Annotated in this window: 47 protein-coding genes, 4 tRNA genes and 1 riboswitch; of the genes, 20 read left to right on the top strand and 31 right to left on the bottom strand. The window is 72.9% G+C overall.

All coding sequences use genetic code 11. From position 1 onward, the window contains the following. Positions 1–64 precede the first annotated feature (64 nt). A complete protein-coding gene (gene dusB, locus AAH991_RS23725; RefSeq protein WP_169983268.1) occupies positions 65–1177 on the bottom strand; it encodes a tRNA dihydrouridine synthase DusB in 1113 nt (370 codons plus the stop codon). 102 nt (positions 1178–1279) lie between these two features. On the opposite strand from dusB, the gene AAH991_RS23730 reads away from it, so the two are divergent. From AAH991_RS23730 to AAH991_RS23750, 5 genes are all read left to right on the top strand, one after another. Then, positions 1280–1942, top strand: a complete 663-nt coding sequence (locus AAH991_RS23730; protein ID WP_346228101.1) for an ACT domain-containing protein — start codon at positions 1280–1282, stop codon at positions 1940–1942. A gap of 54 nt (positions 1943–1996) precedes the next feature. After that, a tRNA-Gly gene (locus AAH991_RS23735) sits at positions 1997–2068 on the top strand. Positions 2069–2098: 30 nt separating this feature from the next. Continuing rightward, positions 2099–2169: transfer RNA gene (locus tag AAH991_RS23740), tRNA-Cys, on the top strand. A gap of 195 nt (positions 2170–2364) precedes the next feature. After that, entirely contained in the window at positions 2365–3618 is a 1254-nt protein-coding gene (locus tag AAH991_RS23745) for a serine hydrolase domain-containing protein (protein ID WP_346228102.1), read from the top strand. Positions 3619–3771: 153 nt separating this feature from the next. Continuing rightward, entirely contained in the window at positions 3772–4548 is a 777-nt protein-coding gene (locus AAH991_RS23750; protein WP_346228103.1) for a hypothetical protein, read from the top strand. A gap of 84 nt (positions 4549–4632) precedes the next feature. On the opposite strand, the gene AAH991_RS23755 is transcribed toward AAH991_RS23750, so the two are convergent. The 5 genes from AAH991_RS23755 to AAH991_RS23775 form a co-directional block, all read right to left on the bottom strand. Further along, complete coding sequence (locus AAH991_RS23755) at positions 4633–5397, bottom strand: phosphatase PAP2 family protein (protein ID WP_346228104.1); 765 nt, start codon at positions 5395–5397, stop codon at positions 4633–4635. Next, complete coding sequence (locus AAH991_RS23760) at positions 5381–6154, bottom strand: phosphatase PAP2 family protein (protein ID WP_346228105.1); 774 nt, start codon at positions 6152–6154, stop codon at positions 5381–5383. The genes AAH991_RS23755 and AAH991_RS23760 overlap by 17 nt, the downstream gene beginning before the upstream one ends. After that, positions 6151–7155 (bottom strand): YihY/virulence factor BrkB family protein, encoded by a 1005-nt coding sequence (locus tag AAH991_RS23765; RefSeq protein WP_346228106.1) that lies wholly within the window; start codon positions 7153–7155, stop codon positions 6151–6153. The genes AAH991_RS23760 and AAH991_RS23765 overlap by 4 nt, the downstream gene beginning before the upstream one ends. 233 nt (positions 7156–7388) lie before the next feature. After that, positions 7389–8111 (bottom strand): hypothetical protein, encoded by a 723-nt coding sequence (locus AAH991_RS23770; protein ID WP_346228107.1) that lies wholly within the window; start codon positions 8109–8111, stop codon positions 7389–7391. Between the two features lie 199 nt (positions 8112–8310). Further along, positions 8311–8703 carry a VOC family protein gene (locus tag AAH991_RS23775; RefSeq protein WP_346228108.1) on the bottom strand — a complete coding sequence of 131 codons (393 nt, stop codon included), beginning with the start codon at positions 8701–8703 and terminating at the stop codon, positions 8311–8313. A 49-nt stretch (positions 8704–8752) separates the two neighbouring features. On the opposite strand from AAH991_RS23775, the gene AAH991_RS23780 reads away from it, so the two are divergent. Further along, entirely contained in the window at positions 8753–9211 is a 459-nt protein-coding gene (locus AAH991_RS23780; protein WP_346228109.1) for a MarR family winged helix-turn-helix transcriptional regulator, read from the top strand. 30 nt (positions 9212–9241) lie between these two features. Here AAH991_RS23780 and pgeF read toward each other — a convergent pair whose 3' ends face one another. Continuing rightward, positions 9242–9931 (bottom strand): peptidoglycan editing factor PgeF, encoded by a 690-nt coding sequence (gene pgeF, locus AAH991_RS23785; protein ID WP_346228220.1) that lies wholly within the window; start codon positions 9929–9931, stop codon positions 9242–9244. A gap of 58 nt (positions 9932–9989) precedes the next feature. Here pgeF and AAH991_RS23790 point away from each other — a divergent pair, with 58 nt between their 5' ends. After that, positions 9990–11033 carry a zinc-dependent alcohol dehydrogenase family protein gene (locus tag AAH991_RS23790; protein ID WP_346228110.1) on the top strand — a complete coding sequence of 348 codons (1044 nt, stop codon included), beginning with the start codon at positions 9990–9992 and terminating at the stop codon, positions 11031–11033. On the opposite strand, the gene glgA is transcribed toward AAH991_RS23790, so the two are convergent. After that, positions 11017–12201, bottom strand: coding sequence for a glycogen synthase (gene glgA / locus AAH991_RS23795; protein WP_346228111.1), 1185 nt, complete (start codon positions 12199–12201; stop codon positions 11017–11019). The genes AAH991_RS23790 and glgA overlap by 17 nt on opposite strands. 4 nt (positions 12202–12205) lie before the next feature. Here glgA and glgC point away from each other — a divergent pair, with 4 nt between their 5' ends. After that, complete coding sequence (gene glgC, locus AAH991_RS23800) at positions 12206–13513, top strand: glucose-1-phosphate adenylyltransferase (protein ID WP_346228112.1); 1308 nt, start codon at positions 12206–12208, stop codon at positions 13511–13513. Between the two features lie 94 nt (positions 13514–13607). Then, the gene (locus AAH991_RS23805) at positions 13608–14459 is read left to right on the top strand and encodes a phosphotransferase (RefSeq protein ID WP_346228113.1); all 852 of its coding nucleotides are present in this window, start codon (positions 13608–13610) and stop codon (positions 14457–14459) included. On the opposite strand, the gene AAH991_RS23810 is transcribed toward AAH991_RS23805, so the two are convergent. The 3 genes from AAH991_RS23810 to AAH991_RS23820 form a co-directional block, all read right to left on the bottom strand. Beyond that, positions 14456–19777: a non-ribosomal peptide synthetase/MFS transporter gene (locus tag AAH991_RS23810; RefSeq protein WP_346228114.1), complete on the bottom strand. Its 5322-nt coding sequence runs from the start codon at positions 19775–19777 to the stop codon at positions 14456–14458. The genes AAH991_RS23805 and AAH991_RS23810 overlap by 4 nt on opposite strands. Before the next feature lie 375 nt (positions 19778–20152). Further along, entirely contained in the window at positions 20153–20743 is a 591-nt protein-coding gene (locus AAH991_RS23815) for an Rv1733c family protein (protein WP_346228115.1), read from the bottom strand. Positions 20744–20787: 44 nt separating this feature from the next. Then, positions 20788–21552, bottom strand: coding sequence for an enoyl-CoA hydratase/isomerase family protein (locus tag AAH991_RS23820; RefSeq protein ID WP_346228116.1), 765 nt, complete (start codon positions 21550–21552; stop codon positions 20788–20790). 113 nt (positions 21553–21665) lie between these two features. Here AAH991_RS23820 and AAH991_RS23825 point away from each other — a divergent pair, with 113 nt between their 5' ends. Then, positions 21666–22910 (top strand): DUF5685 family protein, encoded by a 1245-nt coding sequence (locus AAH991_RS23825; protein WP_346228117.1) that lies wholly within the window; start codon positions 21666–21668, stop codon positions 22908–22910. A gap of 61 nt (positions 22911–22971) precedes the next feature. Here AAH991_RS23825 and AAH991_RS23830 read toward each other — a convergent pair whose 3' ends face one another. Further along, entirely contained in the window at positions 22972–24012 is a 1041-nt protein-coding gene (locus AAH991_RS23830; protein ID WP_346228118.1) for a P1 family peptidase, read from the bottom strand. Between the two features lie 81 nt (positions 24013–24093). On the opposite strand from AAH991_RS23830, the gene AAH991_RS23835 reads away from it, so the two are divergent. Then, positions 24094–25662 (top strand): hypothetical protein, encoded by a 1569-nt coding sequence (locus AAH991_RS23835; protein ID WP_346228119.1) that lies wholly within the window; start codon positions 24094–24096, stop codon positions 25660–25662. A 47-nt stretch (positions 25663–25709) separates the two neighbouring features. On the opposite strand, the gene AAH991_RS23840 is transcribed toward AAH991_RS23835, so the two are convergent. The 6 genes from AAH991_RS23840 to AAH991_RS23865 form a co-directional block, all read right to left on the bottom strand. Continuing rightward, a complete protein-coding gene (locus AAH991_RS23840; protein ID WP_346228120.1) occupies positions 25710–26765 on the bottom strand; it encodes a mechanosensitive ion channel family protein in 1056 nt (351 codons plus the stop codon). Between the two features lie 58 nt (positions 26766–26823). After that, entirely contained in the window at positions 26824–27828 is a 1005-nt protein-coding gene (locus AAH991_RS23845; protein ID WP_346228121.1) for a ribonucleotide-diphosphate reductase subunit beta, read from the bottom strand. Beyond that, on the bottom strand, positions 27825–30050 hold the full coding sequence (locus tag AAH991_RS23850) for a ribonucleoside-diphosphate reductase subunit alpha (RefSeq protein WP_346228122.1): 2226 nt from the start codon (positions 30048–30050) through the stop codon (positions 27825–27827). Before AAH991_RS23850 ends, AAH991_RS23845 begins: the two co-directional genes overlap by 4 nt. 146 nt (positions 30051–30196) lie before the next feature. Beyond that, positions 30197–30423, bottom strand: a riboswitch (cobalamin riboswitch). 45 nt (positions 30424–30468) lie between these two features. After that, positions 30469–31407, bottom strand: coding sequence for a Bug family tripartite tricarboxylate transporter substrate binding protein (locus AAH991_RS23855; protein ID WP_346228123.1), 939 nt, complete (start codon positions 31405–31407; stop codon positions 30469–30471). A 144-nt stretch (positions 31408–31551) separates the two neighbouring features. After that, on the bottom strand, positions 31552–32019 hold the full coding sequence (locus AAH991_RS23860) for a hemerythrin domain-containing protein (protein WP_346228124.1): 468 nt from the start codon (positions 32017–32019) through the stop codon (positions 31552–31554). Beyond that, entirely contained in the window at positions 32019–32648 is a 630-nt protein-coding gene (locus AAH991_RS23865; protein ID WP_346228125.1) for a PadR family transcriptional regulator, read from the bottom strand. The genes AAH991_RS23860 and AAH991_RS23865 overlap by 1 nt, the downstream gene beginning before the upstream one ends. A 79-nt stretch (positions 32649–32727) precedes the next feature. Here AAH991_RS23865 and AAH991_RS23870 point away from each other — a divergent pair, with 79 nt between their 5' ends. Both AAH991_RS23870 and AAH991_RS23875 read left to right on the top strand, forming a co-directional pair. After that, the gene (locus AAH991_RS23870) at positions 32728–33525 is read left to right on the top strand and encodes an AraC family transcriptional regulator (RefSeq protein WP_346228126.1); all 798 of its coding nucleotides are present in this window, start codon (positions 32728–32730) and stop codon (positions 33523–33525) included. Between the two features lie 10 nt (positions 33526–33535). Then, positions 33536–34162 (top strand): cysteine hydrolase family protein, encoded by a 627-nt coding sequence (locus AAH991_RS23875; protein ID WP_346228127.1) that lies wholly within the window; start codon positions 33536–33538, stop codon positions 34160–34162. 84 nt (positions 34163–34246) lie between these two features. Here the strand turns inward: AAH991_RS23875 and glmS are convergent, their stop codons facing one another. The 7 genes from glmS to AAH991_RS23910 all read right to left on the bottom strand — a co-directional run bounded on the left by glmS (position 34247) and on the right by AAH991_RS23910 (position 39750). Next, positions 34247–36064 carry a glutamine--fructose-6-phosphate transaminase (isomerizing) gene (glmS, locus tag AAH991_RS23880; RefSeq protein WP_169983290.1) on the bottom strand — a complete coding sequence of 606 codons (1818 nt, stop codon included), beginning with the start codon at positions 36062–36064 and terminating at the stop codon, positions 34247–34249. Between the two features lie 8 nt (positions 36065–36072). Further along, positions 36073–36348, bottom strand: a complete 276-nt coding sequence (locus AAH991_RS23885) for a hypothetical protein (RefSeq protein ID WP_030505148.1) — start codon at positions 36346–36348, stop codon at positions 36073–36075. 104 nt (positions 36349–36452) lie between these two features. Then, entirely contained in the window at positions 36453–37274 is an 822-nt protein-coding gene (locus AAH991_RS23890) for a hypothetical protein (protein ID WP_346228128.1), read from the bottom strand. A 19-nt stretch (positions 37275–37293) separates the two neighbouring features. Then, positions 37294–37677, bottom strand: a complete 384-nt coding sequence (locus AAH991_RS23895; protein ID WP_346228129.1) for a hypothetical protein — start codon at positions 37675–37677, stop codon at positions 37294–37296. Continuing rightward, entirely contained in the window at positions 37602–38228 is a 627-nt protein-coding gene (locus AAH991_RS23900; RefSeq protein ID WP_346228130.1) for a hypothetical protein, read from the bottom strand. Before AAH991_RS23900 ends, AAH991_RS23895 begins: the two co-directional genes overlap by 76 nt. Before the next feature lie 177 nt (positions 38229–38405). Then, positions 38406–39044 carry a class I SAM-dependent DNA methyltransferase gene (locus tag AAH991_RS23905; RefSeq protein ID WP_346228131.1) on the bottom strand — a complete coding sequence of 213 codons (639 nt, stop codon included), beginning with the start codon at positions 39042–39044 and terminating at the stop codon, positions 38406–38408. Positions 39045–39186: 142 nt separating this feature from the next. Continuing rightward, complete coding sequence (locus AAH991_RS23910) at positions 39187–39750, bottom strand: DJ-1/PfpI family protein (protein ID WP_346228132.1); 564 nt, start codon at positions 39748–39750, stop codon at positions 39187–39189. Positions 39751–39937: 187 nt separating this feature from the next. Here AAH991_RS23910 and AAH991_RS23915 point away from each other — a divergent pair. Both AAH991_RS23915 and AAH991_RS23920 read left to right on the top strand, forming a co-directional pair. Next, positions 39938–40009: transfer RNA gene (locus AAH991_RS23915), tRNA-Gly, on the top strand. A 25-nt stretch (positions 40010–40034) separates the two neighbouring features. Further along, positions 40035–40109: transfer RNA gene (locus AAH991_RS23920), tRNA-Val, on the top strand. A gap of 373 nt (positions 40110–40482) precedes the next feature. On the opposite strand, the gene AAH991_RS23925 is transcribed toward AAH991_RS23920, so the two are convergent. Together AAH991_RS23925 and AAH991_RS23930 are read right to left on the bottom strand one after the other, a co-directional pair. Further along, on the bottom strand, positions 40483–41292 hold the full coding sequence (locus AAH991_RS23925) for a hypothetical protein (RefSeq protein WP_346228133.1): 810 nt from the start codon (positions 41290–41292) through the stop codon (positions 40483–40485). 115 nt (positions 41293–41407) lie between these two features. Beyond that, on the bottom strand, positions 41408–43876 hold the full coding sequence (locus tag AAH991_RS23930; RefSeq protein ID WP_346228134.1) for a molybdopterin oxidoreductase family protein: 2469 nt from the start codon (positions 43874–43876) through the stop codon (positions 41408–41410). Between the two features lie 233 nt (positions 43877–44109). Between AAH991_RS23930 and AAH991_RS23935 the strand changes: the two genes are divergently transcribed. The 3 genes from AAH991_RS23935 (at position 44110) to AAH991_RS23945 (ending at position 50708) form a co-directional block, all read left to right on the top strand. Next, positions 44110–47061 (top strand): helix-turn-helix transcriptional regulator, encoded by a 2952-nt coding sequence (locus tag AAH991_RS23935; RefSeq protein WP_346228135.1) that lies wholly within the window; start codon positions 44110–44112, stop codon positions 47059–47061. Positions 47062–47141: 80 nt separating this feature from the next. Beyond that, a complete protein-coding gene (locus tag AAH991_RS23940) occupies positions 47142–48263 on the top strand; it encodes an alpha/beta fold hydrolase (RefSeq protein ID WP_346228136.1) in 1122 nt (373 codons plus the stop codon). Between the two features lie 21 nt (positions 48264–48284). Beyond that, a complete protein-coding gene (locus AAH991_RS23945; protein ID WP_346228137.1) occupies positions 48285–50708 on the top strand; it encodes a GMC oxidoreductase in 2424 nt (807 codons plus the stop codon). Here AAH991_RS23945 and ligD read toward each other — a convergent pair whose 3' ends face one another. After that, the gene (gene ligD, locus AAH991_RS23950) at positions 50709–51893 is read right to left on the bottom strand and encodes a non-homologous end-joining DNA ligase (RefSeq protein WP_346228138.1); all 1185 of its coding nucleotides are present in this window, start codon (positions 51891–51893) and stop codon (positions 50709–50711) included. Between the two features lie 156 nt (positions 51894–52049). On the opposite strand from ligD, the gene AAH991_RS23955 reads away from it, so the two are divergent. After that, a complete protein-coding gene (locus AAH991_RS23955) occupies positions 52050–53432 on the top strand; it encodes a cytochrome P450 family protein (RefSeq protein ID WP_346228139.1) in 1383 nt (460 codons plus the stop codon). Positions 53433–53565: 133 nt separating this feature from the next. Here the strand turns inward: AAH991_RS23955 and AAH991_RS23960 are convergent, their stop codons facing one another. From AAH991_RS23960 to AAH991_RS23970, 3 genes are all read right to left on the bottom strand, one after another. Then, positions 53566–54501, bottom strand: coding sequence for a DUF2332 domain-containing protein (locus tag AAH991_RS23960; RefSeq protein ID WP_346228140.1), 936 nt, complete (start codon positions 54499–54501; stop codon positions 53566–53568). A 111-nt stretch (positions 54502–54612) separates the two neighbouring features. Beyond that, positions 54613–55674 carry a sugar phosphate isomerase/epimerase family protein gene (locus AAH991_RS23965; protein WP_346228141.1) on the bottom strand — a complete coding sequence of 354 codons (1062 nt, stop codon included), beginning with the start codon at positions 55672–55674 and terminating at the stop codon, positions 54613–54615. Further along, complete coding sequence (locus AAH991_RS23970) at positions 55671–56669, bottom strand: phosphotransferase enzyme family protein (RefSeq protein WP_346228142.1); 999 nt, start codon at positions 56667–56669, stop codon at positions 55671–55673. Before AAH991_RS23970 ends, AAH991_RS23965 begins: the two co-directional genes overlap by 4 nt. Before the next feature lie 161 nt (positions 56670–56830). Between AAH991_RS23970 and AAH991_RS23975 the strand changes: the two genes are divergently transcribed. Continuing rightward, on the top strand, positions 56831–56962 hold the full coding sequence (locus tag AAH991_RS23975) for a hypothetical protein (RefSeq protein ID WP_346228143.1): 132 nt from the start codon (positions 56831–56833) through the stop codon (positions 56960–56962). Positions 56963–57065: the final 103 nt, after the last annotated feature.

Raw genomic sequence — 57065 nt, forward strand, 5'->3', positions numbered from 1 at the left:
GCGGGCGCCCGAGCCGCGCGAGCGGAGCGAGCGCCATAAGCACAGCGAGCGCCGTGGGCAGGACTCAGCCGCCGGAGGTGGGGTCCTCGGCTCCGGCGCCGGGGATCGTCATGTCGTCGGGGTCGTCGAGCCAGCCGTGCGGCAGGGACACCTTGGACCGCTCGCCGCTCTTGCCACGAGGGCCGTCCGCCTCGTCCGGCCAGGGCTGGTCGGCGTCCAGTTCGGCGACCCGCTCGGCCATCTCGGACAGCCCGGTGACCGAGGTGAGGGCGCGGCGGGTCTCCGCCCCGACGACGAAGCCCTTGAGATACCAGCCGACGTGCTTGCGGAAGTCGGCCAGCCCGTGGCGTTCGCTGCCAATGACCTCGCAGAGCAGCTCGGCGTGGCGCAGCATCATCGCGCCGACCTCCCCGAGGCGGGGGCGGGTGCGCTCGGCCGAGCCGCGGAAGGCCAGGTCGAGGTCGCGGAACAGCCACGGCCGGCCCAGGCAGCCCCGGCCGATCACCACCCCGTCGCAGCCGGTCTCCGCGACCATGCGCAGCGCGTCGTCGGCGCTCCAGATGTCGCCGTTGCCGAGCACCGGGATCTCCGGCACGGCGTCCTTCAGCCGCTTGATCGCGTCCCAGTGCGCGGTGCCGCCGTAGTGCTGGCGGGCCGTGCGCGCGTGCAGCGCGACGGCGGCGAGGCCCTCCTCGACGGCGATCCTGCCCGCCTCGACGTAGGTCAGGTGGTCCTCGTCGATGCCCATGCGCATCTTCATCGTGACCGGCAGCGGCCCGGCGCCGGCCACCGCCTCGCGCAGGATGGCGCGCAGCAGGTTCCGCTTGTACGGCAGGGCCGACCCGCCGCCCCTGCGGGTGACCTTGGGCACCGGGCAGCCGAAGTTCAGGTCGATGTGGTCGGCCAGGTCCTCCTCGGCGATCATCCGCGCGGCCTTGCCGATCACGGCGGGGTCGACCCCGTACAGCTGGATGCTGCGGGGCGACTCCTCCGGGCCGAACCGGATCATCTGGAACGTCAGCGGCACCCGCTCGACCAGCGCCCGGGAGGTGATCATCTCGGAGACGAACAGGCCGCCGCCCTGCTCCCGGCAGAGCGTGCGGAAACCGATGTTCGTGATGCCCGCCATGGGAGCGAGCACCACCGGGGGCCAGACCTCGAGCGCGCCGACTTTCACACCTTCATTTTCCCCGCTGCCGGATGTGAGCCGTACAAGATCGTGGACGTGGAGCTTTTGCCCCGGATAATCTGACCTGGACCAACGGTGGGGGAGGTCGTCATGCTGTTGCGGCTGAGAATCGCCTTGCCGGATCGTCCGGGCTCGCTGAGCCACGTGACCGGGGTCCTGGGGGCCGCGGGCGCCGACATCACCCAGGTGACGGTGCTCGACCGGGGCGACGGCCGCGCCCTCGACGACTTCACCGTCTACTGGCCCGACTCCGCCCCCCGCGAGGACCTCGTACGGGCCATCGAGGACATGGACGGGGTCCGGATCGAGGGGATCTGGGGCACCAGGGAGGCGCCCGGCACCTACCCGGAGCTGGAGATCCTGAAGTTCCTCGCCACGGCGGGCGACCGCGCGCTCGGCACGCTGATCGACTCCATGCCGGTGCTGTTCAGCGCCGGCTGGGCCGCGGCGGCGACCGAGAAGGACCCGCGCGTCACCGTGTACGCGAGCTGGCGCGCCCCCGAGGACATCCCGTTCCCGAAGGAGACCCCGCCCAGGCCGACGGCGACCACGCTGCCATCCGGCCTGCACGTCATCGTCGCGCCGCTGCCGCCGCTGGCGTTGGCGCTGATGCTGGCCAGGGCGGAGGGGCCGGCCTTCCACCGCAACGAGGTGCACCGGCTCACCCGGATCCTGGAGATCTTCCTGACCCTGCCCGCGATCGAGCGGGGAGCCGACCGCGCCTTCCGCGGACCGACCGCCCGGCCGTTCTGAGTACACACTGGGGGCGAAAACCCGGTACAGTAGCCACGTCGCCGCGAGGCGGACGCGGAAGTGGCTCAGTGGTAGAGCATCACCTTGCCAAGGTGAGGGTCGCGGGTTCGAATCCCGTCTTCCGCTCCGAGAGGTCACGAATGCGGGCCTCGCTCTGGTGGAGTGGCCGAGAGGCGAGGCAGCGGCCTGCAAAGCCGCGTACACGGGTTCAAATCCCGTCTCCACCTCTTTTTGTGATTCGGTTCCGGAATCGGCGTCGTGTGTCATGCGGCGCCCGGAACTTCTTTGCCTCCACGATCGTCGCCCCCGGCTCCGGGCTGCGCCGAGGCGTGCGTTCCGGTCGATGGTAGAGCCGGCACCACCACGGAAAGGCGTGCCTGCACTCTCGATGCGGGCTCCCCGTCCCCAGCAGGATCGTCACCATGACCGATCACTCGACCGATCACTCGACCGATCACTCGACCGATCACATGCCCGGGCGCGCCCGTTCCCGCCGGTTGATCCATCTGTCGGCCGCCGTGCTCTCCTTGACGTACGGCCTCGCCGCCGCACAGGACACGGCGCACGCCGAGAAGACCGCGCACGCCGAGAAGACCGCGCACGCCGATCGGACCGTGCACACCGAGGCCGCCGCGCGGCCCGGGAACAGCATCCAGGAGTCGCTGGACCGTCTCGTGCGGTCCGACGGGTTCCCCGCCGCGCTGGCCTCCGTACGCGGCCGCGACGGGCGTGTGCGCGACTACACGGCCGGGGTCGCCGACCTGCGCACCAGGGCGAAGGCGCCGGTCGACGGCTACGTCCGCATCGGCAGCAACACCAAGACCTTCACCGCCGTCGTCGTGCTGCAGCTCGCCGGTGAGGGCAGGGTGAGACTCGACGAGCCGATCGAGACCTACCTGCCCGGGCTCGTCCGCGGCGGGGGCGGCGACGGCCGCCGCATCACCGTGCGGCAGCTGCTCCAGCACACCAGCGGCCTGCCCGACTACACCGCCTTCCTCGCCGAGGACCCGCTCTCCCACCGGAACACCTACATGCAGCCCCGCGAGCTGCTCGACATGGCGCTGAAGGAGAAGGCGCGCTTCAGGCCCGGCGCGAAGTGGGAGTACAGCAACACCAACTACCTGGTCGCCGGGCTGCTGATCGAGAAGGTCACCCGCCGTCCGCTGGCCGAGCAGATCGATCAGCGGATCGTCAGGCGGCTCGGACTGCGCCACACCTACCTCCCGGACGCCGGCGACCGAAGCGTCCGCGCGCCGCACCCGAAGGGCTACCACCGCGACGAGCCGGACGAGCCGTTGACCGACGTCACCCGCTGGGATCCGTCGCAGGCCTGGGCCGCCGGGGGGATGATCTCCACGCCGAGGGACGTGAACCGCTTCTTCGGGGCCGTGCTCGGCGGCGAACTGCTCGAACCCGAGCAGCTGAGGGAGATGCGGACCACGGTGAGGGCGGACGGCCTCGGCAAGGGCGCGCGCTACGGCCTCGGCCTGATCAGCACACCGCTGAGCTGCGGCGGCCTCGCCTGGGGCCACGGCGGCGACATCTTCGGCTATCACACCGGCAACGCCGTGACCGAGGACGGCCGGGCCGCCGCCGTCGCCGTCACCCGGCTACCCGGCAGCCTCGAGGCGCTCGGCCACGTCGACAAGGCCGTCGACGCGGCCCTCTGCTCCTGAGATCCCCCGCGACGCCCGCACCGGTGGCGCATTGGTACGGCCGCCACTGGTGCCGCCATGCCGAGGACAAGTCGGAGTAAGGGTTCTTCTCAATGCCCGATGCCGGGCGCACACTGAAAGGGACACCATAGGCGATTTAGCGTGGAGTAGCTCGTGCACGGTCACATGCCCCCGGCGATGCCCATGCTGTCTCGTGGCAAGCATCGCAATCCCAGCAAGGGCGCCTGCTTCATGGAGTTCGCGTCCTACCTCGCAGGTGAGCGGTGGAGCGACCATCCGTCGTGCACACACCCGCTGCTCGCCGGGCTCGCCAGGCTCGTCAACGACCACACCTCCGACGCCGCCCGGCCCCGGCTTGCCGAGCTGATCCCGTCGGTGATCGGGCTGACGGGCGACGATCCGCGACTCGACGCGCGGATCGCCCTGTGCTCGGCCAGGGCCGCGCTGCCGGTCGTCGCGCACGAGCGCCAGCTCGCGATGGCGGTGGCGATTCTCTCGGGCGAACACGTGCTCGCCGAACTGGAGGGCCGCCCGGCCCGCGACCTGAGCGAGCGCAGCAGGCAGGCGCTGGCCGAGGTGCCGGACGCCACCCGCTGGGCCTGCACCTTCGGCCGCGGCGTACGGGTCTCGCCCAAGGGTTTCCGCAGGTACGCCGCGCCGAACACGGTGCAGCTCGCGGTCCGGGGCATCGCCCAGGCGTGCGTGCCCGACCCCGATCCGCTGCTGCGGGACCTGCTGGCCGAGGCGATCGACGACTGCTGGGCCCTGTTGCGCCCTGCCGCCGGAACCGGCGCCGGAACCGCCGCGGGAGCCGTAGCCGGAACCACTGCCGGAACCGCCTCGGGGACCGCCGCCGGACAACCGGCTCCGGCCACGGTCGATCCCGCACGCTGGGCCGACGCCTGCCGTCTTGCCGGCGTTTCGGCCTGACCGCCCCGGCCGCCGGCTCCCCTTGGACGGGAGCCGGTCGGCCCGGGGCGGCGGAGCCGGTGAAACCTGTGCGGCGGGAGCCGGTCAGGCCCGCGCGGCGCCGCGTACGGCACGCCCGCTCGCGGCGCGCCGCGACGCCGCGAGCGGCCGCAGCAGCAGGGCCTGGGCGAGCACGACCACGCAGAAGATCCCGAGCACGTAGCCCCAGCTCACGTCCGTCAGATGGTGCATGCCCCGGTAGAGCCGCGCAAGACCGACCGCCAATGCCGCGCCCGCGCCGAGCAGCCACCACAGCGCCTTGAGGATCGTGTGGCGGTGCGTGTGCAGCGTCAGGACGAGCGCGGTGCCGCAGTAGAAGGCCACGGCGGCGCTGGTGTGCCCCGACGGATAGCTCGACGTCGGCGGCGCGGGGTCGAGGTGCGGCACGTGCGGGCGGGCCCGCTGCGCGAACACGGTCGCGAGCAGGAAGATCGCCGACTGGGCGCAGACGGCGGCCACCAGGAAGACCGACTCCCGCCAGCGCCGGTAGACGAGCCGGAAGAGCACCGCCATGATCGCCGTCACCACGATGATCACGGGGGTGTCGGACAGCATCGAGGCGTAGTGGGTCACGTCGTTCCAGAACGGAGTGCGCTCCTGGGCGATCTCGCGGCTGATCGCCTCGTCCTGCGCGACGAGCGTCGAGTGCTCCATGACCTTGGTGATCAGCAGGCCGATCCCGAGGGTCACCAGGGCCATGAGCACGAGCGGGAGCAGGATCCTCCGGCCCGCTTCCGCGGCGACTCCGTGCGCGGGCGCGGAGGACGACCCCCGTCCGCCGCGGGCCGGACGTTCACGAACGGTGGCCAATTCGTCCTCCTTGGGGGGTGATTTCGCTCTGGGCCTCCGGCCCGACGCCCTCACGTAACGGCTGAGCCGGGCGGCGGCCCGCGTCCCGCCGGCGCCAGGTCTCGAACGCGGCGGCCGTGGCGGCCACCACGGCCACGCCGAACACCAGGCCCGCCACCACGTCGCTGAACCAGTGCACGCCGAGCGCGATCCGGCTGAAACCGACCGCCAGCGGGATCAGCACGGCGAGCGCCCAGGCGAGTGCGCGCCCCCGCTCGCGTACGAGGGGCAGGACGAGCAGCAGCAGGATCCCGGCTCCGAGCGTGGCGTTGACCGTGTGCCCCGAGGGGAAGGACGCGCCGGGAGCGATGGCGACGGGGTCGGGCAGGCTGGGCCGGGCCCGCGCGACGACGACCTTCAGGGCGAGGCCGAGCAGTCCGCCGACCGTGAGCGTGGTGGCCGCCCACAGGGCCAGGTGGTAGGCGCGGCGCCAGACCAGCCAGGCGACCGCGGCGCCGACCGCGATCCGCCACGTCAGCGGTGCGAAGACGTCGCTGACGAGTTGCATCAGCCGGGCGAAGCCCGGGTTGCCGATCGCGTAGACGTGCAGGTCCCGCGCGGCGCCCTCGTCGATCTCGGTGAGCGGTCCGAAGGAGGTCTTGACGAAGACCAGCAGCACCGTGAACGGCACCCCGATCAGCGCCACCGCCGCCACCGCCACCGTCAGCCGCAGACCGAGTCCGTGCCGGGGGTCGAAACGCCTGCGCCACCAGTTCATCGGCCGCTCCCGACGGGCTGGTGCTCCCGCGGCGCGCTCGGGGCCGGGGCGGGGCCGGGGTCGGGTTCCGCCGGTTCGCCGCGCCCCGCCCGGCAGGCCTCCAGCTGCGCCGAGAAGGCCAGGCCGAGGAAGAGCGCCATCGAGCTGAGGAACGCCCACAGCAGCAACGCCACGATCGCCGTGAGCGGTCCGTACGTCGCGCCGAACGTGCCGCTGCCGGCCGTGTAGAGCGCGAGCAGCCAGGTGAACAGCGTCCACAGCAGCACGGCGACCGTCGCCCCGACCGCGAGCCAGGTGTGGCCCGGCTGCCTGCGCCGGGGCGAGGCGCGGAACAGCACCGAGATCGACAGGACGGCGAGCAGGAAGCCGATCGGCCATCGCAGCCAGCCCCACAGCCGCTCCGTCGTGTCGCTCCAGCCGTAGGCGTGCGCCGCGGCCTCGCCGACCGCGCCGCCGCCGACCAGGATGACGAACCCGACGCTCATGAGGAGGCCCGCGGTGACGGCCATCAGCAGCGCCCTGCCGTACTTGGCCGCGAACGGGCGGTCGCGCTCGATGCCGTAGATGCGGTTGGCCCCGCGTTCGAACTGGCCCATGGCGGTGGTCAGCGACACCAGCGCGGTCAGCAGGCCGAGCCACAGGGCCAGCTTCCCTCCCACGCCCGAGGCGTGGTGGCTCTGGTCGAGGGTCTCCTGGATCACGCGCGAGCCCGCGCCGGGGGTCAGCCGCCGCAAGGTGAGCTCGAGGAGCCGGCCGAAGCGCTCCTGGTGCAGCACCGAGCTCAGGCCGACGACGGCGATCGCTCCCGGGATGATCGCGAGGCAGGTCTGGAAGGCGAGGGCGCGGGCGTTGCTCGTGCCGTCGCCATACCTGAACCGGACGTACGCGTCACGGATGAGGTGCCAGCCGCCGTACCGTCGCATGGCGGCGTAGGCGTCGTCGGCCGACAGCTCGTCGCCGCTCATGCTCCTGGTCTCCGGCACCGGGGTCGCGGTTCCCATGTCAGTCCCTCACAGGTCGGGGGGGTGGGGACCCGCCGGAGGCCGGGTCGCGGGCCGGCCTCCGGTGGGTCCCCGCCGGCCCACCGACTACCCCGATCACGACGATTGGAACGCCAGGCCTACCAGAAGATCCCCTGACCCCGGCCGCTGCTCACCGGTGACGCGCCGGAGGACCGGCCCGACCGGGCCGGTCCTCCGTGTTCACCGTTATGGGTAGTCCGCCGCCTTCGGGGTCAGAGGACGGCGCAGCCGACGCGTACGGGGACCTTGGCGGACCAGCGGCCGGAGATCACGTCCTGCGCCTGCGCGTAGGCGTTGGCCGGCTTGCCCCCGAAGGCGCAGTCGAACACGCCGGTCTTCTTGCCGAAGCTCCCCGCGACGTATCCGCTGTGCGCGCTCGCGGTCACCGTGCCGCTCCAGTAGACCTTGCCGCTGGTGTACCGGATGTAGAGCCTGACCTGCCCATGGTTGAAGTGGTCGCCGTTGATCTTGAGGCGCGGGATGTCGTCGACGGAGGTGCTGGTGGAGGTGCCGTCGCCGTTGTCCACCGGCGGGACGGTGTAACGGGTGATCCACAGCCTGGCCGAGACCTTGCGCTCGGCCGCCTTGCCGTTGTCGAGCTTGGCCTGCGCGCGGACGGCGGGGGTGACGCACACGTCGTCGCCGGTGAACGCCTCGCGCCACACGTAGCCCGTCGTGCAGGTGTGCGGGCCGTACGGGCCGGAGGTCCAGCGGGACGCCTTGGCGGCGTTGTCGGCGAGGGTCCGGGTGCGGGTCGCGGAGGTCACGCAGACGTGGTCGGTGGGGCCGGCCTCGCGCCAGACGTAGCCCTCGATACAGGTGTCCGGGCCGTAGTCGCCGCTCGCGGAGGCCGGACCGGCCATGAGGGTGACGGGGGCCGTGACGGCCAGACCGGAGATCGCGGCGGCGGCCAGACCGAGCAGGGTGCGCTTCATGACTGTCTCCTGGAAGTGCGGGGTGAGGGTGCTTCCCGGTCTGGCCGTCGCCGCCGGGGCGGTACACCTCAGTGATAGGCCCGCACGCCTGCACGCCTCTTGCCGCAGGCTTTCCGCAACCGCTGCAAGCCGCCCGCAAGCCCGCCGCCGCCCCGCCGCGATCCCGCCTCCCTGGAGGCCGGTGGAGACGGCGCGGCGCTCAGTAGGACTGGAGCTCGACGAGGTTGCCGTCGGGGTCGCGCAGGTGGGCGGTGCGGCAGGTCGGCCCCCATTCGGGCCGGTCGCCCGGCGGCACCACGACCCGGCCGCCGCACGCCGCCGCCACGGCCGCGGCGCGCTCGACGTCGGCCACGGTCAGGACCAGCATCGTCGCGCCGCCGGAGCCGTCGAGGCTGATGCCGGTCACGCGTTCCAGCATCGACCGGTCGAGCAGCGCCAGCACCGCCTCGGTTTCCCGGTCCCAGTTGGCGTACGGCCCGTCCTCGGCGCCCTTGACGAGCCGGGCCCCGGCGACGACGGTGAGCAGACCGTCGTAGAAGCGGAAGGCCTCGGCGAACCTGGAGGTGAGCACGCGGGGGTAGAGAGCGTCCATGAAAATCCTTGGGTAGCACCAATCATTGGCCTGCCCTATCCTGCTCCTTGTGAGTGAGGTGCCGCAACTTCCCCCCTCCCTGCTCGGCATCACCGCGTTCCTGCTGTCGAAGGTGGGCATCGCTGGTCGACGCCGTATGGGCGACCGTCTCCGCGCGCACGGCATCGGCCTGTGGGACATGGCCGTGCTCGCCGCGCTCCGCGACTTCGGCCCGGCGTCCCAGCGCGAGCTCGGCGCCCGGCTGGGCATCGACCCCAGCGACCTCGTGGCGGTGATGGACACGCTCGTGCCGCTGGGCCTGGTGGATCGCGAGCGCGACCCCGTGGACCGGCGGCGCTACCGGGTCGCGCTCAGCCCCGCGGGCCGGGCCACGCTGGAGGCGGCCCTGCGCGAGGCCGGGGAGGTGCGCGACGACCTGCTGGCCGCGCTCGACGAGGACGAGCGGGCGACCCTGCACGCGCTGGTCAGGAAGGCGTACGCCGGGCTGGAGCCGCGAGCGCGGGCCTGACGGGCCTCGGGCGGGCGTCGCCGAGCGGTCTCAGCCGGCGGTGAGCCAGACGTAGCCGGCGAAGCGCCCGGTGCGCTGTTCCCGCCGGTAGGAGTAGAGGTCGTCCGTCTCGATCGTGCAGCGGTCGTCGTGCCGGACGTCGGCCACGCCGGCCCGGGCGAGCTGGGCCGCGATCCCCGCCCTGATGTCGAGCGCGGGCGTGCCCCGCCGGGTGCGCGACCAGGTCTCGGGCACGCGGGCGGCGACGCGCTCGCGCAGGTCCTCCGGCACCTCGTAGCACCGCCCGCACGCCGACGGCCCGATCACCGCGACCATCCGCTCCGGCTCGGCCCCCCGGGCCGCCATCGCCTCGACCAGGGCGGGGACCACGCCCGCCTCGGTGCCCGGCCGTCCCGAGTGCGCGCCGCCGACCAGACCGGCCACCGGGTCGGCCACCAGCACGGGCGCGCAGTCGGCCACCAGGACCGCCAGGCCGAGCCCGGGACGGTCGGTGAACACCCCGTCCAGCGCGGGCGGGTCGTCCCCGAACGGCCGTGCGGCGTAGGCGACGTCGGTCCCGTGGACCTGGCGCATGAACACCACCTGGTCGAGCCCGAACTCCGCGGCCGTCTTCGCCCGGTTCTCGGCGACCGCCGCGGGGTCGTCCCCCACCGCCCCGCCGAGGTTGCGCGTGCCGTACGGTCCGGCGCTCACGCCGCCGTGCCGGTCGGTGAAGGCCATCCGTATCCGGTCGATCGCAATCACCCGATTAGCGTACGGCCAGGGAAAGGAGCGTGAGATGCGCGCGGTGGTGTACGAGGAGTTCGGCGGGCGGGCCGAGGTGCGCGAGGTGGCGGACCCGGTGGCGCCGCCGGACGGCGTGGTGATCAGGGTCGAGGCGACCGGGATGTGCCGCAGCGACTGGCACGGGTGGATGGGCCACGACGCGGACATCACCGTCCTGCCGCACGTGCCCGGGCACGAGCTGGCGGGCGTGGTGCACGCGGCCGGGCCGGGCGTGTCCGGCTGGCGGCCCGGCGACCGGGTCATGGTGCCGTTCATCTGCGCCTGCGGGAGCTGCCGCGAATGCGCCGCCGGCGACCAGCAGGTGTGCGAGCGCCAGACGCAGCCCGGCTTCACCCACTGGGGGTCGTTCGCCGAGCTCGTCGCGATCGACCACGCCGACGTGAACCTCGTGCGGCTGCCCGACGGCATGGCGTTCGCCACGGCGGCGAGCCTGGGCTGCCGCTTCGCCACCGCGTTCCGGGCCGTCGTCGAGCAGGGGCGGGTCCGGGCGGGCCGGTGGCTCGCCGTGCACGGCTGCGGCGGGGTCGGGCTGTCGGCCGTGATGATCGGCGCCGCCGTGGGCGCGCGGGTGGTCGCGGTGGACCTGTCCCCCGCCGCGCTGGATCTGGCCGAGCGCTTCGGCGCGGCCGAGTGCGTCCTGCTCGGCGAGGGCGGCTCCCCCGAGGAGGCGGCCGCACGGGTCAGGGCGGCCACCGGCGGCGCCGGCGCCGACGTCTCCCTCGACGCGCTGGGCGCCGCCGCGACCTGCGCCACGTCGATCGGCGGCCTGCGCAGGCGGGGCCGCCACGTGCAGGTGGGCCTGCTCCCCGGGGAGACCTCCCTGCCGATGGGCCGGGTGATCGCGCACGAGCTGGAGATCGTGGGCAGCCACGGCATGGCCGCCCACGCCTATCCCCCGATGCTGGAGCTGATCGCGGCGGGCGTGCTCCGCCCCGACCTGTTGGTCACCCGCACCATCGGTCTCGACGACGCGCCGGACGCGCTGACCCGGCCGGGCGCGTCCGCCGGCGTCACCATGATCATCCCTGGCGGGTGAGCGACGCGTAGAGCTCGTGGGTGCGCTCGGCGATCCGCCGCCAGGAGAAGTGCTGGATCGCCCGCGCCCGCCCGGCCTCGCCCATCGCGGCGGCCAGGCGCGGATCGCCGAGCACCGTGTTCACCCGCTCGGCCAGCGCGGCGGCGAACGCCTCGGGGTCGTGCGGCTCGCCGTCCCCGCCCTGGTCGATCGGGACGAGCAGGCCCGTCTCGCCGTCGGCGACGACCTCGGGGATGCCTCCGGTCGCGGTCGCCACGACGGCGGTCTCGCACGCCATCGCCTCCAGGTTCACGATGCCCATGGGCTCGTAGACCGAGGGACAGACGAACACGGTGGCGTGCGTGAGGATCTGGATCACCTCGGGCCTGGGCAGCATCTCGGAGATCCACACCACGCCCTTGCGGGAGGCCGACAGCTCGCGCACGAGCGCGGTGACCTCCTCGGCGATCTCCGGCGTGTCGGGCGCGCCGGCGCACAGCACGAGCTGCGCCGCCGGGTCGAACGAGCGGGCCGCGTGGAGCAGGTGCACCAGGCCCTTCTGCCGGGTGATCCGCCCCACGAAGACGACGTACGGCACGGCCGGGTCGATGCCGTGCCGCACCAGCGCCTCGGTGCCCCGGGAGGGCGCGTACTCCTCGGTGTCGATGCCGTTGTGGATCACCCGTACGCGCTCGGCGGGGATCTCGGGGTAGGCCGTGAGCACGTCGCGGCGCATGCCCTCGGACACCGCGATGATCGCGTCGGCCGACTCCAGCGCGGTCCGCTCCGCCCACGACGACAGCGTGTAGCCGCCGCCGAGCTGCTCGGCCTTCCACGGCCGCAGCGGCTCCAGGCTGTGGGTGGTGGCGACGTGCGGCACGCCGTAGAGCATCTTGGCGACGTGGCCGGCGAAGTTCGCGTACCAGGTGTGGCTGTGCACGACGTCGGCGCCCTCGCAGCCGGCGGCCATCTCGACGTCGACGCCGAGCACCTGCAGGGCGGCGTTCGCGCCCGACAGCCCCCCGGGGACCGCGTAGGCCCGCACCCCGGGCTCGTCGCGCGGGGCGCCGAAGCAGCGAACGCGCACGTCGGCCAGCCGGCGGAGCTCCCGGGCGAGGTACTCGACATGGACTCCGGCGCCGCCGTACACCTCGGGCGGATACTCACGGCTCAGCAGATCGACACGCATACGAGTGAGCTTAGAGTCCCCGATCCGCACTGTTTGCCGGTGTCCCTGGTGTTTGTTAGCCATTTCGCGGGTTAAGGTCCTGCCTATGAAGGTCCTGGCGATCGTGCTCGCTGGTGGTGAGGGCAAGCGGCTGATGCCGCTGACCGCGGACCGGGCCAAGCCCGCCGTGCCCTTCGGGGGTATCTACCGGCTCATCGACTTCGTGTTGTCGAATCTGGCCAACGCGCACTACTGGCAGATCGTGGTGCTGACGCAGTACAAGAACCACAGCCTGGACCGGCACATCTCCCGGACGTGGCGGCTGTCGTCGATGCTCGGCAACTACGTGACCCCGGTGCCCGCGCAGCAGCGGCTCGGGCCGCGCTGGTTCGCCGGATCGGCCGACGCGCTGTTCCAGAACCTGAACCTGATCTACGACGAGCTGCCCGACCATGTGATCGTCTTCGGCGCGGACCACATCTACCGGATGGATCCCCGCCAGATGGTCGACCAGCACATCGACTCGGGCGCGGACGTGACCGTCGCCGCGATCCGCCAGCCGCTCGAACTGGCCGACCAGTTCGGGGTGATCGAGGCGGACCCCTCCGGCCGCCGGATCGTCGCGTTCCGCGAGAAGCCGAAGGACGCGGTGGGGCTGCCCGACGCCCCCGACCAGATCTTCGCCTCGATGGGCAACTACGTCTTCAAGACCCAGGCGCTGATCGAGGCCCTGCGCGAGGACGCCCTCGACCCCAGCAGCAAGCACGACCTCGGCGGCAACATCATCCCGATGTTCGTCAAGAGCGGCGGCGCCGAGGTGTACGACTTCGCGGACAACGTGGTGCCCGGCTCCACCGAGCGCGACCGGGGCTACTGGCGCGACGTGGGGACGCTCGACGCCTACTACGAGGCCAACATGGACCTCATCTCGGTGCAGCCGGTCTTCAACCTCTACAACGACCGGTGGCCGATCTACACGGGCAACGACCCGCTGCCGCCGGCGAAGTTCGTGCACAACGAGGGCGACCGGGTGGGGCACGCGCTGGAGTCGCTCGTGTCGCCCGGGGTCATCGTGTCGGGCGGCACGGCGTTGCGCTCGATCCTGTCCCCCGGTGTGGTGCTGCACTCCCACTCGCACGTCGAGGACTCGGTGCTGATGGGCTCGGTCAAGGTCGGCAGGGGCGCGATCGTCCGCAAGGCCATCATCGACAAGAACGTGGTGATCCCCGACGGCGCCCGGATCGGCTTCGACCTGGAGTACGACCGCCAGCGGTTCGCGGTGACCCGCAGCGGTGTCGTCGTCATCGGGAAGAACGAGATCATCGACCGCTGAGCCGTGCGGGCGCGTCCGCCCCGCGCCGGTCGTGAGCCGTGGGCAGGCGGCCCGCCCTCTCCCGCATCCTCCCGGAGCGCGGCAAGATGTGCGAATGGATCTCGACATCAGCGCGGTCTGTGATGCGTTCGGCCTCGGCCTGGCGGTGACGCGAGGGCTGCGGGTGGCCGGCTACTACCACAACGAGGTGTGGCGGCTCGACACGATCACCGGCGCGTACGCCGTGAAGCGGCTGCCGCCGTCGGCCGCGCCCGCCGTGGAGATCGAGGTCTCCGCCTGGCGGGCGGGCATCCCGGTGCCCGAGCCGGTCCCGTCGCCCGCGACAGGAGCGTACGTCGTCCCCATCGGGGACGGCGCGGTGCGGGTGCACCGCTGGCTCGACGGGAAGGCGCCCGCCCTCGGCGATCTCAGCCCCGAGCTGTCGGCCGCGATGGGCGAGCTGGTGGCCGCCGTCCACACGGCCGGTCGCGGCATCGCTCCGCAGGAACCACCGCGGGCGGACCCCTCCGGACGAGCGGCCACGGATGCCGCGTCCGGACCGGCCGGCCTCGCGGCCGCGACCGCGCGACCGGCCGGGGTGGGCACCCTGACCATGTCCCACGGCGACCTGCACCCGAAGAACGCCCTGCTCCGGTTCGACGGCAGCCTGGCGATCATCGACTGGGACACCGCCGGTCCGTACGTCGCCGAGCAGGAGGCCGCGGGCATGGCCCTCGACTGGGCGGCCCGCCTCGACGGGAGCGTCGACGTCGACCGGTTCGACGCCGCCGTGTACGGCTACCGCAAAGCCGGCGGCGACATCCCGGCGGAGCCCTGGGTCTTCGGCGGCTGGGTGCGCGGCTATCTGGCCTTCCTCGACGGAGCCGGGCGGAACGAGCCCACCGGCACGCTCGCCCGGCTCCGCTGGGTCGAGGCCAACCTCGACGCGCTGACCCGGCGCCTCTAGACGGCGGCGCGACGCCGGATGGCCTCGACCCCGACGAGGTCGTCGGGCAGCGCGTCCGGCGTCTCGGTGTCGAGGCGGGCCAGCCGCCTCACCCGCAGGGCGCCGGCCGCCACGAGGAGCATGCCCAGCGCGCACACCAGATAGAGGAAGGCGATCCCGCGGCCGGGGCCCACCCCGATCAGGGCGCCCACGGTCGGGGCGAGCGCCCCTCCCGGGGCCAGCATCGGGTCGAACAGCGCGGCGCCGAGCGGGGCGACCAGGCCGATGCCGACGGGCAGCGTCGACCAGGCGACCAGCGTGTTGAGCGCGAAGACCCGCCCATGGAACCGCGCGGGCACCTTGATCTGCACGATCGTGACGTAGATGCCGTTCATCAGCGTGAGGAAGTAGCTCAGCGCGAACGCCCCTGCGCCGACCACGGCAAGCGACGGGGCGAGGCCGGTGACGGCGCCGCCTGCCGCGATGGCCACGGCGAAGGCGAGCACCGCGCGGAACCGCCCGCGGCGCGGACCGCCCCACAGCGACATGGTCAGCCCGCCGAGCATGACGCCGAGCCCCGACACCAGCGAGATCACGCTGACGTCCTCGAGCGTGGCGAAGGAGAGCACCAGCGGCGAGACCAGCAGGAGCAGCGGGGACAGGAACACGTTGAGCACGGCGAAGAACACCAGCGTCGAGCGCAGGCCCCGGTCGTGCCACGTGTACGTGAAGCCCTTGGCGATCTCCGTGCCCAGCGGCTCGCGCGGCCGCCAGGGAAGCGTGTCGGGGAAGCGGACCAGCAGCACCGTGACGATGGCGAACGCGTAACTCGCCACGTCGATCGCCACGATGCCGCCGAGCCCGATCCAGGCCAGCAACCCGGCCGCGACGAGGGGGACGACGAGCTGCGCGACACCGTTGGTCATCTGGGTGACGCCGATGGCGTGACCGAGATAGTGCTTGGGGACGAGTTGCGGCACCGCCGACTGGTAGGCCAGCCGTTGGAAGCTCGTCGCCATCGACAGGCTGACGATCAGCAGGTAGATCTGCCAGATCCGTACGTCGCCGAACAGGAGCAGCCCGGCCAGCACGGCCTGGATCCCGACCGAGGCGCAGTCGGCGAACAGCATCACGCGCCGCCGGTCCGCCCGGTCCACGATCGCCCCGGCCAGCGGGGAGATCAGCAGCCCGGCCAGGTTGAGCACGGCCAGCGTGGAGAACTGCCCGATCGAACCGGAGTCCATGAGCACGGTCAGCGGCAGGGCCCACCCGGTGAGCGCCGAGCCGATCATCGAGAGCTGCTGCCCGGCGGAGATCGTCAGGAAGCGGCCCATGCTGGGCCGCACCCCCTGCTTGTCGGACCCGGGCGGGGCGGACCCGCGCGAGACCGCCTGCACCCACCACGAGGGGTTCCCCGAGCGGTCGGAGACCTCCATGTGGGTGTGGGTGCGCAGGGCGGCGGCCAGTTCCTCCGCGCGGTAGCGCAGGAAGTAGTGGCCGCCCTCGTCGAGCACGACCAGCGCCGTCACGTCGGTGAGGAAGCCCCACTCGCGGTAGCGCTCCGCGTAGAAGTCGGTGGCGGGGTCGCGCTCGCCGATCACCGAGATGATCGGAGCGCGTAGCCGTGGCCGGTCCGGCGCGTCGAACAGCCCGGTGAAGTACTTCTCCGCGGCCTTGGAATCGTGGCGCATCGTACGGATGATGCGGTCGGCCACGCCGGGATCGAGCTCCTCGAGGTCCACCCCACGGGCCTTGAGGCGGTTGATGTCGGTCTGACTGCTCCGGAGGCGGTCGAACTCCCCGATCCTCGACAGCGCCCGCATGAGCCCGCGCGGCCGGGCGAACGGGAAGATCGCCCCGACGTAGACGGCGTCCACCGCACGGCCCGCCGCCTCGGCCCTGGCGGCCAGCTCGACCGCGAGCGCGGCGCCGACCCCGCAGTGGCCGTAGATCACCAGGGGGCCCTCGATGGCGAGGATCTCCTCGGTGGCGCGGGCGGCCAGCTCGGCGAACTCCATCGGCTCCTCGTCCAGGCCCACGTCGTGGCCGGGGATCGCGAGCGCGTACAGCGCCTGGTCGGCCGGCAGGGCGTCGGCCAGCGGCTGGTAGACCACGGCGCTGCCCGACCCGTACGGCACGCACACGTAGGTGACGCTCGCCGTGCGTGCCGGGGTGAGCCGCTGGAGCAGCGGGCGCGGGCCGTCCTCGCCGGAGCCGGCGTAGGCCGCCAGTTCGCGCACGGTCCGGTAGGTGAAGACGTCCACCAGCCCCACCTGCGCCGACCCGGCCGGGAGCGCCCTGCGGAGCTTCGCGACGACCTGGACGGCGAGCAGCGAGTGGCCGCCGAGATCGAAGAAGTCGTCGTCGGCCCCGATCCGCTCGGCCGCCAGCACGTCGGCCCAGACGGCCGCGACGGCCCGCTCGATCTCGGTCTCCGGCGCGGCGTACGGCACGTCGGCCTGGACCTGCGGGACGGGCAGGGCGGCCCGGTCGAGCTTGCCGTTCGGCGTGAGCGGAAGGGCGTCGAGCGGGACGAACATCGACGGCAGCATGTACTCCGGCAGCGTGCCCCTGATCGCCGCGCGCACCTGGGCCGGCTCGGGCACGGCGTCGCCCGTGAGGTAGGCGACCAGCCGGGGGTCGCCGGGCACGTCCTCGCGGACGATCACCGCGGCGTCCCGCACACCGGCCTTCTCACGGAGCACGGCCTCGATCTCGCCGAGCTCGATGCGCAGGCCGCGCAGCTTGACCTGGCCGTCGAGGCGGCCCAGGAACTCGATCGTGCCGTCCGGCAGCCAGCGGGCCGCGTCACCGGTGCGGTAGCGGCCGCCGGCGAACCGCTCGGCGGTCAGCTCCGGGCGGGCGTGGTAGCCGAGGGCGACGCCCACGCCGCCGATGTACAGCTCGCCGGGCACCCCCACGGGCACGGGCTCGCCATGGCGGTCGAGGACGTGCAGCGTGATGTTCTGGATGGGCGAGCCGATCGGCACCCTCGCCCGGCCCGCCAGCGCGGACGGTGTGCACTGCCAGGCGGAGACGTCGACGGCCGCCTCGGTGGGGCCGTACAGGTTGTGCAGTTCGGCCGGGAGCGTGCGCAGGCAGCGCTCGGCCAGGTCGACGGGCAGTTCCTCCCCGCTGCACACGATGACGCGCGGCGAGGTGCAGGTCTCCACGCCCTCTTCGGCGAGGAACGCGCCGAGCATGGACGGCACGAAGTGCAGGACGGTCACCCGCTCGGCGTTGACCAGGTCACGCAGGTACGCGGGGTCGCGGTGGCCTCCGGGCTCGGCCAGCACAAGCCGCGCACCGGTGAGCAGGGGCCAGAAGAACTCCCACACCGAGACGTCGAACCCGGCCGGTGTCTTCTGCAGCACCACGTCGGCGTCGGTGAGCCGGAACCGTTTCTGCATCCAGTCGAGCCGGTTGACGATGCCGCGGTGGCTGTTGGGCACGCCCTTCGGCCGGCCGGTGGAGCCGGAGGTGTAGATCATGTACGCGGCCGTGCCGGGCCCGCCCCTCACCTCGGGCGCGGTCGCGGGCAGCCCGTCCCATACGGCGTCCAGGTCGAGCGGCAGGATGACGGCGCCGCCGGTGGCCAGCCGCTCGGCCAGGTCCTGCTGGGTGAGCACGACGGGCGCGCCCGAGTCCGACAGCATGAACGCCAGCCGGTCGGCGGGGTAGCCGGGGTCGAGCGGCACGTACGCCGCGCCGCTCTTGAGCACGCCGAGCAGTGCGGCGACCAGGTCGAGCGAGCGTTCGGCGCAGACCGCGACCAGACCGCCCGGCGCCACGCCGAGCCCCACGAGGCGGTGCGCGATCCGGTTGGCCCGCTCGTCGAGCTGCCGGTAGGTCCACGACCGCCCGGCGAAGGTCACCGCGACGGCCTCGGGGGTGCGGGCGACCTGCTCCTCGATCAGGCCGTGCAGCGTGGCCGTGTCCGGGTAGTCCGCGCCGGTCGCGTTCCACCCGGCGATCAGCGCGTCGTCGCCCGTCAGCGGCAGCCGGCTGATCGGGACGTGCGGGTCGCGCACGATCGCGCGCAGCAGGTCCTCGAACTGCCCGGCCATCCGGGCGATCGTGCTCTCGCGGAACAGCTCGGGCCGGTAGGTGAACGCGCAGTGCAGGCCCCCCTCGTCGGTGGGCACGGCGTACAGCTCCACGTCGTGCCTGGTCGACGTGGGGGCCAGCGCGAGGACCTCGGTCCCGTCGCCGGGGGCGAACTCGTGCAGCGTGCAGATCGTGTCGATCAGGGGCGGCCTGCTGGTGTCCCGCGGCACGCCCAGGGCGTCGACGAGCTGGGCGAAGGACAGTTCCTCGTGATCGAGCGCGGCGAGGACCGTGCCCCTGGTCCGGGCGAGCAACTCGGCGAACGTGGGCTCGCCGTCCAGCCGGGCCCGTATCGCCAGCACGTTGACGAACATGCCCACGACGTCCTCGAACTCCGGTCTGTTCCGCCCGGCCACCGGCACGCCGACGGCGAAGTCGTCCTGGCCGGTCAGCCGGGAGAGCAGGACCTGGTAGGCGGCCAGCAGGGTCATGAACGTGCTCGCGCCGTGGTCCCGGCTCAGCGCGGCGACGCCCTCCACCAGATCCGGCGCGAGGGAGCGTACGTGGGTCGCGCCGTCGAGTGTCTGAAGCGCCGGACGGGGCCGGTCCGTGAGGAGTTCGAGGCGCGGCAGCCCGGCCAGCTCCCCGCACCAGTAGTCCAGCTCGCGGTCGGGAGACCGCTCACGCTGCCACGCGGCGACGTCGCCGAAGCGCACGGCGGGCGCGGGCGGCTCCTCGCCGCGGCAGAGCGCGAGCAGGTCGCGCATGAGCAGGTGCAACGACTGGCCGTCGGCCACGATGTGGTGCACCAGCAGGGCGACGATGTGCTCGTCCTCGCCCTTGCCGACGACGACGCACTTGAGCAGCGGTCCCCGGGCGAGGTCCAGCGGGATGGCGCTCTCGGCGCCGATGAGCGCGATCGCCTCCTCGTCCGTGACCGCCGTGGTGCGGTTCAGCGGCACCTCCGCCGTGTCCACGACGTGGACGGCTGGCCTGCCCTCCTCGGTCGCCGGGAACCGCTGGCGCAGGCCCTCGTGCCGGGCCGGCAGCGCGGCGAGCGCGCGGGTCAGCCGGTCCTCGTCCAGCGGCTCGCGTATCCGTACGGCGAGCACCAGGGTGTAGGTGGTGGTGCCCGGCGTGAACTGCTCCATGAACCACAACGGCTCCTGGGCCGGGGACATCGGGGGTTCGACGCCCTCCGGGCGCCGGGGGATGGGATCGCGTGCGGAGCGGGCCCGCAGCCTGCGTCGGAGCAGTTCTCGCTTGGCGTCTGACAGGTCAGCCACAGACATGTGACACGGCCCTTCGATGGCGTACAGCGGACAGTCACGCACGCAGGGAGACGAGCTTGATTCCCGGTCGGTGATCAAGGCGTTGTCCGTCACTGTACGGCTGCGGCACCGTGCCCGGCGTAGGCAGTGGTGGTCAGAGCGGTTTCCGGTGACGACCGGCGCTCGCCGCACGTCCCGTCACTGAAACTTTCACCCGGCGGGACCTCCGGCCACACGAGCCGAGCCCGTCGGCGCCCGCGCGGCAACCGCTGAAACCCAGGGCTCAGCGTGGGGCTGCGTCATGGGCCCTGCGTCATGGGCCCTGCGTCATGGGCCCTGCGTCATGGGCCCTGCGTCATGCGCCCAGCGTCATGGGCCCTGCGTCGGTGGGCCCGCTCAGCGGCCGTTGATCCGCCACATGGGCTCGACCACGGTCCACTGGGCCTCCCACACCCCGCGGGCCCGGCGCTGGTTGACCAGGCGGGTGCAGGTGACCAGCAGCGCGAGGATCGCGGCGGCGGCCAGCGGCACGCCCGTGCCGACGGTCAGCGCGGCGACCACCGTGGTCTCCCGGTCCTGTGGCCGAGGTGCGATCACGCCTTGGTCGTCGGTCCAGATGCGCACCGTCTCGCCCGCCCGCCTGCTGGGGGGGACCTCGATGACCCCGGCCTTCGCCGTGCCGTCGGGGGCCACCCAGGCGGCCTGGGCGTGCCCGACCGCCGCTCCGGCCACCGACAGCCGGGGCGCCGTCACGTCACCTGTCAGCGTGGCGACGACCTGATGCCGGTCGCGCGCCTGCTGGGCCTCGGTCCTCAGGCCCTTGCCGTACTCGCGGATGCCGAGCATCACGCCGAGCACGATCGCGACCACGACTCCCAGCACCGCGGCAAGCCGGACCACCGCTTCGACCCGGTCACACCGGCGCCGAAGCGGATTCCTGTCCAGTCCCAGCCAGCGAGCGAACCTGGCGAATAGATTCTGCGACATCTCACACCTCACAGGGTCATTACCACTGCGAGTCCCGTTTATGCCTATTTTGCATCCCAAGAGAATCCAGGGGAACGCCCCTCCCGATATGCCCGGACACCTTCGGCCAATTCGCCGCTCTCTCGCGCCTCCCGCTGCCAGGCGCGCACCTCGGCCTCCCCGGCCCGGCCGTCGATGATCTGCTTGGCGGCCGTCAGCGTGAGCCGGGACCTGCCGGCCATCGTGGCCGCCAGGCCGTACACGCGCTCGCGCAGCTCCTCCGGCGGGCACACCTCGTCGACGAGGCCGGTGCGTACGGCGTGATCTGCGGTGATGAGCTCGGCCGAGAAGAGCAGGAGCTTCGCCGTGGCGGGCCCGGCGATCTCCGCGAGCCGCCGCGTGGAGCTGAGCGGGTAGACGATTCCGAGCTTGGCCGGGGTGACGCCGAAGCGGGCCCCGGCCGCCGCGACGCGCAGGTCGCAGGCGAGCGCGAGCTGGCATCCGCCGCCGACGCAGTATCCCTCGATCATCGCGATCACGGGTTTGGCAAAGGTCACCAGCGCGTGCTCGGCGACAACGGTGAGACCGGTGTCATCGTCTTTATCGCCAAGCTCATGAATTTCCGAAATATCGGCACCAGAACAGAAAGTTCCCCCGGCTCCGGTAAGGACGAGGACGCGTACCTTCGGGTCCGCGGCGAGATCCGCCAGGATTCCCGGCAGGGCCCGCCACATGGCCGCGGTCACGGCGTTGCGCTTGGCCGGCCGGTTGAGGGTGAGGGTGGCGACGTGCTCCTCGATGGTCAGTTCGAACCCGTCGGTAACTTCCATTCCTCGATTGTGCAGGCCGCCCGCACGGCTCCTCCGGCAGGGTCCCGGCCCTGATGGCATAATCGCCGCGCAACGGGATGATCCCGTACGCATGACCCCCAAGGAGTCTCTGGGTGTTCGGGATCCTCCGGCCGTGTGCCCGCCACTCCTGCCCGTCCGTCCACGAAGCCTGGCGCGCGCACCTGTGCGGGCTCTGCCTGACGTTGCGGGACCGGCACGGGCAGCTGGCCCGCATGGCGACCAACTACGACGGCCTCATCCTGTCCGTGCTGACCGAGGCCCAATCACGGGCCCGGCCCGAGGCCGGGGGCGGGCCGAACCGGCGCACCGCCGGGCCCTGCGCGCTGCGCGGCTTCCGCTCCGCGGAGGTGGTGCGGTCGGACGACCGGGGCGCCCGCCTGGCCGCCGTGGTCTCCCTGGCCCTCGCCGCCGGCAAGATCCGCGACCACGCGTCCGACGGCGACGGGATCGCGGCCCGGCGCGTGGCCGGCGTCCCGATGCGCGCGACGGCGACCTCCTGGGCCGCCGCCGCCCGGCGCGGCGCGGAGTCGATCGGCTTCGACACGACCGTCCTGACCGAGGTCTCCACCCGCCAGGCGCTGCTGGAGGCGTCCCCCGGGCGCGCCCTGCTGGAGGTCACCGAACCCACCGAGACCGCCGTTGCCGCGGCGTTCGCGCACACGGCGGTGCTCGCGGAGCGGCCGGGCAACGCCGAGAGCCTGCGCGAGGCCGGGCGCTTCTTCGGCCGCGTCGCGCACGTGATCGACGCGGTGGAGGACCTCGCCGAGGACCGGGCGCGCGGGGCGTACAACCCCCTCGACGCGACCGGCACCTCGCCCGCCCAGGCGCGGCGCGTGTGCGAGGAGGCGCTGCACGGGCTGCGCCTCGCCGTACGCGACCTCGATCTGGAGGATCGGCACCTGGTCGAGGCGCTCCTGTGCGGCGAGACCCGGCGTGCCGTCGACCGGGCGTTCGGGACGCGCGCCCACGGCGCCGCCTGCGCGACGCGCCGCGCGCCGGCCGGGGAGTCCCCCACGGCCCCGCCCGACGCCCCGCCGGAACCCCCCGGACAGCCCGGACAGCCCGGACAGCCGCCGGGCGTACTCCCGGGGATCGCGCTGACGGCCGCCGCCGGGGCGGCGATCTTCCTGACCTGCGGGCTCTACCGCCCCCCGTGGAGCACCTACCGGAACGCGCCGTGGCACGAGCGCTGCTTCTGCGACCGATGCGACTGCTGCCCCGACTGCTCGGGGTGCTGCGACGCCTGCTCGGCCTGCTCCGACTGCTGCTCCGGCGACGGCTGCTGCGGAGACGGCTGCTGCTGCGGGGACGGCTGCTGCTGCGACTGCGGCGCCTAGCCGTGGCCGCTGCCGGCTGCGACTGTGGCTGTGCCTGCGGCTGCGGCTGCGGCTGCGGCGCTCACGCGGGCGCGGTCCGGCCGGCCGCTCCCGGGAGCCGGTCGTAGGGGACCGCGTGGCTCGTCCGGCCGCGGAATCCGGTGGTGGTCGTCGCGGTGAACAGGGAGTTGAGCAGCGCCTCCTCGACCGCGTCCATGACCCCGGCGAAGACGGGGTTCAGCGCCTCGTCGGGCACGGGCGGAAGCCGCGGCGGCGCCGTGCTGAAGGCGATCGCGTAGTCGCCGCTGCCATGGGAGTACGACGCGCCCACCCGGCCCATCGCGAAGACCGCCCGGCGGGCGAGGCGGCCGAGCCGGCGCGCGTCGAGCGGCGCGTCGGTGGCCACCACGATCATGCAGGAGCCGCCGGCCTGCCCGTGCCGGACGGCCCCCGGGATGAGCTCGCCGACCGGCATCGGGACCCCGCGGACGGTCAGCACGCCGCCGAAGTTGGCCTGGACGAGCACGCCGACCGTGACCGGAGCCCCGTCCGCCACCTGCCGCCGGGAGGAGGTGCCGATGCCGGCCTTGAACCCCAGGGCCGTCGTCCCGGTCCCCGCTCCCACGCAGCCCTCCGCGGGCAGCCCGCCGGACGCGCCCTCCAGCGCGTCGAGAACATGCCGTCCGGTGATCGGGCGGCGCCGGATGTCGGACAGGAAGCCGTCGTTGGTCTCCCCCACCAGGGGATTGAAGGAGAGCCCGTCCGGGCGGCGGTCCATCAGATAGGTGAGCAGCGCGTCGGCGGCCCGGAACACCGACAACGTGGCGGTCAGGACGACGGGTGACTCCAGCACGCCGAGTTCGTCGACCTGGGTCGAGCCGACCAGCTTGCCGTACCCGTTGCCGGCGTAGACGGCCGCGGGCAGCCACCGGCGCCCGGCGATCAGCTGCCGCGGGACGACGGCGGTGACCCCGGTGTGGAGGCCGGCGCCGTCGTCGATCGTGGTGTGACCCACCAGGACCCCGTCGACGTCGGTGATCGCGTTCAGCGGCCCGGTCGGCGACGCGCCGACGACGACGCCCAGCGAGCGCGCCCGCACGCGCCCGTTCGGATGGTTGTCCATGTCGCTCCGTCCTCCTCGCTGTCACGCTCCGCGCGGTACGAGGGCCGGTCCCCCTTCGAAGATCGGCGATATCGTCGCCCCATGGGAAGATCACGGCCCCCCTTCCGCCGGCTCACCCCCGCCGAACGACGGCTGTGGGACGCCTACCCCACCGGCGCCTGGGTCGACCTCCGCCACGGCCGCGAGACGGACTCCTCCTCCGGCGGCTCATGGGGCCGCTCCCGGATGGTCCGGGCCGAGGTGATCTCCGCTCTGCTGCTCGACCGGACCGCCGGCGGATCGTCCTCGGTGCCGGGGGTCCGGCTCGCCGGGGCCCGGATCGTCGGCGACCTCAACCTGTCCGACGCCACGATCGAGACGAAGGTCCACCTGCTCGACTGCCACATCGCCGGGACGGTCTCGCTCGCCGACGCCAAGACCAGAGGCGTACGGCTGCGGCGCTGCGACGTCCTCCACTTCCGCGCCAGCCGGGCCACGGTCGACGGGCTCCTCGACCTCGACGGATCGGTCGTCCACGCGGGGGTGCGCCTGGACAACGCCCACGTGACCGGGCAGCTCCGGCTCTCCGGCACCCGGTTGGGCACCCCCGGCGCCATGCCGTACCGATCGCCGGCGGCGCCCCCGTGGGAGCTGGGCGGCTGGAACGGCCCGGAGGGATCGGAGGAGCCGCGGACCTGGGAGTCGGTCGCGCTGTGGGCCGGCGGGCTCGTGGTGGACGGCAGCGCCTTCCTGCGCGACATGCGGGCCACCGGCGGGCTGCGGCTGATCGGCGCACGCTTCTCCAGCGGGCTCTACCTCGAGGGCGCCGTCGTCAGGGGGGACGGCACCCCCGCCGTCCACGCCGACCACCTGCAGGCCGCCGCGGCCGAACTCGGCGCGGGGTTCACCGCCGACGGCACCGTACGGCTGCGCGGCGCGCGCATCGGCGGGGTCCTGTCGTTCCACGGCGCGGTGCTGCGCGCGCCGGACCGGGTGCTGCACCTGAGCCACATGCAGGCCGACGAGCTCATCCTGCTGCCCGAGTCGATCGAGGGCGAGGTCAACCTCGGCTACTCCCGCCTGGGGGTGTTGTTCGACCGCCCGGAGAGTTACCCGGGCCACGTCCGGCTCAACGGGCTGACGTACGAGTCGCTGCGCGGGCCCGCGACCCTCGCGGACCGGCTCTCCTGGCTGCGGCGCGACCCCGGAGGCTACCTGCCCCAGCCGTACGAGCAGCTGGCGGCCTACTGCCGCCGCATCGGGCACGAGCCGGACGCGCGCCGGGTGCTGCTGGCCCGGCAGCGGGCGCGGCGGCGGACGCTGCGGCTGCCCGGGCGGCTGTGGGGCCGTCTGCTCGACGGGCTCGTCGGGTACGGCTACCGGCCCTGGCTCGCCGGCCTGTGGGCCGTGCTGCTCCTCGCCACGGGCACGGCGATCTTCACGCAGTGGCCCCCACACCAGATCGGGCTGGACGAGTCGCGCCACTTCAACGCGTTCGTCTACACGCTCGACCTGCTCGTCCCGGTGAGCGTGTTCGAGCAGCGGGGCGCCTGGGAGCCGGCCGGATGGACCCAGTGGCTGGCGAACGGGCTCGTCGCGGCCGGATGGATCCTCGCGACCGCGCTCATCGCGGGCGCGAGCAGGCTCCTGCGCCCGTCCAGCACCCCCTGACGCGCCGCCGGTCCCACGGGCCCGGTTCGAGAGGCCGGACGAGGCGCTCAGCGAGCCGGGGTTTCGAGGCGCAGGCGCGGCAGGCTCTCGGGGTACTTCTCGCGGATGAACTTCACCAGGTGCTCCCGGATGTCGCAGCGCAGGTCGAAGGCGCTCGCCGAGTCGGCCGCGCTCATCAGCGCGCGCAGCTCGACCAGCCCCTCCGGGGTGATGTCGGTGACCTGCAGCGTCCAGTCCTTCTGGTCCCACAGCGGGTTGTCGCGCAGCGCCCGGTAGAGCTCGGTGCGGACCTCCTCGACGGGGATCGACCAGTCCACGCGGAGGTAGACGCTGCCGAGGATGCGGCTCTCGTGGCGCGTCCAGTTCTCGAAGGGGTTGCCGGTGAAGTAGGACACCGGCAGGATGAGCCGCCGCTCGTCCCACAGGCGCAGCGCCACGTAGGTGAGCGTCAGCTCCTCGATCCGGCCCCACTCGTCCTCCACCACGACCACGTCGTCGAGCCGCAGCGCGTCGCTGAAGGCCAGTTGCAGCCCGGCCAGCATGTTGCCGAGCGTGGACTGGGCCGCGATGCCGCCCACCACGCCGGCGATCCCCGCGGAGGCGAGCAGCCCCGCGCCCAGGGCCCGCACCTGCGGGAACGTGAACAGCATCGCCCCCAGCGCGAGCACCACGACCACCGCCGCCGACACCCGGCGCACCAGCGCGATCTGGGTGCGGATGCGCCGGGCGCGGCGGTTGCGCTCGCCCTCGACCCGCGTGAGCCGGTCGAGGACGACGTCGGTCACCGCGTACGCCGCCTGGATCAGCAGCCAGGTCACGCAGACGATCAGCAGCAGCGAGAGGATCTGCTGGAAGCCGCGCGAGTCCGACCCGGGCATGTCCGGGTCGTAGGCGGCCTTGACGGTCCCCACCACCGCCGACGCGAAACCCGGCCAGGTGCACCGGCGCGCGAACGGCCCGGCGAGCGCCCATCGCTCCCCTATGAGGCGTGATTTCAGCACCCGCCGGACCAGCTCCACCGCGACGATCGCGGCGGTCACGGCGATCGCCAAGGTCGCCCAGTTCCACGCTGCCGCTGTGACGGCGCCCCCTGTCGTCGTCATGGGGTTCCCTTTGCCCCTTATGGAAGCGCCGAAAACAGACAGATAAGAAACAGGCGGATCAGAAGGCTTCGTCGAAGCTGACGTCGCCCTCGACGGCCACCTGGTAGGCCGAGACCCGGCGCTCGAAGAAGTTCGCCAGCTCCTGCACGTCCTGGAACTCCATGAACGGGAAGGGGTTGTCGGTGCCGTACCGGACGGGCAGGCCGAGCCGGGCGAGCCTGCGGTCGGCGACGTACTCCAGGTAGCACCGCATGTTGCCGGCGCTCATCACGCCGTGCCCGTCGCCGCACAGGTCGCGGGCGAAGGCGAACTCGGCGGCGACCGCCTCCTCCATCATCCGCGTCACCTGGGCCGCCAGCTCGTCGTCGAACAGGTCCGGCTCCTCGCGGCGTACGGTGTCCACCACGTCGAAGGCGAACTCCATGTGCATCGACTCGTCGCGGAACACCCAGTTGGTGCCGGTCGCCAGGCCGCCGAGCAGGCCGCGCGAGCGGAACCAGTAGACGTACGCGAAGGCGCCGTAGAAGAACAGTCCCTCGATGCAGGCGGCGAAGCAGATGAGGTTGAGCAGGAAGGCCCGCCGGTCCTCCCGGGTCTCCAGCCGGCTCAGCTCGCTGATCGAGTCGATCCAGCGGAAGCAGAACTCGGCCTTGTCGCGGATCGACGGGATGTGCTCGACGGCGGCGAACGCCTTGACCCGCTCGTCGTGGTCGGGCAGGTAGGTGTCCAGCAGGGTCAGGTAGAACTGAACGTGCACCGCCTCCTCGAACAGCTGCCGGCTCAGGTAGAGCCGCGCCTCGGGGGCGTTCACGTGCTGGTAGAGGTTCAGCACCAGGTTGTTGGCCACGATCGAGTCGCCGGTCGCGAAGAACGCCACGAGCCGGTTGATCAGGTGCCGCTCCCCCTCGTCGAGGGTCGCGAGGTCGGCGAGGTCGGAGCCGAGGTCGACCTCCTCGACCGTCCAGGTGTTCCTGATCGCCGCGCGGTACCTCTCGTAGAACCCGGGGTAGCGCATCGGGCGCAGGGTCAGGTCCATGCCCGGGTCGAGCAGCATCGTTCTCATTGGCATGCCTCGCAGATCTCGGGGTTCTCAAGGGAGCAGGCGACGGCCTCACTGGGAGTGACGGCCGGAACGGTCGTCTGGGCGATCCGCGTCGCCGGACGGGAGCGCAGGTAGTAGGTGGTCTTCAGGCCCGACCGCCAGGCGTAGGCGTACATCGACGAGAGCTTGCCGATGGTGGGGGCGGCCATGAAGAGGTTGAGCGACTGCGACTGGTCGATGTACGGCTGCCGCGCGGCGGCCATGTCGATCAGCGCCTTCTGGGGAAGCTCCCAGGCGGTGCGGTAGAGCGTCTTGAGCTCGCCGGGGATGGCAGGGATGTCCTGGATCGAGCCGTCGTTGAGCTTGATCGCGTCGCGCATCGGCCGGCTCCACAGGCCCAGCGACTGGAGGTCACGGACGAGATACCGGTTGACCTGGAGGAACTCGCCCGACAGCGTCTCCCGCTTGAAGACGTTGGACACCTGCGGCTCGACGCACTCGTAGCAGCCGGCGATCGAGGCGATCGTGGCCGTCGGCGCGATCGCGACCAGCAGGGAGTTGCGCAGCCCGGTCTCCGCGATCCTGGCCCGCAGCGCCGCCCACTCCTCCGGGTGCGCCGGGGAGCACGGGTAGTGGTCCGGGTGCAGGACGCCGCCCGCCGCCCGCGTCTGCTCGTACGCCGGGTGGCGCCCGCGCTCGACGGCCAGGTCGGCCGAGGTGCCGTACGCCGCGAGCGCGATCTCCTCGGCGATGCGGGTGGACAGGGCCAGCGCCTCGGGCGAGTCGAACGGCAGGCGCAGCGCGAAGAACACGTCGGCGAGGCCCATGACGCCCAGGCCCACCGGCCGCCACTTCCGGTTGGCCGCCTCCGCCTCCGGCGTCGGGTAGAAGCCGAGGTCGATCGTCCGGTCCAGGAACCGTACGGCGGTGCGGACCGTGGCGCGCAGCCTGCCGAAGTCGACGGCGTCGCCCCCGGGGGTCAGGTGCGCCGCGAGGTTGACCGAGCCGAGGTTGCACACGGCCGTCTCGCCGTCGCTGGTGACCTCCAGGATCTCGGTGCACAGGTTGGACAGGTGGATGACGTTGCCGGGCAGCGCGGTCTGGTTGGAGGTGCGGTTGGCGGCGTCCTTGAACGTCATCCAGCCGTTGCCGGTCTGGGCGAGCGTGCGCATCATCCGGGCGTACAGGGCGCGGGCCGGCACCTGCCGGACGTATCGCCCGGCGGCCTCCAGCTCGCGGTAGCGGGCGTCGAAGGCCTCACCCCACAGATCGGTCAGCTCGGGGGCCTCCTTGGGGTCGAACAGCGACCACGTGCCGTCCGCCTCGACCCGGCGCATGAACTCGTCGGGCACCCAGTTGGCCAGGTTGAGGTTGTGCGCGCGGCGCGACTCCTCACCCGTGTTGTCGCGAAGCTCCAGGAACTCCTCGATGTCGGCGTGCCAGGTCTCCAGGTAGACGCACGCGGCGCCCTTGCGCCTGCCGCCCTGGTTGACGGCCGCCACCGACGCGTCGAGCGTGCGCAGCCAGGGGACGATGCCGTTGGACAGGCCGTTGGTGCCCCGGATCAGCGAGCCGCGCGAGCGCACCCGCGTCCAGGCGACGCCGATGCCGCCGGAGTACTTCGACAGCCGGGCCACCTGGCCGTACCGCTCGTAGATGCTCTCCAGCTCGTCGCGGGGCGAGTCGAGCAGGAAGCACGACGACAGCTGCGGGCGGCGCGCGCCCGAGTTGAACAGCGTCGGCGAGCTGGGCAGGTAGGCCAGCGTGGACATCAGGCCGTACAGCTCGGCCGCCTCGGCCGCCGTCGCAGACAGGCCGCAGGCGACCCGCAGCAGGAAGTGCTGCGGGCGTTCGAGCACGCGCCGGGTGACCGGGTGGCGCAGCAGGTAGCGGTCGTAGACCGTGCGCAGCCCGAAGTACTCGAACCGGTCGTCGGCCGCCGGGTCGATCAGCTCGTCCAGCGCGTCGGCCTCGCGGGCCACGAACGCGGCGACGGCGTCGCCCAGCAGCCCGGCGGCATGGGCGGCCGCGACCGACTCGGAGAACGCGCGCACCCCCTCGGCCGCCGCCTCCTCCGCGATCAGCCCGCTCAGCAGCCGGGCGGCCCGGCGCGAGTTCTCCGGGTCGGCGATGACCCCGGCCGCCGCCTCCTCGATGGCCTGCCACACGGTCGCCGCGTCCCGCGTGCCGCCTTCCCCTGACACGGGGTCCGCGGACGCGGAGACCGGGTCGGTGATCGTCATCAGATGCCCTCTCCTCGTCGTCTCGTGGCCCGGCCGGACCGGAGGAGGGGCATGCCGCGGCGCACGCGCACAGAGGCCAGCGGGTGGCCCGTGCCGTGGCGGCCGGCGGCGAGCCCTCCCTCGGGGCCCGGCGCGGGGCGCGCGCTCATGCGCGCGCGTCACCGGCAGGTCTTCGGACTCGCGGGCGTCCGGCCGGGCTCGCGCCCGCCGGTCCTACTGGCCGTCGCTTCCCGGGCGCGCTCGCGCCCAGTGCTCGTACACAGCGCAGTGCTGTTGACGGCGGTCGTTCCCGCTCACCGCTGCGGGGCAGCCCCGGATTCACACCGGGTTCCCTCTTGCCTCACCAAGGTGAACCAGCGACGCGATGGATCCTACATCTTGTGGCCCTTCTCGCAACCGCCCCCACAAGTTGTGTTTTTCAGCGGAGTCCGAGATCATTGAGCAGCAGGGCAGTCCGGCGCGCCTCGCCGGTCAGCCATTGCCGGAAGTCGTCGCCGTCGAGCCACATCGGCGTCCAGTCGTTGCGTTCGCACAGGCTCCGCCAGCCCGGGGTCGCGGTGACGGCCCGGCACAGGTCGAGCAGGGCGTCCGGCCCGGGCGTGCCCGGCGGGGCGACCAGCCCGGTCCAGTCGGCGTACACGACGCGCACGCCCGACTCCGACAGCGTCGGCGCGTCCAGCCCGGGCAGCCGCTCGGCGGAGGAGACGGCGAGCGGCCGCAGCCGTCCGGCGCGGACGTGGGGGGCGACCTCGCGCCTGCTGCCGAACCCGAGCGCGAGCCGCCCGTCGAGGACCGCGGCGACGGCCTGCGCCCTGCTGCCGAACGCGACGTAGTCGAGCAGCCGCGGGTCGGCCCCGAGGCCCTGCGCGGTCATGCCGAGCAGCAGGTGCTCCGGACCCCGATCGGCGCCGCCGGCCACCCTGACGCCGCCCGGGTCGCGCAGCAGCGCGGCGGCGAACTGCTCGAACGTGCGGTAGCCCGACCCGGGCGAGGCGACCAGCACCTCCCACTCCCCCGCCAGCCGCGCGAGCGGGACGGCCCTGGCGACCAGGAGCGGGTCGCGGGCCAGCGCGCAGGCGGCGAGCAGCGCGGAGTCGGCGACCACCAGGCCGGTCCACGCCCCGGCCCGCCGGCCGAGGGCCGCCCCGCCTCCGGTCTCCCATCTGATCCGTACGGCCCGGGCCCAGCCACGCCCCTCGACGAGGGCCTTGAACCCGGCCGCGACGCCGTCCCCGCACCCGCCCGGCGGACGGGGGACGGTCAGGGACAACTCCCCCCACCGGCGCGGCGGCGCCTGGACGCCGCACGCGCCCGCGAGGGCCAGGACCCCCAGCGCGAGGACCGTACGGCGTCGCATGTCGGCACCCTCCTGCCCGAAGAGTCCCTTACACGCACAGACTATGAGTAACTACACCATGTCACCACATAACGGACGTTAGGGCTGCGGCGATCGATGGATGCTTCTCGCGGCGGAAGGCGGTTCGGGCCGTCGCCGTACCGCTCAAACGTCGCCGAGCATGCGGCCCCTGTCACCGGCTCGCGCCCGGAACTCCTGCAACGCGGGGTTCAGCGACCGCTCCTCGTCGGCGAAGTGGGCGTTCATAACGGACTTGATCTCATTGATCCGCACGAGCAGCCGCTCCGGAGAGGACTCGCCCGAGTCCAGGCACCGCTGGAAGTCCGCAAGGAGCCGTGCGAGCCGGCGGTGGTCGCGGGCCAGGCGTTCGATCACGGGCCGCAACTGCGGCGCCTGCGCCAACAGGGCGGGAAAGAAGCCGTCGTCCTCACTGCGATGGTGACCGCCCAGGGCGGCGCAGAAGGTGTAACAGCGGGCACGCAGGTCGGGCTTGATCGCCTCGACCTGCTTGCCGGCGAGGAGGGACACCCTGACCCGGTCCAAGGCCCGTTCGAGTCGATGATGGGCGTTCTGCAGTTCGAGGTCCCAGGCGTGGACGCGGTCGCGTGGCATCAGGCGTCCCTTCCTCGGGGCTCCCCTTGCGAGGCCGTGTCGCGCTCCCGGCCGAGCCGCCGGGGGGCCGGGTCCTTCCGCGCCCTCTCGTCGGCGAGCAGTCCGGGCAGGTGTGACACCAGCTCCCGGTGCCAGGCGATCTCGGCGCGCAGCCGGACGACCCGGTGCCGCATGGCGAGGGTCTCCGCCGGGGTCAGGTAGCGCGCGACCGTCCCGGCGTGGGCTTCGTACTCGGCGAGCATGGTTTCCAGGGAGGCGACCCTGGCGTCGATGATCGCGGGCAGGTCTTCACGGTGCTGCGGATCCAGCCGGGTCAGGACGAGGTCGAACGGATCGGGCCTGAGGACGATCTCGCGCAGCCCGCTCAGCCGCAGCGACGAGAGCGCCCGCGCGCCGGCGTCGGTGATCTGCCAGACCTTGCGTTCGGGGTACGCGCCGACCTGCTCGGTCCTCACCGGCTCGATCAGCCCCTCCGCGGCCAGGCGCTTGATCGCCCCGTAAAGGCCGCCGACGGTGATGTCGGTCCACATGTCGAGGCGCTCCTCCTCGAACAGGAGGCGCAACTGGTGGCCGTGCATGGGGCCGCGCTCGCGCAGAGCGCCGAGAATGAAAATCCGGATGGATGACACACGACTAGTCTCGCGCGAGTAGCAGCCCTGATCAACACCTGTGATCCGGAACCGGAACGGCGTCCGATACAAAGGCAGCATGGAGGACGTCGTCGAGCACCGTTATGGCCGGGACGACATGCGACTGGTGACGGCGTCCTTCCGCGCCCATCGCTTCGTCCCGCACGCGCACAGCGAGTACGCCGTCGCGGCGATCGAGCGTGGGGTGGAGGCCGTCCGCTACCGCGGCGCCACCGAGCACGCGGGCGCCGGCAGCCTGCTCCTTCTCGACGCGGACACCATCCACGCCGGCCGTCCCGGCATCGCCGAGGGCTGGGACTACCGGGTCTTCTACCTCCCGCCGGCGCTGCTGGCGGAACTCGCCGGGCACCGGCCCACCTTTCCCGTGCCGACCCCGCACGACCCGCGTCTGGCCGCCCGCCTGATCCGGCTGCACCGCCGCGGAGACCAGGACTGCCTGGCCGCGCGGGAGGAATTCGAAGCGCTGTGCACCGAGATCCTCGTCCGCTACACGCGCCGCGGAATCGCCCCGACGCCACCGGCACCCGTCGCGAAGGTGCAGCGGCACCTGGCCGCCGACCTTCTGCGCACCCCGCCCCTGGACGAGCTCGCGAATGTGGCGGGCCTGCCCCGATTCCAGCTGCTGCGCGCCTTCCGCCGCGAAACCGGCGTCACTCCGCACGGCTACCTGCTCCAGCTACGCCTGCGCCGTGCCCAGCAGCTCCTGACCGCCGGGCACACCGTGGCGCGCGCGGCCGCCGAGAGCGGCTTCTACGACCAATCGCATCTGCACCGCCACTTCCGCCGCACGTTCGCCGCCACCCCCGGCCGGTTCGCGCGCAACGACGTACAAGACCGGTACGGCTCGCGCGCCTAACGTCTCCGGCGTGGACGAATACACCAGCCCCGAGTTCTCCCGCAGCGCTCTGCTCACCATCGACCTGCAACGCGACTTCGTCGCCGGAATCGCCGGCACCGCCGAGGCGCTGCCCGCGGTCCGGCGTCTGACGCATGCGTTCCGCCAGGCGGGGCGCCCCATCGTGCACATCGTGCGCCTGTATCTGCCCGACGGCAGCAACGCCGACCTGTGCCGGCGAACGCTGCGCGGCACGGTCAACCCGCACTCACCGGGTTCCCGGCTCGCCGACGGGCTGGCGCCCGGAAGCGTGCTCGACCCGGACCTGCTCCTGGCGGGACACGCGCAGGAGGTCGGCCCGGACGAGCACATCCTGTACAAACCCCGCTGGAGCGCCTTCTTCCGCACCCGGCTGCTGGAACACCTCGCCGAACGCGCCGTGAGCACGGTGGTCGTCGCCGGCTGCAACTACCCGAACTGCCCGCGTTCCACGCTCGTCGACGCCACCGAACGCGACCTGCGCACTGTCGCCGTCCGCGACGCGCTCTCCGGCTGGACCGCCGACGCGGACCGCGAGATGACCGGCATGGGCATCGTCTGCCTGGACACGAGCGAGGTCGTCGCCGCCATCCGATCGCACGCGACGTTCCCGGCTTGACCGTCGAGTCCCCGGCCCGGGCGCCCCTGACGCCGTACGGCCCGCGCCGGGCGGGCGCGAGCCGTACGGGAAGGAAGGTGGGTTCTACTCGACCGTCACGCTCTTGGCGAGGTTGCGCGGGCGGTCGACGTCGCGGCCGAGCGCGACGGCGGCGTGGTAGGCGAACAGCTGCAGCGGGATCGTCAGCAGGATGGGGTCGAGCTCGACCTCGTTCTTGGGCACCACGATGCAGTCGTCGGCGGCCTCGGAGGTGCGGTGGCCGACCATGAGGATGCGCCCGTGCCGGGCCCGGATCTCGCCCAGCGTGGTGAGGTTCTTGTCCAGCAGCTCGTCGTCCGGGACGATCGCGACCGTCGGCAGCTCGGGGCTGATCAGCGCGAGCGGGCCGTGCTTGAGCTCGCTCGCCGGGTACGCCTCGGCGTGGACGTAGGAGATCTCCTTGAGCTTCTGGGCGCCCTCGCGGGCCACGGGGTAGCCGCGCACCCGGCCGACGAACATCATGCCCGGCGAGTCGGCGTACTTCTTCGCCAGCTCCCTGATCCGGTCCTCCAGCGTGAGGATCTCCTTGATCTGCTCGGGCAGCCGGCGCAGGCCCTCGCAGATCCTGCGGCCGTCGGCCGGCGACAGGTCCCGTACGCGGCCGAGGTGCAGGGCGAGCAGCGCGAACGCGACGGCCGTGGAGGTGAACGCCTTGGTCGAGGCCACCGAGACCTCGGGACCGGCGTGCAGGTAGATGCCGCCGTCGGTCTCCCTGGCGATGGCGCTGCCGACGGTGTTGACGATGCCGAGCACCCGGCCGCCCTTGCGCTTGAGCTCCTGCACCGCCACGAGCGTGTCGTACGTCTCACCCGACTGGCTGATCGCGACGTACAGCGTGTCGGGCTCCACGACGGGGCTGCGGTAGCGGAACTCGGAGGCGGGCTCGGCGTCGGCGGGGATGCGGGCCAGCTCCTCGATGAGCTGCGCGCCCATCTGCCCCGAGTAGTACGCGGACCCACAGCCGATGATCTTCACGCGGCGGAAGGAACGGATCTCGCGGGCGTCCATGTTGAGGCCGCCGAGGTGGGCGATGTGGAACCGGTCGTCGATGCGGCCGCGCAGCGTGCGGGCGACCGTGTCGGGCTGCTCGGAGATCTCCTTGAGCAGGTAGTGCTCGTAGCCGCCGTTGTCGTAGTGCCCGGCGTCCCAGTCGACCGTGAACGGCTCCTTGGCCGTCTCCCTGGCGTCACTGGTGAACGTGTTGAACCCGTCGGCCTTGATGACGGCCAGCTCGCCGTCCTCCAGGTGGACGACCTGGCGCGTGTAGCGGATGAGCGCGGCGACGTCGGAGGCGGCGAACATCTCCTTCTCGCCGAGGCCGAGCACGATCGGGCTGCCGTTGCGGGCCACCACGATCTCGCCGGGGCGCTGCTCGTCGATGACGGCGATACCGTACGTGCCGACCACGCTCTTGAGCGCCCGCAGCACGGCCTCCCGCAGCGACTCGGTCTCCTTGACCATCCGTCCGATGAGCTGCGAGAGCACCTCGCTGTCGGTCTCGCTCTCGAACTTCACGCCCTCGCCCTCCAGGCGGCGGCGCAGCTCGTCGGCGTTCTCGATGATGCCGTTGTGCACGACGGCGATGCGCTGCTCCTGGTCGAGGTGCGGGTGCGCGTTCACGTCGCTCGGCGCGCCGTGGGTGGCCCAGCGGGTGTGCCCGATGCCGATCGTGCCCTTGAACTTGGCGGGAACCGCCGCCGCCAGGTCGGCGACCCGGCCCTTGACCTTGCGCGTCTTGAGGCTCTTGGCGTTCACGACGGCGAGGCCGGCCGAGTCGTAGCCCCGGTACTCCAGCCGCTGGAGACCTTCGAGCAGGATGGGTGCCGCATCCTTCGGCCCGACGTAAGCGACGATTCCGCACATAACCGCTCCTATCCGTAAACGATCCGCCGGAGCTGGCGCAGGGTCAGCTCCGGTGCCGCGACACGTCTTCCCGCGAGCTCGGCGGAGATTCTGGGGAAGATCTGGTCGTTGGTCAGCCCCCTCGACTTGAGTTCGCCGTGGCGGCGCCGCACGTACTCTTCCGCGGGCTCGCCGAAGTACGCCAGAACGTCGGCCACCACGCGGGCCGCCTCCCCCGGCCCCAGCGACGTGGTCCGGGTGAGGTGGCCGATCAGGTCCTCGAAGGGATGCCGTGCCGTGGACACAGAGCAGGACCCTAACGCAGTACCGCTGCCGACTAACAAGTTTCCTGCCCGTTTTCGGGCAGGATCAGTCCCGGAAGCCGTCCGGCGGCATCTCAGCGGTCGCCTCAGCCGTTGACCGCGATGTCGGCCACGCTGAAGGACAGGACTTGGGGGTCGTCGGCGAGGGGCAGCAGGTCCACGGGCCATCCGCTGAGGACGAAGCCGTGCACGCCCCGGCCGGGGAGGCTTTTCAACGCGTCCAGGTTCAGTCCGAAGGCGGTCAGCGACTTCTCGTCGCCCGGCCCGAGCAGAGAGATCCAGGTCTCGAACTCCTTCGTGAGCGACGACTCGGCGCCCGACGAGCACCAGGCGTCGAAGCCCCGGGAGTCGCAGTACTTGGAGCCGTCCCAGGAGAGAGGCTTTCCGTTGGGCCCGGTGGAGAACAGCAGCACGTCCGGTGTCCTGCCGGCGACCTTCACCACCTCGGACTCGGAAAGCGGCTCGCGCAACCCGACGACGACCTCGGACCTGACGGACGGGCCGAGCGACCGCAGCACACGGCGCGCCTCCCGCCTCTCGTCCTCATCCTGGAGCGGGTTAGCGCCGAGCTTCACGAGCGCGCCCGTCAGGCTCGACCCGCTCAGGTTCATCGAGACGTGCGCGGCGTCCTCGACGTCGTCGAGCCGCGTACTCCAACCCCCGTACTCCGAGCCGGAGGAGGGCGACGGCCGTCGGGGTTCGATGGTGGTCCAACCGTCGGCAGAGCCGAAGCCCTCGGCTCCACCGGATTGGATCACGCGGTAGTCGGGATTGGTCACAGAAAGGAGGTTTCTCCAGACCGCGACCGCGTGCCCGTCATTCGAGCGCGCGGAGGACCCGCCGACCCCCATCACCGTCATGACCGTCATCACCGCCAGTCCGACGAGCAGCGTCCGCTTTTCTCGCATTCGCACCCGCTCATTCATCTCACACGACCCGCCGATGCGGAACGCGCTCGGACCGAAGAATCCGGTCGTATTCGAGCTGGCCGCCTGCCGCGCCGCCGGCAGGTGAACGTCTTGCCTGTCGATTCCCGGCGCTGCGCCGGCCCGATGGCCGCGGTACAGCCTCAACGACACGGATGTCGCGCACCGCGGGCTTTGCGAGCAGGCCCAGCAAATCTTTCTTCGTCATCCAGTTGACCACGAAACCGTACACATGGCCGTCCGCGGCGGCCTTGCGCAAGGCGCCCGGATCAAGGCCGAGTCTGCGCAGGTTGGGACGATCGTCGTCGGTCAGCAGGCCGACCCACTGCTGGAACTGCTTCGTCGCGGAGTGGTCGTCGCAGCCATCCAGACCGCGTCCGCACAACTGTCGAGAGTCGACCAGAAAATGGGCTTGGTCCCAGGACCCGCCGGAGACATCAAAAAGTACTTGTCCCAACCTTGAGGGCCGAACCCGTACGGATTCATCTCGTCGATCAGGTCCGGCTCCGCGAGAGGCTTCGCCAGTTCCACCAGGGCCGTCGCCCACATCGCGTCCCCGAGCTCGCCGATCTCCTGTTCCGCCGCCTTCTTCACAGCCGGATCCGGCCCCTGGCCGCCGGCGAATTCTCGCAGATACCTCGTCAAATCCGTGCTGGGGAACGAGGGCACGACGGTGAGATCGCCCAGCGGGTTCTCCACCACGTCCTGCCGTCCGCTCGAACTGCCGGAGGACTGGCGCTCGACGGACAGAGGAAGAGTGAGGGAGAACATTCCCTCCGGCGGCTGCAAGCGCACCCGATATTCCGGATGGGCGACCCGCGTCGCGTTCCCGACAACCGCCAGCATCCGGTGTGCGCGCCGGGCGGACGTCGAGACGAACCACACCGCGGCCCCGCCCAGCGCCACGCATATCGCGACAGCGAGCAGTCCGGCCACTCGCGAACCCCGGAAACGCGCAGGAGCCGGGTCAGGGATCCCAGCGGCTTTTCCTGCCGCCGTAATCGCTGGAACTCGCACGGCCACCTCCGTCACCGGCCATCCGGAACACTTCAGGCACCGCGGGACCCTAACCCATTTCGCGTACGCTCGGATTTACGGTCGCGCCGAAGGCGTTTATTTCCGGCGCAGCAGCAGACGGCCCTGGCGGAAGCGCCCGCCTTCGAGGGGTTCGCGCAGCATCCGTGCGATCTCGGTGAAACCCGCCTCGCGGGCCAGTTCGGCGAGGTCGTCGATGGGCCAGCGATACGCCGGCGCCGCCTTGTGGTCGAACTCCGACACCGGACCGTCCTCGGCTTCGTAGAAGCCGAGGAGGAGGATGCCGCCGGGGGCCAGTACGCGGCGGAACTCGGCGAAGTACGGCGGCAGTTCCCGCGGCGGGGTGTGGATGACCGAGTACCAGGACAGGATGCCGCCCAGCTCGCCGTCGGCGAGGTCGAGCGCGTCCATGGACCCGACCTCGAAGCGCAGATCGGGATAGGCCGCACGGGCGAGCTCGATCATCCTGGGCGACAGGTCGACGCCGAAGACGTCCAGTCCCAGGTCGCGCAGGTGCGCGGTCACATAGCCGGGACCGCAGCCGAGTTCGGCCACACGCCCGGCGCCGGCGGCCTGTACGGACTCGGCGAACGCGGCGAACATCGCGCGGTCCAGCGGCAGGCGGCCGAGCGAGTCCCGGAAGAGATCGGCGTAGAGGTCGGCGACGGCGTCGTACGCCTCCGCCGTCGCGGTGAGGTAGGCAGCGGGTTCGGTCATGGCGGGCGACTCTAGTGCCTCGGCCAACGCCCCGCTGATCACCGGGACGGCTCGCCCCGCTGGCCGCCGGCCGCGCCGACGGGGTGAAAGCCGGGGCGGATCAGGAGCCCTGATCCGCCCCCTCGGCCGGTCGGTGTGGTGATCAGGTCGCCGGGGCCGCGGTGCGCAGCACCTTCATGAACTCGCGCATCCACGCCGGGTGGTCCGGCCAGGCCCGCCCCGTCACGAGGTTCTGGTCGACGTGGGCCTCGCTGTCGACCCACGTGCCGCCGCCGCTCTCGACGTCGAGCGCGCAGGCCGGGTACGCGCTGCTCTCCCGGCCCTTGAGCACTCCGGCCGCCGCGAGCACCAGCGGCCCGTGACAGAGCGCGGCGATCGGCTTCCCGGCGGCGGCGAAGTGGCGGACGATCTCCTGGACGTCCCGGTCGCCGCGGATGTACTCGGGCGCGCGCCCGCCCGGGATCACCAGCGCGGCGTACTCGTCCGGGTTCACGTCGGCGAAGGCCACGTCGGCCGCCCAGGTGTGGCCCGGCTTCTCTGTGTAGGTGTCGAAGCCCTCGGCGAAGTCGTGCACCACGAACTGGAGCTTCTTGGCGGACGGCGCGGCGATGTGCGTCTCGTAGCCCTCCTCCAGGAGTCGCTGGTAGGGATACATCACCTCCAGGTCCTCGGCCGCGTCACCCGTGATGATGAGCACCTTCGCCATGACGGAACCCCCTCCTTCGTACGGTCGCGGCCTCATCCTGCGCACGGCCTCCCCGGCGGGTCAACGTCTCGCCCCACTTCGGTCACGGCCGCGCGTCCGCGTACGGGATCGGGGGAGGTTGGCACCGGCACCCCCGGGAATCCGCTAGAGTTGTTCACGCGTCGCCGGGGAAACCCGAGCGATGGCTGCGGAAGTGGCTCAGTGGTAGAGCATCACCTTGCCAAGGTGAGGGTCGCGGGTTCGAATCCCGTCTTCCGCTCGGAGCCCGGACCATATCCGGGCACGGACGATTAGCTCAGCGGGAGAGCGCTTCCCTGACACGGAAGAGGTCACTGGTTCAATCCCAGTATCGTCCACCACTATTCGAAGGCCGGATCCGGAATCAGCGGATCCGGCCTTCGGCGTTCCGGACCCTGAAGACCATGAAATGGCCGGGTGATGGCAACGGGGCCGTAGGCCGGCCCCCTCTCCGCCTACCGCGGAGCTCCACCCGTGGCGGCGCCGGCCGCTGACATACGGCCGGCACCGCCGGTGAAATCGCGGCAGCCCGATCACCGGGACAAAACTCTGCCGCCGTCACCGGTACGGCCCCCGCCATTGAGCACCGGTGTCACGATGGGCGCGGCCGGCTCCCCTGCCGGTTCCAGCACCGAGATAATCTTCTACCAATTGCCCCGTGCGTGCACAATCAATTTACTCCGGAAATCTTACGACTCTCATCTAGATTTCTTCTTAATGACGGACTTTGTCGTCGTTTTCCGAACGCGGGACGGCGAGCACCTGCGGCGCGGCCCGGTGCATCCGGGTACGCAGCCAGAGCAGGTGGACGGCCGTCTCGGGGGCGCAGTGGCGGGTGAGATCGAGCAGGTCGTCGTCTCTCAGCCCGCGGGCGGCCTGCGCGAGCACGCTCCAGGACAGATCGCACTCCGTCGCGAGGAGATACAGCCCGTGCAGGTCCCGCAGCAGCACGAGGCCGCCGCCGTCCCCGCCGCCCCGCCCCGATGTCACACGCGGGCGCCGTGCCGCCCCGGGGTCCGGGCCCTCCATGCCCGCCCGCTCCATGCCCGCCCGCTCCATGCCCGCCCGCTCCATGCCCGCCCGCTCCCGTTCCGCGGCCGCGCGGACGACCCGCTGGAGGTCGGCCGCCTCCAGGCCCGCGGCGTCGAAACCCCCCGCGTCGAAACCGCCCGTGTCGAAACCCCCCGCGTCGAAACCGCCCGTGTCGAAACCCACAGCGTCGAGGGTCCCGGCGTCGAAGCTCGCGGTCTCCAGGCGCGGCGCCTCGAAGCCCGGCGGTCGCAGCCCCGCCGTCCTCGGCTCGGCCCCGATCGCACGCGGATCGCGCGGTCCGCCGGAGCGGTACCGCCGCAGGAATGGCTTCAGCCGCTCGGCGTGGTCGCGGCACTGCGCGGCCAGCCGCTCGCAGACGCCGCACAGGTCGGGCTCGCGGGGATGGCCGCGCCGCAGCGCGCGGAACCCCGACGCCAGCTCGTGCTGCGTGCGGGAGAGCGTCTCCAGGTAGCGCGCCAGATGCTCGCTCACGGAGCGCCCCACCCGCGGTCCGCGTCCCCCCCGGCGGTGCGTGTGCGCGCAGGGACCATCTCTCGTCGCTTCCTTCCGGTAGGCCGACCCACCTCATCTCCGGCGAATGCGGACGTCAGACCTCCTCGTACCGCTCCGGCGCCTCCCCTCCTCCCGCTGCGGCCGTCACCTCGGGCCGTGCGGTCACACCGCGGCCGAGGCGCGCGGCGGCGGAGCAGAGGCCCTCCTCCAGCGAGGCGTCCCCGCGCCGCCCGGCCCTCACCAGCCGGACCGCCACGGCCGTGCGCAGCGGCCGGCGGGACACCGCGTCCCAGGCGGTGAGCGTGAGCTCCTCCGCCGTCCGTGTCACGGCCTCGCCCTGTCCGTCGAGCAGCAGGACCACGGCTCCGGGGCGTACGCCCGACAGGCGCGCGACGGCCTCCAGCACGCCCAGGGGCGACTCGACCCGGACGAGGTCGCCGCCCTCGACGCCCAGTGCCGCCGCGTCGCCCGGATGGACCTCCAGGCACGGCCCGGGCAGAGTGTCGCCGAGCCGCGCCAGCCGGGCGGGAAAGCGGCGCAGCGCCCGGCGGGTGGTGAGGACCAGGGGGTGCTCGTCGTCGGCGACCTCGGCGGACGGCTCGAATTCGGCGGCGTGGAGGAAGGCCCGTCCCCCGGGGTCCACGGTGCGGTACCGCTCCTCGCCGTACTCGGCCCCCGTGGCGAGGTCGGCCCCGAACGTCTGGCAGTGGCCGGGGCCGGTGGCGAAGCGCCCTCCGGCGTACAGGCGCTCGACGCCCTGGGAGCTGGAGGGCGCGCAGGGCCACTGGACGCCACCGGCCCGCAGCCGCTCGTAGGTGATCCCGGTGTGGTCGCACGGACGGCCCCTGGTGCACGCCTTCCACGCCTCGAACGCCGACTCGGCGTCCGTCCAGTGCACGAGCGGCCGGCCGTCCCGGTCGCGCAGGTCCATCCGCCGCGCGTAGTCGAGCAGGATGTCGAGGTCCGTCCTGGCCTCCCCCGGCGGTTCGACCGCCTTCTCGCACAGGTGCACCGTGCGGTCGGCGCCGGTGACGGTGCCGGTCCTCTCTCCCCAGGCCGCCGCCGGGAGCACCACGTCGGCCAGCCGCGCGGTCTCGGTCAGGTACGGATCCTGGACCACGACGAACAGGTCCTCCCGGCCGAGGATCCGGCCGAGGCCGGGCATCGTGGCCGCGGGATCGGACGCGGTGATCCACAGCAGCCCGACCGACCCTTCCTCGGCGTACCTGAGGATCTGGCCGGCGTGCGTGGCGGGCCCCCAGTGCGGGATGACGGCGGGGTCGACGTTCCACAGGTCCGCCAGCTCGCGTACGTGCCCCGTGTCGGCCCAGTTGCGCAGCCCGGGCAGGTCCGCGGCCGAACCCGCCTCCAGCGCGTCGCACCCGGGCCCGCCGAGCTGGAACAGCCCGGCCCCCGGACGGCCCAGCATGCCGCGCAGCAGGTGGACGTTGTTGACCTGGCAGGCCGCGGCGGTCGCCTGGTTGGAGCCCAGGAAGTCCCGGCCCACCGTCGACACCAGCCGCTCGGCCGCGCCCAGGATCTCGGCGGCCTGCTCGATGAGCGCGACCGGCACCCCGCAGATCTCCGCCGCCCGTTTGGCGGGGTACGCCTCGACGGTTCGCCACAGGTGCTCGAAGCCGACGGTGTGCGCGGCGACGTACGCCGCGTCGTGCCAGCCGCCCGCGATCAGTTCGTGCAGCAGTCCGTTGAGCAGCGCCACGTTGGTGCCGGGACGCACGTCGAGGTGGACGTCGGCCTCCCCGGCGGCCGCCGTTCCCTCGGGCCCGACCACGATCATGGCGGGCGGTCCGGGCCCGAGCCGCCGGTCGAGCATCCGCTCCCACAGCACGGGATGGGTGGCGGCGCAGTCGTGCCCCCACAGCGCGAGCGCGTCGCAGTGGTCCACGTCGGTGTAGGAGCCGGGCTGTCCGTCGGCGCCGAAGCTCGCCGCGAGCGCGGCCGCGGCGGCCGCCGCGCCCCAGCGGGTGTCGCCGTCCATGTGCGGGGTGCCGATCCCCGCCTTGCCGATGACCGCGAGGGTGTAGTGCTCCTCCAGGAACAGCCGCGTGCCCGTGTGGAAGGCGAGACGGCCCCAGCCGCCGGGGCGGGCGAGCAGCTCCCTCGACCTCGCGACCACGCGGTCCATCGCGGCCTCCCATGTGGCCTCGACCAGCCGCCCGTCCTCGCGGACCAGCGGGCGGGTCAGCCGTCCCGCGCGCGGCTGCCAGGCGTGCCACTCCCGGGGGTCGAGCCTGCCGTGGTTGACGCGGTCGCCGGCCCGGCCGCGTACGCCGGCCACGCGGCCGCCGCGCACCGCGAGGTCGATGGCGTTGTCGCCCCAGCCCGCCGCCGACACGGCGCGGGCCCAGTGCTCGACCTGCTGCTCGGTGAGGCCGTCCTCCAGGAACACGTCCACCCGCACCGGCCAGGGGCTGCCGAGACGGATGACCGAAGGGAGCGCGTCGCGCATGTGGCTCGGCAGGGCCGCCGCCAGCCGCTCCACCGCGTCGGGAGGTCCGTACGGCGTGCGCCGCCCCCTGGGATCGGCGATCCGGTCCAGCACCTGGCACCTCCGCGGTGGCGATGTGTGAACGACGCGTCCCGTACCCGGTGCCATGCTCCCCTGATCCCGGAATCGCCCGAACTGACCGGTTCCTTTTCGAATACTTTCCAGAAGGGGTTAATGCCGAGCTGCTACCCCTGTACGCTCTGTTGATCTGTAAAGTGCATTTACTGGGAGTTGTCTGCGCGCGCGGCTGGTGAGGGGCGGCCCGCGTATTCGCGTGTGGGGTGCGGATGGATGGACGCGCGGCCGGGCCGGTCGTTCCGGGCACTGCCGCGCCGCTCGTCGGACGACGGGACGCGCTGGCCGCGCTGAACGGCGCGATGGCCGCGAGCCGGCGGGACGGGTTCCAGTTCCTCGCGCTGGTGGGCGAGCCGGGTGCGGGCAAGACGCGGCTGCTCGGCGAGCTGATGGCGATGGCGGGCCGGGACGGCTTCACCCCGCTGTGGGGGCGCGCCGCCGAATACGAGCAGATGCTGCCCTACAGCGCCCTGGTGGACGCGCTCGACGACCACATCGACGCCCGCCGCGACGAGGTCGTGCGGGCCGTGGGGACCGGGCAGGCCGCCCTGCTGTCCGGCGTCTTCCCCGGGCTCGCCTCCGGCGGCGGCCCGGCGGGGGACGAACCGGCCCTGGCCGACGACCGCAGCGGCCTGGCCCGCTACCGGCTCTACCGGGCCGTACGTCACCTCGTCGGCGCGCTGGCCGGGCCCTCCGGCCTGCTGCTGGTCCTCGACGACGTCCACTGGGCAGACGACGGCACGATGGAGTTCCTCGACCACGTCGTGCGTCATCCGCCCGCCGGGCCGGTGCTGATGGCCGTGGCCTACCGTCCGGCCCAGGCCGCCCCGCGCGTCGCCAGGCTCGCCGCGGCGGCGGGGCCGCGCGGGCACGAGGTCGCGGTCGGCCCGCTCAGCGCGGCGGAGGTCCGGCAGTTCCTCGGCCCCGGCGTCAGCCGCGGTCGGGGCACGGCGCTGTACGAGGCCAGCGGCGGCAACCCGTTCTACCTCGAGGCGCTGGCCCGGATGGGCGGCACCGACGTGACCGAGCTGCCGCCGACCGTGCTCGCGGCGCTCCAGGTCGAGCTGGGCGACCTGTCTCCCGGGGCGCTGCTGGTGGCCCAGGCGGCCGCCGTGGCCGCCGACGAGTTCGAGCCCGCCATCGCCGCCGTGGCCGCCGAGGTGCCGCCGGAGGCCATGCTCGCCGCGCTGGACGAGCTGGTCGAGCGTGACATCGTCCGCAGTGCGGGCGGCCGGTTCCGCTTCCGCCACCCCCTCGTGCGCCGCGCGGTCTACGAGTCCGCCGCGGCGGGCTGGCGCCTGGGCGCGCACGCGCGCATCGCGGCCCACCTGGCCGGGCTGGGGGCTCCCGCGACGGTGCAGGCCCACCACGTCGAGCACTCCGGGTCGTTCGGCGACCAGCGGGCGGTGGAGGTGCTGGTGGCGGCGGCCCGCGCGGTCACCGCGCACGCGCCGGCCACCTCGGCGCACTGGCTGCAGGCGGCGCTGCGGCTCATGCCGGAGGACGCCGCCACCCGGGAGGGCCGGCTCGCCCTGATGATGGAGCTGAGCTGGGCGCAGGGCATCAGCGGCAGGCTGGCCGAGGGCCGCGACACCGCCCGTGAGCTGCTGCGCATGCTGCCCGAGGACGACTATCCCCGCCGGGGCCGGGCGGCCCGCGTGTGCGCGCTGATGGAGCGCCAGCTCGACCGCCCGCACGAGGCGCGGGCGCTGCTGCTCGACGAGCTGAGCCGCATGCCCAACCCGCGGGCGGCCGCCGCCGTGCCGATGCGGATGCGCCTGGTCGCCGAGAGCATGATGCGGGTGGACTTCCGGGCCGCGCAGGCCGTGCTCGACCTCATGCCCGACAGCGCCGACGACTGGGAGCCCGGCCTCGCGGTCGCGGTCGCGGCGCTGCGCCCGATGCCCGCCCTGGCCGCCGGTCGTACGGACGACGCGCTGCGCTACGCCGAGATCGCCGGCAAGCTGCTCGCGGACGCGCCGGACGAGCACCTGTCCGAATGGCTGGACGCCATCGCCTGGCTGTGCTGGGCCGAGTCCCACCTCGGCCGGTACGGCGAGGCGCTGCGGCACTTCGACCGGGCGGCGGCCGTCGCCCGCTCCACCGGCCAGAGCTACATCCTGACCAACCTCCTGGCGGGCCGGGCCAAGACGCTGGTGGCGATGGGCCGCCTGGCGGAGGCCGCGGCCACCGCCGAGGAGTCCGTCGAGGGCGCGCGGCTGCTCGACTCCGGCCAGCAGCTCGTCTTCGCGCTCACCCAGGTCTGCCTGGTCGAGTCGTGGAGCGGCGACGACGACGCGGCGCTGCGGGCCGGCGAGGAGGCCGTGCACCGCGGTGTCGGGGCAGGCGAGACCTGGGAGGCCACGGCCCGCTACGCGCGCGGGCAGGCCCTGGTCAACGCGGGCAGGTACGCCGAGGGCGTCGAGGCGGTGCTGGACGCGTGCAACCGGTTCGAGTCGCCGCGCCTGGACCCGGGGACGCTGCTCCAGGCGTGCGAGACGCTCGCCTACGCGGACGCCTCCCTGGTAACGAGCACAGGGACGGGCACAGGCACGGGAACGGACGCGGAGGCGGACGCGGAGGCGGACGCGGAGGCGGACGCGGCGCGGTGGGCGGCGCTCGCCGCGCGGCTGGAGGACCCGCGCCTGCCGGCGTACTGCGGTTTCGCCGCGCTCGCCCGCGCCCACGCGCTGTCCCCCCGGGACCCGGGCGCGGCGGCCGCGGCCGCCGAGGAGGCGGCCGCCCAGCTGGGCGCGGGCGAACGGCGGCTGGACGCGGGCCGGGCGCTGCTCACCGCCGGGCTAGCGCGTCTCGGGACGCCGGACGGCCGCGCCCGCGCCCGGGAGCACCTGCGGGCGGCGGCCGAGATCTTCGACTCCTGCGGCGCCCGCGCGCTCAAGGCGCGCACCGAGCGGGAGCTTCGCCGCCTCGGCGTACGGGTGGGCGGCGGCGCGACCACCGCCGCGGGCGGGGACGCCCCCCGGTTCGGGCTCTCGCCCCGGGAGCTGGAGGTGGCGCTGCTCGTCGCCGAGGGGCTGACCAACCAGCAGGTCGCCGAGCGGCTCTTCCTCAGTGTCCGTACGGTGGAGACGCACCTGTCGCGGATCTTCGCCAAGCTGGAGGTCACCTCCCGGGTCGGCGTGGCGACCGCCCTCAAACGGTGATCCCCGACAAGTACGGGTTTTCCACGATGCCGCCGGTGCGGGCGGGTTTGCGATCGTATCCCCGGCAGAAAGGCGATCGCATGGGACACCGCATACCCCGGTTCACGCTCGACGGCGTGGGGAACGCCGAGGTCACGGTCCATCCGTTCGCCACCGAGGATGAGCTGGGGTTACAGCTCACCCGGTTCCGCCGGGACGACGCGCCGGCGCAGGGGGCGCCGGATGACGTCGTGCTGCTCGTGCACGGTCTGACCTCGTCGAGCGACATGTTCGTCATGCCGGAGCACACGAACCTGGTCAGGTTCCTGCACGACAGCGGGTTCGGCGACGTGTGGGCGCTGGACTTCCGGATGAGCAACAGGTTTCCGTACGCCATGGAGACCCGCAGGGACACGCTGGACGACATCGCCCAGTACGACCACCCGGCAGCACTGCGCGAGATCCGCCGCCACGTGGGGGCGCGGCGGATCCACGTGGTGGCCCACTGCCTGGGGTCGGTGACCTTCCATATGAGCCTGTTCTCCGGGGCCGTGAGCGGGATCGCCGGCGTGGTCGCCAACAGCGTCGCGCTGACGCCCAGGGTCCACCCCTGGGCACGGCTCAAGCTCACCCTCGGTCCGGCGCTGCTGGAGTACGGCACGGGCCTGTCGTACCTGGACCCCCGGTTCAGGGACGCGCCGCCGCTGACGCGGCGGTGGCTGCTGGCCCGCGCCGTCTCCTTCCTCCATCCCGAGTGCCGGGAGGCGGCCTGCCACATGCAGAGCTTCATGTGGGGCAGCGGCAGGCCCGCGATGTACCGCCACCGCAACCTGGCGCGCAGAACCCATACGCACGAGCGGCTCGCCGACCTCAACGGCGCCTGCGACCTGCACTACTACCGGCATGTGCGGAAGATGGTGGCGACCGGGCGGGCGGTGAAGTCCGACCCCGGCGACCCGCGCTACGCGACGCTGCCCGACGACTATTTGGTCAACGCGGCCGACGTCGACACGCCGATCCTGTTCCTGACCGGTGACCGCAACGACGTCTTCACCGACTCGAACATCGTCTGCCACCGCGTGCTGTCGAAGGCGGCGCCGGGCCGGCACGAGCTGCGGATCCTGCCCGGTTACGGGCACATCGACCCCCTGATCGGGGCGAACGCGCACCGGGACGTCTTCCCGCACATCCTCGACTTCCTGAAGCGGCACAGCGGTAGCTGACGCGGCACTGAGAGATCACTTATGGAACACGTCGACGCGGTCGTGGTCGGTTCGGGCTTCGGTGGCGCGGTCGCCGCCTACCGCCTCGCCGAGGCGGGGCTGTCGGTGGTCGTCCTGGAGCGGGGCAGGGCGTACGCGCCGGGCGACTTCCCGCGCGGCCCGGCCCAGCTCGGCCGGGCCTTCTGGGACCCGGCCGAGGGCCTGTACGGGATGTACGACATCTGGAGCTTCTCCGACTGCGACTCGGTGGTGGCCAGCGGCCTCGGCGGCGGCTCGCTCATCTACGCCAACGTCATGCTGCGCAAGGACGAGGACTGGTTCGTCCACGAGCAGGCGCTGCCCGGCGGCGGCTACGAGTCGTGGCCGGTGACCAGGGCCGACCTCGATCCGCACTACGACGCGGTCGAGCGCATGATCGGCGTGGCGCCGTACCCGCTCAGCCATCCCGGCTTCGACGGCACGCTGAAGACCCTCGCCATGCGGGACGCGGCGGCCGAGCTGGGGCTCGACTGGAGGCTTCCGCCGCTGGCCGTCAGCTTCGCGCCGTCGCCGGACGCGGAGCCCTGCCAGGGCGTGCCGGTCGCCGCCGCGGCGTACGGCAACCTGCACGGCGTGCCGCGCCGTACGTGCCGGTTGTGCGGCGAGTGCGACATCGGCTGCAACGACGGCGCGAAGAACAGCCTCGACCACACCTACCTGTCGGCCGCCCGGCACCACGGCGCGGACCTGCGCACGCTGCACGAGGTGCGGCGCGTCCGGCCGCGGGTGGGCGGCGGCTACGACGTGCAGTACGTCGAGCACATGCCGCGCGGGGACGACACGGCCGAGGACGGCGACGGGCCGCCGCGGTCGACCGGGCCGCACACGATCAGCTGCGACCGGCTCGTCCTGGCCGCCGGCACGTACGGCACGTCGCATCTGCTGCTGAAGAACCGGGCGGCCTTCCCCGGCCTGAGCGCGGCCCTCGGCACGCGCTTCTGCGGCAACGGGGACATGCTGGCGTTCCTGCTGCGGGCCACCGACCGGAGCAGGACCCGGCCCATCCGGGCGAGCCGCGGACCGGTCATCACCAGCGCGATCCGGCTCGACGACGGCGCGGACGGGCGCGGCGCCTACATCGAGGACGGCGGCTATCCCGAGTTCGTCGACTACCTGGCCGAGGGCGCGGCCATGGGGCCCGGCCGCGTCGCGCGGTTCCTGCTGCGGCGGCTGCGCAACATCGTCACCCACGACACCAACCTGTCCGCGGAGTTCGCCGACCTGATCGGCCGGGGCGAGCTGTCGGGCACCTCGCTGCCGCTGCTCGGCATGGGCCGCGACGTCCCCGACGGAAGGCTGCGCCTGCGGGACGGCCGCCTCGACGTGGAGTGGACGGCCGAGACGAGCGAGGACTACTTCGACCGGGTGCGTGCCATCATGCGAAGGATCGGCGACGTGCTCGGCGCGGAGTACGCCGACAGTCCGCCATGGTGGCGCAGACGGGTCATGACCGTGCATCCGCTGGGCGGCGCGCCGATGGGCCTCCATCCGGGCGAAGGGGTGTGCGACGCGTACGGGGAGGTCTTCGGGTTCCCCGGGCTGTACGTCGCGGACGGCGCGGCCCTTCCCGGGCCGGTCGGCGCCAACCCGTCGCTGACGATCGCCGCGCTCGCCGACCGCATGTGCACCAGGATCCTGGAGACCCGCGCGGCCGTCACCGCGCCCGTGGCGAAGCTGTCCCCGATCGAGGCGGAGGCCGTGCCGGTGGGGGCGGCGGCCCGGCCGGCGGACGCCCCCGAAGCTCCGGCCGCCGCCGCGGACGGCCCGCGCGCCTTCGCGGCGGGCCCGCAGGACGAGCCGAGCGTGTTCGAGGGCCGCACCTCGCTGTGGTTCGTGGAGGAGATGCGGGGCCTCCTGCTGCCCGGCCCGCCCGGCCGCGCGGCCCGTGGCGGTCCGGCCGGAGGCTTCCCGTTCGCCTTCCGCCTCACGATCACGATCGACGACATCGAGCGTTTCCTCACCGACCCCGGGCACGAGGCCAGGGCGGAGGGCTGGATCGAGGCCGACCTGTGCGGCGGCAGGCGGCCCCTCGCCCGGGGGTCGTTCAACCTGTTCGTCCCCGGCGAGACGGCCGGGCAGCGGTGCATGCGCTACCGCCTGCACTTCTACGACGCCGACGGCCGTCCCCGGACGCTGGCCGGGCACAAGGAGATCCAGCCGGGCGCACCGACCCGCCTGTGGCTGGACACCTCCACCCTGCACGCCCGCCTGCTGGAGGGACACGTCGAGGAGGACGGGGACGAGCGGGCGGCCGTGGTCGCCACGGGGGCGCTGCGCATCCTGCCGTCCGACCTCGTGCGGATGCTCACCACCTTCCGTACGGCAGGCCCGGACGGCACGGCGGCGGTGGCCCGCTTCTGCCGCTTCTTCCTCGGCGAGCTGTGGGAGGTCTACGGCCCGGGCTGATCACTGGGCCCAGGGGTCGTAGTCGACCTCGAGCGGTTCCTGGCCGGGCCGGTCGGGCTCGGGGACGTGCCGGAGGTTGACCCGGATCCTCGTCCACACGGAGCTGCGCCCCCGCATGGAGTCGACCAGGACGTCGGCCGGCCGCAGGAGCCGCGCCACCTCGGGGTGGCGGGCCTTCCACCGCTCGAGCCCGGCCATCGCCTCCTCGCGCGTGGCCGCCCTGGCGATCTCGACGAGCGGCATGACCGGCTGTCGCCGCCCCCGCACGGGCGGGGCCGCCGGCCTGTCCGGCCGCGGGCCCTGGGCCTCGGCCAGGTCGAGCAGGGCGTCCAGGGAGCCCGCCCGCTCGTCCATCCCGGCCCACGGGTCGCCCACTTCGGCGTAGCGGTCGGGCATGGACGCGAGCGTGAAGTCCTCCGGCCGGCACCCGGGCACCTCGTCCCAGGTCAGCGGGGCCGAGACGAGGCCGGTCGGCCGTACGGAGTAGGCGGAGGCGACGGTGTGGTCGCGGGCGTTCTGGTTGTAGTCCACGAAGACGCCCTGGCGTTCCTCCTTCCACCACCGGCTGGTGGCGACGTCCGGCTCGCGGCGCTCGACCTCCCTGGCCACCGCCTCGGCGGCCCGCCGTACGTCGCGGAAGGTCCACCGCGGCTCGATGCGGGCGTAGACGTGGAACCCGCGTGAGCCGGACGTCTTGGGCCAGGCGGTCAGACCGTGCTCCTCCAGCACGTCGCGGGCGACCAGGGCGACCCGGACGATCTGCTCCCATCCGACGCCGGGCACGGGGTCGAGGTCGATCCGCAGCTCGTCCGGGTGGTCGAGGTCCTCGGCCCGCACGGGATGGGGGTTGAGGTCGACGCAGCCCAGGTTCACGGTCCACAGCAGGCAGGCGAGATCGCGGATCACCACCTCGTCCGCCGTACGGCCGGAGGGGTAGCTCAGCTCGACGACCTCCACCCACTCGGGGCGCTTGGCCGGCGCGCGCTTCTGGAAGAACGCCTCCTTGTCGACGCCGTGCACGAAGCGCTTGAGTATCACCGGCCGGTCGGCCACGCCGCGCACCGCGCCATCGGCGACCACCCGGTAGTAGGAGATCAGGTCGAGCTTCGTGTGCCCGGTCCGCGGGAAGACCACGCGGTCCGGATTCGTGATCTTCACGATCCTGCCGTCGAGCTCCAGCGTCATGCCGCCACACTACGTCGATCCCCCGCCCGCGCCCGGGATCCCGTGCGGAGCCGGGCCGCTGACATTTGCGGGCGGACGCTCTAAGATCGCCGCGCATACCGAGGTTCGCATCGCCTGAGGAGCGGCTCGGCGACCCGAAAGGCAGGCGCACGCCCCATGATCTCCGACAGACGGTCCGCGTCGGCCGTGGAAGGTCTCATCTCGTTACCGCTGGAACCTCTGCTCACCAAGGACTACGAGACCGATCCCGCGCTCGTCCACGAGCGCCTGCGCGCGACGTACGGCCCGGTGGCCCCGGTCGACCTCCTCGGTGTGCCGGTCTGGCTCGCGATCGGCTACGACGAGGTGCTGCACGTCATGCAGAACCCGGGCGACCTGTGGAGCAAGCGCGTGGACAACTGGCGGGCGTACGCGGAGGGGCGCGTTCCCGCCGACTGGCCGCTGCTCGCCCTCCTGCGGGCCGACAACTCGGGCTTCCACGACGGGGACAGGCACCGGAGCCTGCGCGGCGCCTGGTCCGCGGGGCTCCGGCCGTTCCAGGAGCCCGGAAGCGGGCAGGCGCAGCGGCTGGAACGCGCCATGCTGCGGTTCTGCGACGACCTCATCGGCGTGATGGCGGAGGGCGGGCCCATCGGATGGGCGGACCTGGTCACCCAGTACGGGCGGCCGTTCCCGCTGCTCGTCGCCAACCACCTGCTCGGCGTCACCATCGAGCGGGGCGAGGACATGGTGATGGACCAGTGGCGCCTGCTGGACGGCCCCGACTCCGCCGGGGCGTACCAGCGGCTCTTCGCCGCCCTCCACGAACTGGCGACGGCCAAGCGGCACCACCGGGGCGACGACCTGCCGTCGTACATGCTGGAGGCGAAGCCGGACCTCACCGACGAGGAACTGGCCGGCGAGCTGTTCATGCTGTCCGGCTTCCTCGACTTCACCGGCAGCCTGATCTGCAACGTCATCGTCGAGGTGGTCACCAACCCCCGGATGCGGGAGACCGTGTCGGTCGGCGCGATCGAGGAGACCGTCAACCGCGTCGCCCTGCTCAACCCGGCGCTGGCCAACGTGACCTTGCGCTACGCCAGGACGGACCTGAGACTGGGCCGCTTCACGATCGCGGCAGGCGACCCGGTGATGCTGTCCATCGCGGGCGCCCACACCGACCCGCGGCTCACCGCCGCGCTCCGGGACACCGTCCGCAGCACCCGCGCGCACCTCGCGTGGGGCGCGGGCCCGCACAGGTGCCCGAGCCAGCGGCTGGCCACCCAGATGGCCACGATCGCCGTGCGCCGGCTGCTCGACCGCTTCTCCACGCTCGAGCTCGCGGTCCCCCGCGACGAGCTCGCCTGGCGCCCCTCCCCCTTCATCCGCACGCCGCTCTCCCTGCACGTGCGCTACCAGGTCAACCCGAGCTTCGCCGCCGCGCCCTGGCCGGGACCCGAGGCCGGCGCCGAGCCGTCGCCCGCCGCCGAGGGCGGCGGTGACTGGCGCCCGAGGTCCGGCCTCTGGGCGTTCCTGCGCAAGCTGCGCCGCATGCAGTGATCGAAGCCACAGGGATTCGTGGTCACGCTGGCGGCGTTCCTGGCCTTCCAGGGCGTCGTGCTGCTGCTGGTGACCCGCCGCGGCCGGTCCGCCCCACTCGGGGCCGGCCCCCGGTCGACACGACCGCCCCGGGTCACGCGAACCAGGTGATCGCCTGCCCGTGCGACCGGGTCCAGGCGAGCGGAGTCCCGTCCAGCGCGAGCACGTTGAACAGCGCCGCACCCGGCGGCCGCGGCAGCCCCGCGTACGGCAGCACGTCCGGGGCCTCGTTCGCGATCCAGTGCCCCGGCAGCCCACGGGCCAGCTCGGCGAACGCCCGCCGCCTCGGCGCCGGCACCTGGTACAGGACCGAGGTGTGGAACACCACGAGCGTCGCGCCCCGCGGCGCCTGCGCGGCCAGCGCCGGCAGGTCGTCCACCAGGTCGCCGCGCACGAGCAGCGGCGGCTCGGCCGCGGCGACGGACGCCGCGGCCCGCAGCCGGGCCCGGCGGTGCACGTGTTCCGGCCAGACGAGGGCGTCGAGCCACGCGACGTCCGCGGGATCGGTCACGTCGAGCGGGTTCAGATCGAGCCCGGCCCGCCAGACGACCCGGGGCAGGCGGGCCGGCGGCGCCACCCCGGTCGCGGCACAGTCCAGGACCGGTTCGCCGGCCCCGACCAGGTGCTCGCCGTAGCGGTAGGCGTACCGGTCGGGGTAGAGACACAGCCCGGCCGAGGCGCCGACCTCCAGCAGGGCGAGCGGCTGCGGCAGCGCGGCGAGCACCGGCAGCAGCAACGCGCACCGTCCGGCCTCGTTCGTCTGCGTGGCGCGGGTGCGCATCTCCGCTTCGACCGCCGGCCAGTTTCCCAGGGTGTAGTCGCGGAACGCGGCGGGGTCCTCGACCGGGCCGCCGAGGAACCGTACGACGCCGAACAGCAGGTTCGGCTGCCGCTTCGCCGGCGGGAGCGTGCCGAGCAGCGCGAGCATCTCACGGTCGCGGGAGACCGCGAGCGCCAGGCGCTCGTACGCCGGGGACACGCCGCGCGCCTCGCGAGCGGCGAACCCGGCGTAGATCTCGCTGATGGTCATGTCCCGATGATCGCCTTGCGCCGCCTCCCGCGCTCCTGGCGGGGCGGCCGGGGCGGCCGGGGCGGCCGGGGCGGCCGGGGCGGCCGGGGCGGCCGGGGCGGCCGGGCTCGGTCAGGCGAGGCCGGCGGCGCGCAGGGCCTCGCCGAAGGCGGCGCGGTTGGCCCGCTGGTCGGCGACGGCGCGATCGAGGGCCTCGGTGTCGGCCGCGCGGAAGGCCGGGACGTCCTGCTCGACGACGATCCAGCCCTCGTAACCCGACCGCCGCAGCTCGCCCAGCACGGCGGGCAGGTCCAGGTCGCCCCGCCCGAGCGGCGGGAAGCCGCCCGCCGCGACCAGATCCCACAGGTCGCCGCCCCTCGCGCGGACCCGGGCGAGGATGTCCCGGGAGGCGTCCTTGACGTGCACCTGGCGGATGCGCGGGCCCCACTCGCGGATGGCCGCCACGGGGTTGCCCCCGGCCAGCCACAGGTGCCCGGTGTCCAGGCACAGCGAGACGTCGGTCAGGCCGAGCAGCCGCTCGATCTCCTCCGGGGTCTCCACGTCGGTGCCCAGGTGGTGGTGGAAGACGGGTTCCAGGCCTCGGTCACGGCAGCGGGCCGCCGCCTGCCCGACGCGCGCGGCGTAGGCGGGCCAGTCGCCGTCGGGCAGGGACAGCCGTGGGTCGGGGGGCATGCCGGGACGGGCGAACCGTTCGGGCCGGTCCGGGCACGCGAGCGTGGGCCGCGGCGCGAACCGCGGGTCGGCCGCCCACGTCCTCCCCGCCGCCCGGACCGGCCCGGTCCGTTCGCCTCCCGAGCCGCCGGACCCGGCGTCGTACGCGGCCTCGGATCCGGCATCGGACCCGGCGTCGTACGCGGCGTCGCGGGCGGCGGCGAACACGTCGAGGGCGGCGTCGAGCGCGGCCAGGTCCTCGCGGAAGCCGTCCGGGTCGCCGTAGCGGAGGTCCACCCACCCGCCCGCGAGCCCGAGACCATGCTCCGCGAGCCGGGCGGGCAGGCTTCGCGCCGTTCCCAGGTAGCCGATCGGCCCGGAGTCGGTGCCGTCGTACCCGGCTTCGCGCATCGTCGCGAGCATCTCGCCCGGCTCCGGCGGCGCGCCGCCGGCGCGGTAGACGCCGAAGTTGACGGGCGCGCTCGCCACCCGCACCGCCCAGGAATCGGCCCGCGCCGTCATGATCCGCTGAGGTAGCGCTCGGCCAGCTCGCAGCTGCCCAGGGTGTAACCGGCCCCGAGTTCCCCGGCGATCTCGGCGGCCGAATGGGAGCCGATCCACGCGACGAGGAGGAGGCGGCGGAACATGATGAACGTCCAGATCTCGGCCTCGTCCTCCTTCGGCAGGTCGAGCACGGACCGGTAGCCGCGCACCCACGCCTCCGCCATGTGCGGCACCTCGGGACGGTGCTCGATGAAGCTCAGGGCGGCGCCGAGATCGTAGAGGTACCAGCCGAGGCCGCAGTCGTCGAAGTCGATGACGCCGATTCCCGCCTCGCCGTCGACGAGCAGGTTGGCCAGGCGCAGGTCGGCGTGGATGAGCCCGTACCGGTCCGGGCCCTTGCCGAACCGCTCCAGCCTGCGGCGCAGCTCGGCCTCCAGCCGGGCGAGCACGGCGTGCGCCTCCTTGTCCACGCCCAGGCCGTCCTGCCACCTGCCCCATCGGGGCACCGGGCCGAAGGCGGCGTCCAGATCCCAGTGGAACCGGGTGAAGGACGGAGGACTCGCCCAGGCGCGGGCGTGGCGGTGCATGCGGGCCGTCAGCGCGCCCAGCCGCTCGAACTCCTCCACCAGCCGGTCCTCGGCCGGCTCGGCGCCGGGCAGGAACTCGAACATCACGCAGTGGCGGGGCTCGAAGCCGGGGTCCTCCACGGTGACGACCCGCGACCCGTCGGGCGCCGGCAGCACGCGGGGGGTGACGACGCCCGCGTCGTCGCGCAGCGCCTCCAGCCAGGCGAGCTCGCTGGCGATGGCCTCCGGCGAATGGTAGCCGAGCCGGTGGACCCGCAGGATCGCCGTCGTGCCGCCGTCGTCGACCTTGAAGGTGGCGTTCTCCGACACGTTGAGCAACGTCACGGCGGCGTCCGGGGACAGGCCGTACCGCTCCCTGGCGCGGTGGGCGACCCCCACGACGCGGGTGAGGACGTCGTCGCCCCCGGACAGGTCGTGGACCTGCATGCGCTCTCCCATCGGATCCCGTGAAAGGTGTCCGTCAGATCTTCTCCTGTGATCGTCGAGATCGTTACGCGAGGGAGCGGGCGGAAAATGCGTTTTCCGGCCCGGGCCGTTTCCGTACACTCGCCAATGATCACGCGCGCCGCGACCCCGCGGCGCGCGCCATGACCGAGAGAGGGGAGTTGACCGTGCGCCAGCGCATCGCGGTCGTCGTCCTCCGGTCGCGGCACGAGGTGATCCTGGTGTCCACGTCGCTTCCCGGTGCCCGCCGCGCGGCCCGCACCGGACGTTCCTGACGAACTCCACACCCCTGGTTGAAGCGGATCGATCCGGAGGCCCGGTCATGGCCTCGGCGCTCCGCCATGGCGTCCGCCGCAGGGGTCGCGTCCGGCCCGAATC

Source organism: Microbispora sp. ZYX-F-249 (assembly GCF_039649665.1).
GTDB classification, from domain to species: Bacteria; Actinomycetota; Actinomycetes; order Streptosporangiales; family Streptosporangiaceae; genus Microbispora; species Microbispora maris.

What these genes read in the sequence shown, in the direction of transcription:
- AAH991_RS23730 (WP_346228101.1), top strand. Translation starts at nt 1,280, where the DNA reads ATGCTGTTGCGGCTGAGAATCGCCTTGCCGGATCGTCCGGGCTCGCTG.
- AAH991_RS23745 (WP_346228102.1), top strand. Translation starts at nt 2,365, where the DNA reads ATGACCGATCACTCGACCGATCACTCGACCGATCACTCGACCGATCAC.
- AAH991_RS23760 (WP_346228105.1), bottom strand. Translation starts at nt 6,154, where the DNA reads ATGAACTGGTGGCGCAGGCGTTTCGACCCCCGGCACGGACTCGGTCTG.
- AAH991_RS23765 (WP_346228106.1), bottom strand. Translation starts at nt 7,155, where the DNA reads ATGGGAACCGCGACCCCGGTGCCGGAGACCAGGAGCATGAGCGGCGAC.
- AAH991_RS23770 (WP_346228107.1), bottom strand. Translation starts at nt 8,111, where the DNA reads ATGAAGCGCACCCTGCTCGGTCTGGCCGCCGCCGCGATCTCCGGTCTG.
- AAH991_RS23775 (WP_346228108.1), bottom strand. Translation starts at nt 8,703, where the DNA reads ATGGACGCTCTCTACCCCCGCGTGCTCACCTCCAGGTTCGCCGAGGCC.
- pgeF (WP_346228220.1), bottom strand. Translation starts at nt 9,931, where the DNA reads ATGGCCTTCACCGACCGGCACGGCGGCGTGAGCGCCGGACCGTACGGC.
- AAH991_RS23790 (WP_346228110.1), top strand. Translation starts at nt 9,990, where the DNA reads ATGCGCGCGGTGGTGTACGAGGAGTTCGGCGGGCGGGCCGAGGTGCGC.
- glgA (WP_346228111.1), bottom strand. Translation starts at nt 12,201, where the DNA reads ATGCGTGTCGATCTGCTGAGCCGTGAGTATCCGCCCGAGGTGTACGGC.
- AAH991_RS23805 (WP_346228113.1), top strand. Translation starts at nt 13,608, where the DNA reads ATGGATCTCGACATCAGCGCGGTCTGTGATGCGTTCGGCCTCGGCCTG.
- AAH991_RS23810 (WP_346228114.1), bottom strand. Translation starts at nt 19,777, where the DNA reads ATGTCTGTGGCTGACCTGTCAGACGCCAAGCGAGAACTGCTCCGACGC.
- AAH991_RS23815 (WP_346228115.1), bottom strand. Translation starts at nt 20,743, where the DNA reads ATGTCGCAGAATCTATTCGCCAGGTTCGCTCGCTGGCTGGGACTGGAC.
- AAH991_RS23820 (WP_346228116.1), bottom strand. Translation starts at nt 21,552, where the DNA reads ATGGAAGTTACCGACGGGTTCGAACTGACCATCGAGGAGCACGTCGCC.
- AAH991_RS23830 (WP_346228118.1), bottom strand. Translation starts at nt 24,012, where the DNA reads ATGGACAACCATCCGAACGGGCGCGTGCGGGCGCGCTCGCTGGGCGTC.
- AAH991_RS23835 (WP_346228119.1), top strand. Translation starts at nt 24,094, where the DNA reads ATGGGAAGATCACGGCCCCCCTTCCGCCGGCTCACCCCCGCCGAACGA.
- AAH991_RS23840 (WP_346228120.1), bottom strand. Translation starts at nt 26,765, where the DNA reads ATGACGACGACAGGGGGCGCCGTCACAGCGGCAGCGTGGAACTGGGCG.
- AAH991_RS23845 (WP_346228121.1), bottom strand. Translation starts at nt 27,828, where the DNA reads ATGAGAACGATGCTGCTCGACCCGGGCATGGACCTGACCCTGCGCCCG.
- AAH991_RS23850 (WP_346228122.1), bottom strand. Translation starts at nt 30,050, where the DNA reads ATGACGATCACCGACCCGGTCTCCGCGTCCGCGGACCCCGTGTCAGGG.
- AAH991_RS23855 (WP_346228123.1), bottom strand. Translation starts at nt 31,407, where the DNA reads ATGCGACGCCGTACGGTCCTCGCGCTGGGGGTCCTGGCCCTCGCGGGC.
- AAH991_RS23860 (WP_346228124.1), bottom strand. Translation starts at nt 32,019, where the DNA reads ATGCCACGCGACCGCGTCCACGCCTGGGACCTCGAACTGCAGAACGCC.
- AAH991_RS23870 (WP_346228126.1), top strand. Translation starts at nt 32,728, where the DNA reads ATGGAGGACGTCGTCGAGCACCGTTATGGCCGGGACGACATGCGACTG.
- glmS (WP_169983290.1), bottom strand. Translation starts at nt 36,064, where the DNA reads ATGTGCGGAATCGTCGCTTACGTCGGGCCGAAGGATGCGGCACCCATC.
- AAH991_RS23890 (WP_346228128.1), bottom strand. Translation starts at nt 37,274, where the DNA reads ATGCGAGAAAAGCGGACGCTGCTCGTCGGACTGGCGGTGATGACGGTC.
- AAH991_RS23905 (WP_346228131.1), bottom strand. Translation starts at nt 39,044, where the DNA reads ATGACCGAACCCGCTGCCTACCTCACCGCGACGGCGGAGGCGTACGAC.
- AAH991_RS23910 (WP_346228132.1), bottom strand. Translation starts at nt 39,750, where the DNA reads ATGGCGAAGGTGCTCATCATCACGGGTGACGCGGCCGAGGACCTGGAG.
- AAH991_RS23935 (WP_346228135.1), top strand. Translation starts at nt 44,110, where the DNA reads ATGGATGGACGCGCGGCCGGGCCGGTCGTTCCGGGCACTGCCGCGCCG.
- AAH991_RS23940 (WP_346228136.1), top strand. Translation starts at nt 47,142, where the DNA reads ATGGGACACCGCATACCCCGGTTCACGCTCGACGGCGTGGGGAACGCC.
- AAH991_RS23945 (WP_346228137.1), top strand. Translation starts at nt 48,285, where the DNA reads ATGGAACACGTCGACGCGGTCGTGGTCGGTTCGGGCTTCGGTGGCGCG.
- ligD (WP_346228138.1), bottom strand. Translation starts at nt 51,893, where the DNA reads ATGACGCTGGAGCTCGACGGCAGGATCGTGAAGATCACGAATCCGGAC.
- AAH991_RS23955 (WP_346228139.1), top strand. Translation starts at nt 52,050, where the DNA reads ATGATCTCCGACAGACGGTCCGCGTCGGCCGTGGAAGGTCTCATCTCG.
- AAH991_RS23960 (WP_346228140.1), bottom strand. Translation starts at nt 54,501, where the DNA reads ATGACCATCAGCGAGATCTACGCCGGGTTCGCCGCTCGCGAGGCGCGC.
- AAH991_RS23965 (WP_346228141.1), bottom strand. Translation starts at nt 55,674, where the DNA reads ATGACGGCGCGGGCCGATTCCTGGGCGGTGCGGGTGGCGAGCGCGCCC.
- AAH991_RS23970 (WP_346228142.1), bottom strand. Translation starts at nt 56,669, where the DNA reads ATGCAGGTCCACGACCTGTCCGGGGGCGACGACGTCCTCACCCGCGTC.
- AAH991_RS23975 (WP_346228143.1), top strand. Translation starts at nt 56,831, where the DNA reads ATGACCGAGAGAGGGGAGTTGACCGTGCGCCAGCGCATCGCGGTCGTC.